Source organism: Pseudomonas sp. zfem004, assembly GCF_032621715.1.
Lineage (GTDB): Bacteria > Pseudomonadota > Gammaproteobacteria > Pseudomonadales > Pseudomonadaceae > Aquipseudomonas > Aquipseudomonas sichuanensis.
In genome coordinates this window covers 1-56349 of record NZ_JAVYJF010000003.1, presented here as the reverse complement: position 1 = coordinate 56349, position 56349 = coordinate 1, and the positions used below count along the sequence as shown (strand labels likewise).

At 63.8% G+C, this 56349-nt stretch carries 53 protein-coding genes and 1 tRNA gene; 19 read left to right on the top strand and 35 right to left on the bottom strand.

The features are described 5' to 3' along the window. Positions 1-22: 22 nt before the first annotated feature. The 9 genes from RTH46_RS03935 to RTH46_RS03895 form a co-directional block, all read right to left on the bottom strand. On the bottom strand, positions 23-415 hold the full coding sequence (locus RTH46_RS03935) for a hypothetical protein (protein ID WP_316905084.1): 393 nt from the start codon (positions 413-415) through the stop codon (positions 23-25). Positions 416-585: 170 nt separating this feature from the next. Beyond that, complete coding sequence (locus tag RTH46_RS03930) at positions 586-828, bottom strand: hypothetical protein (protein WP_316905083.1); 243 nt, start codon at positions 826-828, stop codon at positions 586-588. 104 nt (positions 829-932) lie between these two features. Then, positions 933-1688 carry a hypothetical protein gene (locus tag RTH46_RS03925; RefSeq protein WP_316905082.1) on the bottom strand — a complete coding sequence of 252 codons (756 nt, stop codon included), beginning with the start codon at positions 1686-1688 and terminating at the stop codon, positions 933-935. Beyond that, positions 1681-6519: an RHS repeat-associated core domain-containing protein gene (locus RTH46_RS03920; RefSeq protein WP_316905081.1), complete on the bottom strand. Its 4839-nt coding sequence runs from the start codon at positions 6517-6519 to the stop codon at positions 1681-1683. The genes RTH46_RS03925 and RTH46_RS03920 overlap by 8 nt, the downstream gene beginning before the upstream one ends. Next, positions 6516-7256, bottom strand: coding sequence for a DUF4123 domain-containing protein (locus RTH46_RS03915; protein WP_178125783.1), 741 nt, complete (start codon positions 7254-7256; stop codon positions 6516-6518). The genes RTH46_RS03920 and RTH46_RS03915 overlap by 4 nt, the downstream gene beginning before the upstream one ends. After that, positions 7246-9288 carry a type VI secretion system tip protein TssI/VgrG gene (gene tssI / locus RTH46_RS03910; protein WP_316905080.1) on the bottom strand — a complete coding sequence of 681 codons (2043 nt, stop codon included), beginning with the start codon at positions 9286-9288 and terminating at the stop codon, positions 7246-7248. Before tssI ends, RTH46_RS03915 begins: the two co-directional genes overlap by 11 nt. Positions 9289-9609: 321 nt before the next feature. Then, a complete protein-coding gene (locus tag RTH46_RS03905; protein ID WP_153785863.1) occupies positions 9610-10251 on the bottom strand; it encodes a LysE family translocator in 642 nt (213 codons plus the stop codon). A gap of 79 nt (positions 10252-10330) precedes the next feature. Then, positions 10331-10663, bottom strand: a complete 333-nt coding sequence (locus tag RTH46_RS03900; RefSeq protein WP_316905079.1) for a type II toxin-antitoxin system HicB family antitoxin — start codon at positions 10661-10663, stop codon at positions 10331-10333. Positions 10664-10809: 146 nt separating this feature from the next. After that, a complete protein-coding gene (locus tag RTH46_RS03895; RefSeq protein ID WP_316905078.1) occupies positions 10810-11775 on the bottom strand; it encodes a threonine dehydratase in 966 nt (321 codons plus the stop codon). A gap of 76 nt (positions 11776-11851) precedes the next feature. Between RTH46_RS03895 and RTH46_RS03890 the strand changes: the two genes are divergently transcribed. From RTH46_RS03890 to RTH46_RS03880, 3 genes are all read left to right on the top strand, one after another. Next, positions 11852-13216 carry a PLP-dependent aminotransferase family protein gene (locus RTH46_RS03890; protein WP_316905077.1) on the top strand — a complete coding sequence of 455 codons (1365 nt, stop codon included), beginning with the start codon at positions 11852-11854 and terminating at the stop codon, positions 13214-13216. A gap of 467 nt (positions 13217-13683) precedes the next feature. Then, positions 13684-13932, top strand: a complete 249-nt coding sequence (locus RTH46_RS03885; protein ID WP_316905076.1) for a hypothetical protein — start codon at positions 13684-13686, stop codon at positions 13930-13932. 149 nt (positions 13933-14081) lie between these two features. Further along, positions 14082-14351 carry a DUF3077 domain-containing protein gene (locus tag RTH46_RS03880; RefSeq protein ID WP_153785859.1) on the top strand — a complete coding sequence of 90 codons (270 nt, stop codon included), beginning with the start codon at positions 14082-14084 and terminating at the stop codon, positions 14349-14351. 136 nt (positions 14352-14487) lie between these two features. Here RTH46_RS03880 and RTH46_RS03875 read toward each other — a convergent pair whose 3' ends face one another. After that, positions 14488-14745 (bottom strand): DUF2790 domain-containing protein, encoded by a 258-nt coding sequence (locus tag RTH46_RS03875; RefSeq protein WP_125465102.1) that lies wholly within the window; start codon positions 14743-14745, stop codon positions 14488-14490. A 245-nt stretch (positions 14746-14990) separates the two neighbouring features. Here RTH46_RS03875 and RTH46_RS03870 point away from each other — a divergent pair, with 245 nt between their 5' ends. Next, a complete protein-coding gene (locus RTH46_RS03870) occupies positions 14991-15440 on the top strand; it encodes a GNAT family N-acetyltransferase (protein ID WP_316905075.1) in 450 nt (149 codons plus the stop codon). Here RTH46_RS03870 and def read toward each other — a convergent pair. From def to RTH46_RS03855, 3 genes are all read right to left on the bottom strand, one after another. Continuing rightward, the gene (gene def, locus RTH46_RS03865; protein WP_316905074.1) at positions 15395-15931 is read right to left on the bottom strand and encodes a peptide deformylase; all 537 of its coding nucleotides are present in this window, start codon (positions 15929-15931) and stop codon (positions 15395-15397) included. The two genes, RTH46_RS03870 and def, sit on opposite strands and share 46 nt — an antisense overlap. Then, entirely contained in the window at positions 15928-16887 is a 960-nt protein-coding gene (locus tag RTH46_RS03860) for a YihY/virulence factor BrkB family protein (protein WP_153785857.1), read from the bottom strand. Before RTH46_RS03860 ends, def begins: the two co-directional genes overlap by 4 nt. Positions 16888-17085: 198 nt before the next feature. Further along, positions 17086-17265 (bottom strand): CsbD family protein, encoded by a 180-nt coding sequence (locus RTH46_RS03855; RefSeq protein ID WP_125465105.1) that lies wholly within the window; start codon positions 17263-17265, stop codon positions 17086-17088. A 243-nt stretch (positions 17266-17508) separates the two neighbouring features. Between RTH46_RS03855 and RTH46_RS03850 the strand changes: the two genes are divergently transcribed. Continuing rightward, positions 17509-18981 carry a nitrous oxide reductase family maturation protein NosD gene (locus RTH46_RS03850; protein WP_316905073.1) on the top strand — a complete coding sequence of 491 codons (1473 nt, stop codon included), beginning with the start codon at positions 17509-17511 and terminating at the stop codon, positions 18979-18981. A 94-nt stretch (positions 18982-19075) separates the two neighbouring features. After that, complete coding sequence (locus RTH46_RS03845; RefSeq protein ID WP_110996347.1) at positions 19076-19306, top strand: YheU family protein; 231 nt, start codon at positions 19076-19078, stop codon at positions 19304-19306. Here the strand turns inward: RTH46_RS03845 and csrA are convergent. After that, the gene (csrA, locus tag RTH46_RS03840) at positions 19303-19485 is read right to left on the bottom strand and encodes a carbon storage regulator CsrA (protein WP_153785855.1); all 183 of its coding nucleotides are present in this window, start codon (positions 19483-19485) and stop codon (positions 19303-19305) included. The genes RTH46_RS03845 and csrA overlap by 4 nt on opposite strands. 325 nt (positions 19486-19810) lie before the next feature. After that, a complete protein-coding gene (locus RTH46_RS03835) occupies positions 19811-20626 on the bottom strand; it encodes an SDR family oxidoreductase (protein ID WP_153785854.1) in 816 nt (271 codons plus the stop codon). 229 nt (positions 20627-20855) lie between these two features. Here RTH46_RS03835 and RTH46_RS03830 point away from each other — a divergent pair, with 229 nt between their 5' ends. Further along, positions 20856-21008: a DUF3309 family protein gene (locus RTH46_RS03830; RefSeq protein ID WP_110996334.1), complete on the top strand. Its 153-nt coding sequence runs from the start codon at positions 20856-20858 to the stop codon at positions 21006-21008. 1 nt (position 21009) lies between these two features. On the opposite strand, the gene RTH46_RS03825 is transcribed toward RTH46_RS03830, so the two are convergent. From RTH46_RS03825 to RTH46_RS03800, 6 genes are all read right to left on the bottom strand, one after another. After that, entirely contained in the window at positions 21010-22221 is a 1212-nt protein-coding gene (locus RTH46_RS03825; protein WP_153785853.1) for an EAL domain-containing protein, read from the bottom strand. Between the two features lie 17 nt (positions 22222-22238). Next, positions 22239-25811, bottom strand: a complete 3573-nt coding sequence (locus RTH46_RS03820) for a transporter substrate-binding domain-containing protein (RefSeq protein ID WP_316905072.1) — start codon at positions 25809-25811, stop codon at positions 22239-22241. 40 nt (positions 25812-25851) lie between these two features. Next, positions 25852-26478, bottom strand: a complete 627-nt coding sequence (locus RTH46_RS03815) for a response regulator transcription factor (protein ID WP_110996337.1) — start codon at positions 26476-26478, stop codon at positions 25852-25854. 227 nt (positions 26479-26705) lie between these two features. Beyond that, on the bottom strand, positions 26706-28370 hold the full coding sequence (locus RTH46_RS03810) for a cation acetate symporter (RefSeq protein ID WP_110996338.1): 1665 nt from the start codon (positions 28368-28370) through the stop codon (positions 26706-26708). Beyond that, positions 28367-28678 (bottom strand): DUF485 domain-containing protein, encoded by a 312-nt coding sequence (locus tag RTH46_RS03805; protein ID WP_153785851.1) that lies wholly within the window; start codon positions 28676-28678, stop codon positions 28367-28369. The genes RTH46_RS03810 and RTH46_RS03805 overlap by 4 nt, the downstream gene beginning before the upstream one ends. Positions 28679-28895: 217 nt before the next feature. Then, entirely contained in the window at positions 28896-29756 is an 861-nt protein-coding gene (locus RTH46_RS03800; RefSeq protein ID WP_316905071.1) for a glycine betaine ABC transporter substrate-binding protein, read from the bottom strand. A 299-nt stretch (positions 29757-30055) separates the two neighbouring features. Between RTH46_RS03800 and RTH46_RS03795 the strand changes: the two genes are divergently transcribed. Next, a complete protein-coding gene (locus RTH46_RS03795) occupies positions 30056-31603 on the top strand; it encodes a beta (1-6) glucans synthase (protein ID WP_316905070.1) in 1548 nt (515 codons plus the stop codon). A 169-nt stretch (positions 31604-31772) separates the two neighbouring features. On the opposite strand, the gene moaB is transcribed toward RTH46_RS03795, so the two are convergent. After that, the gene (moaB, locus tag RTH46_RS03790) at positions 31773-32312 is read right to left on the bottom strand and encodes a molybdenum cofactor biosynthesis protein B (RefSeq protein ID WP_110996342.1); all 540 of its coding nucleotides are present in this window, start codon (positions 32310-32312) and stop codon (positions 31773-31775) included. 182 nt (positions 32313-32494) lie between these two features. Between moaB and RTH46_RS03785 the strand changes: the two genes are divergently transcribed. Continuing rightward, on the top strand, positions 32495-33382 hold the full coding sequence (locus RTH46_RS03785; protein ID WP_153785848.1) for a LysR family transcriptional regulator: 888 nt from the start codon (positions 32495-32497) through the stop codon (positions 33380-33382). On the opposite strand, the gene RTH46_RS03780 is transcribed toward RTH46_RS03785, so the two are convergent. After that, positions 33370-34149 (bottom strand): AraC family transcriptional regulator, encoded by a 780-nt coding sequence (locus RTH46_RS03780; RefSeq protein WP_153785847.1) that lies wholly within the window; start codon positions 34147-34149, stop codon positions 33370-33372. The genes RTH46_RS03785 and RTH46_RS03780 overlap by 13 nt on opposite strands. A gap of 331 nt (positions 34150-34480) precedes the next feature. Between RTH46_RS03780 and RTH46_RS03775 the strand changes: the two genes are divergently transcribed. The 5 genes from RTH46_RS03775 to RTH46_RS03755 all read left to right on the top strand — a co-directional run bounded on the left by RTH46_RS03775 (position 34481) and on the right by RTH46_RS03755 (position 41053). After that, the gene (locus tag RTH46_RS03775) at positions 34481-36097 is read left to right on the top strand and encodes an APC family permease (RefSeq protein WP_153785846.1); all 1617 of its coding nucleotides are present in this window, start codon (positions 34481-34483) and stop codon (positions 36095-36097) included. Between the two features lie 114 nt (positions 36098-36211). Further along, on the top strand, positions 36212-37138 hold the full coding sequence (locus tag RTH46_RS03770; RefSeq protein ID WP_316905069.1) for a 4-hydroxyproline epimerase: 927 nt from the start codon (positions 36212-36214) through the stop codon (positions 37136-37138). A 41-nt stretch (positions 37139-37179) separates the two neighbouring features. After that, positions 37180-38127, top strand: coding sequence for a dihydrodipicolinate synthase family protein (locus RTH46_RS03765; protein ID WP_153785844.1), 948 nt, complete (start codon positions 37180-37182; stop codon positions 38125-38127). A 104-nt stretch (positions 38128-38231) separates the two neighbouring features. Beyond that, on the top strand, positions 38232-39809 hold the full coding sequence (locus tag RTH46_RS03760; RefSeq protein WP_316905171.1) for an aldehyde dehydrogenase (NADP(+)): 1578 nt from the start codon (positions 38232-38234) through the stop codon (positions 39807-39809). Between the two features lie 2 nt (positions 39810-39811). Further along, the gene (locus RTH46_RS03755; RefSeq protein WP_316905068.1) at positions 39812-41053 is read left to right on the top strand and encodes an FAD-dependent oxidoreductase; all 1242 of its coding nucleotides are present in this window, start codon (positions 39812-39814) and stop codon (positions 41051-41053) included. Between the two features lie 118 nt (positions 41054-41171). On the opposite strand, the gene xenA is transcribed toward RTH46_RS03755, so the two are convergent. Then, positions 41172-42263, bottom strand: coding sequence for a xenobiotic reductase XenA (gene xenA, locus RTH46_RS03750; RefSeq protein ID WP_316905067.1), 1092 nt, complete (start codon positions 42261-42263; stop codon positions 41172-41174). Positions 42264-42314: 51 nt separating this feature from the next. Between xenA and RTH46_RS03745 the strand changes: the two genes are divergently transcribed. After that, a complete protein-coding gene (locus RTH46_RS03745) occupies positions 42315-42650 on the top strand; it encodes an ArsR/SmtB family transcription factor (protein WP_153785840.1) in 336 nt (111 codons plus the stop codon). A 198-nt stretch (positions 42651-42848) separates the two neighbouring features. Here the strand turns inward: RTH46_RS03745 and mqo are convergent, their stop codons facing one another. The 3 genes from mqo to RTH46_RS03730 all read right to left on the bottom strand — a co-directional run bounded on the left by mqo (position 42849) and on the right by RTH46_RS03730 (position 45670). Further along, positions 42849-44486 carry a malate dehydrogenase (quinone) gene (gene mqo, locus RTH46_RS03740; protein ID WP_125465125.1) on the bottom strand — a complete coding sequence of 546 codons (1638 nt, stop codon included), beginning with the start codon at positions 44484-44486 and terminating at the stop codon, positions 42849-42851. A gap of 249 nt (positions 44487-44735) precedes the next feature. Continuing rightward, the gene (locus RTH46_RS03735) at positions 44736-45269 is read right to left on the bottom strand and encodes a hypothetical protein (protein ID WP_279845578.1); all 534 of its coding nucleotides are present in this window, start codon (positions 45267-45269) and stop codon (positions 44736-44738) included. A gap of 212 nt (positions 45270-45481) precedes the next feature. Next, positions 45482-45670: a YhfL family protein gene (locus RTH46_RS03730; RefSeq protein ID WP_110992320.1), complete on the bottom strand. Its 189-nt coding sequence runs from the start codon at positions 45668-45670 to the stop codon at positions 45482-45484. 401 nt (positions 45671-46071) lie between these two features. On the opposite strand from RTH46_RS03730, the gene RTH46_RS03725 reads away from it, so the two are divergent. Further along, a complete protein-coding gene (locus RTH46_RS03725) occupies positions 46072-46557 on the top strand; it encodes a hypothetical protein (RefSeq protein WP_316905066.1) in 486 nt (161 codons plus the stop codon). A gap of 111 nt (positions 46558-46668) precedes the next feature. Here the strand turns inward: RTH46_RS03725 and RTH46_RS03720 are convergent. The 5 genes from RTH46_RS03720 to dapA all read right to left on the bottom strand — a co-directional run bounded on the left by RTH46_RS03720 (position 46669) and on the right by dapA (position 50369). Next, positions 46669-46758, bottom strand: a tRNA-Ser gene (locus tag RTH46_RS03720). A gap of 91 nt (positions 46759-46849) precedes the next feature. Next, the gene (purC, locus tag RTH46_RS03715) at positions 46850-47560 is read right to left on the bottom strand and encodes a phosphoribosylaminoimidazolesuccinocarboxamide synthase (protein WP_103444794.1); all 711 of its coding nucleotides are present in this window, start codon (positions 47558-47560) and stop codon (positions 46850-46852) included. A gap of 29 nt (positions 47561-47589) precedes the next feature. Further along, on the bottom strand, positions 47590-48348 hold the full coding sequence (locus RTH46_RS03710; RefSeq protein WP_153785838.1) for an MBL fold metallo-hydrolase: 759 nt from the start codon (positions 48346-48348) through the stop codon (positions 47590-47592). Further along, positions 48349-49464, bottom strand: coding sequence for an outer membrane protein assembly factor BamC (gene bamC, locus RTH46_RS03705; protein ID WP_153785837.1), 1116 nt, complete (start codon positions 49462-49464; stop codon positions 48349-48351). 17 nt (positions 49465-49481) lie between these two features. After that, positions 49482-50369: a 4-hydroxy-tetrahydrodipicolinate synthase gene (gene dapA, locus RTH46_RS03700; protein ID WP_153785836.1), complete on the bottom strand. Its 888-nt coding sequence runs from the start codon at positions 50367-50369 to the stop codon at positions 49482-49484. A gap of 260 nt (positions 50370-50629) precedes the next feature. On the opposite strand from dapA, the gene RTH46_RS03695 reads away from it, so the two are divergent. Both RTH46_RS03695 and RTH46_RS03690 read left to right on the top strand, forming a co-directional pair. Beyond that, positions 50630-51190 carry a glycine cleavage system protein R gene (locus tag RTH46_RS03695; RefSeq protein ID WP_110992325.1) on the top strand — a complete coding sequence of 187 codons (561 nt, stop codon included), beginning with the start codon at positions 50630-50632 and terminating at the stop codon, positions 51188-51190. A 10-nt stretch (positions 51191-51200) separates the two neighbouring features. After that, complete coding sequence (locus RTH46_RS03690; protein WP_153785835.1) at positions 51201-51674, top strand: peroxiredoxin; 474 nt, start codon at positions 51201-51203, stop codon at positions 51672-51674. 33 nt (positions 51675-51707) lie between these two features. Here RTH46_RS03690 and RTH46_RS03685 read toward each other — a convergent pair whose 3' ends face one another. Both RTH46_RS03685 and RTH46_RS03680 read right to left on the bottom strand, forming a co-directional pair. Further along, a complete protein-coding gene (locus tag RTH46_RS03685) occupies positions 51708-52778 on the bottom strand; it encodes an AI-2E family transporter (RefSeq protein ID WP_153785834.1) in 1071 nt (356 codons plus the stop codon). Positions 52779-52799: 21 nt separating this feature from the next. Continuing rightward, positions 52800-53039, bottom strand: a complete 240-nt coding sequence (locus RTH46_RS03680; RefSeq protein ID WP_110992328.1) for a sulfurtransferase TusA family protein — start codon at positions 53037-53039, stop codon at positions 52800-52802. Positions 53040-53145: 106 nt separating this feature from the next. Here RTH46_RS03680 and RTH46_RS03675 point away from each other — a divergent pair, with 106 nt between their 5' ends. Continuing rightward, positions 53146-54582 (top strand): M48 family metalloprotease, encoded by a 1437-nt coding sequence (locus RTH46_RS03675; RefSeq protein ID WP_316905065.1) that lies wholly within the window; start codon positions 53146-53148, stop codon positions 54580-54582. A 102-nt stretch (positions 54583-54684) separates the two neighbouring features. On the opposite strand, the gene nadA is transcribed toward RTH46_RS03675, so the two are convergent. Further along, positions 54685-55743 (bottom strand): quinolinate synthase NadA, encoded by a 1059-nt coding sequence (nadA, locus tag RTH46_RS03670; protein WP_125465132.1) that lies wholly within the window; start codon positions 55741-55743, stop codon positions 54685-54687. Positions 55744-56349: the final 606 nt, after the last annotated feature.

Here is a 56349-nt window from a genome sequence, read left to right as displayed (position 1 = left end):
AATAAAAAATCGTGGCACCCCATCACTCTACCCGCGACCAATGCACGCAATCACTATCCCCGAAATAGACCAACACGTGTCTTGTAGCATCAAGTAGCCAAAATCTAAACGCCGTAGTTTCGTTTATCAAAAGCTGTAACCCCTCCTTACCCTCAAACTTCCAGGCATGCCACTTTTCATCCAGCACCAACAAGTACACAAACTCTTCAGGGCGCTTGGATATGCCTCTCCAGAAATTTTCGTCATAATACCTACAAGCCCCCTGCATATAAAACGAATCAAGATTTCCGCAACCACCATAAAAATTCAAATCTAAATAATCTAGCAAGCCTCGCAACTCCACCTCTTCAAACCGCTCAGCCTTAATCGAATTAGCCTTAATCTCTCTTTCAATTTCAATCTTTAAATACTCCACATCACCGCCCCTTCTCAGTGGATATTTTCCCCCTACTCACATGGACTCTCTGCACAAGTATACGACCTCGCACACCACCCACGCGCGCCCGTTTACCGGCGGCGTCTTCATACTGAAAATGATCCCCCTTCATCCAACCTATATCTTTCAAATACTACATTCTTATAACATCACACCTCTATATATTTCGCATCATCACGCATAGAGCAAACAACATACTCCTCCACATACTCAAACGACATACAAAACCCATCAGCATCCAAAAAATCTGGAATGCTGCGCGGGTCGCTATCACACCCTAGAAAGCCCCCCGACATTTCTGCACCAATGCCTTCAAGATTTAACAGCCGCCCAAGCAAAACACCAATAAAACTTTCACACCCCAGCCTTTTACACAAATTTAAATCAAGCATGCAGGCACTCATACTTAGCACACTCAACCCTCCACCGCCTCACGACCTGACAAAAATTGACAACATCTTCAACTAGAACACCAGAGCAAACACCGCACAACCTTCTAAAGCTCATGCCTTACATCATCAAAATTTTCATAGAGCTTCACCAACCTATTACAGGCAGCCATTATCGCTACCCTTTCAGGCCCAACACCTTCAGATCGGACGTTTTTTTCACACCAATCACGGATATAAAAAGCCCCAACAGACATGGAACAAACGACATACTCATCCATATAACCAAATGACATCTCAACCCCTTTGCCACTCAAATGCGCTGGGATATTTTCCGGATCCTCATCACACCCCAGATAAACCCCAGACATACCTACACTTATCCCCTTGAAATTCAAGAGAGACTCAAGCAGATCCTCAATACAACCATTCACACCAAAGCCAGAACAAAGAAAAACACCCAAAAGGCAATCTTTTGGAATTTCATTCTTAACAAGGACCGTCATACCACTGTAAAGCCTCACCAACTTATCACAAGAGTTACTCACCCTCTCCTTTTCCGCGACCACATTAGCACCACACCACTCCTCTATGAATTTAGCACCTTCAACCATAGAGCAAACAACATACCTATCCATATACTCAAACGACATATCAAAACCCTCAATATCCAGATAATCTGGAATACTGAGAGGATCGCTATCACACCCAAGATAGACACCTGCCATCTCCAACCCAACACACTTTAAGTCAAGAAGCCCATCGAGCAAAACACCTATAAAACTCCGACACTCCGAGCTACTCGTCACTTCAAAAACATCCATACAAGCTTTCATCACCCTCTCATCACTAGCGTTAATCATACGAACCCCCTTCGATAGATGGATGAAAGTTAGTGACAACCTTAGTATTCTCATCCATATAAATAGTAAATCTTATTCCGCCATGATAAGCGCTATAGGAACGTTTCCCCTGCTTAACCTTTTCATCATATTTACTCAAAGCCGCTCTGAGACCGCTGAGATACAACCTATCCGTAGGATGCTTAACTTCATCATAAACCGTTTTCGGATTTTGAAATTTCTTTACACCAATCACAGTCCCGTCCCGCTCCAGTAAATCCCGCCCATAAAAAACCTGAGTAATCCCATCCACATCACCTGGAGCTTCCGAAATCATATGCAGCCGCATTTCATCCACCACCCTCATAAATTCACTTCGACTATGCGCCCCTTTAACTCCATGCTTCTGGCTAAAGCCGTCAAACCTCTCCATATGTTGCTTTATCCCCTTGTTAACTGGCATTCCCCGATAGGTGAATACCTCCGGACAACACGCCTCCAACCCCAACGGATCCACCCACCCCGTCGGGTTCACACCATACAAATACCCATTAACCCCACCCGCCAGTCCAATCGGATCCGGCGTCAGGTACCGCCCGGTCTGCGGGTTGTAATAGCGGTGTCGGTTGTAATGCAGCCCGGTTTCTTCATCGTAGTACTGCCCCTGGAACCGCAGGGGGTTGTCGACGTGGTCCACGTCCAGCCGCAGCACGTGGCCGTAGGCGCGGTAGCGCGCCGACCAACGGATGCGGCCGTTGACGGCGGTCAGCTCCTGGGGAGTGCCGAGGTGGTCGAGGTGGTAGTGCAGGGCCTCGACGGAGGTGTCGCCGTCGCGTAGCAGCATCACCATCGGGCGGAAGCTGCCGGGTTCGTACACATAGCTGCGCCAGCGGCCCTGGGAGTGCTCGGCCAGCAGGCGCTCGCCCTGCCAGATGAAGGCGGTCTCGGTGCCGTCGACGTCCTTGGACACGCGCCGGCCGAAGGCATCGTAACGGTAGCGGGCCTGGCGGCCGTCGGGCAGCTGGACGCTGGCCAGGCGGTGCTGGCTGTCGTACTGGTAATGGGTGACCAACTGCTGGCCGTGGCCGCGGCGTTCGCTGGCCTGGTTGCCGAAGCGGTCGTAGCTGTAGTGGCAATCGCCGTGCATCAGCAGGCGGTTGGCCTGCACCTGCACGTCACGGGGGTCGCCGCGCAGGCCGCTCTGGGCCAGGAGGTTGCCGGCGGGGTCATGGACGAAATACTCGGCCAGTTCGCCGCGCACGCTGGTCAAGCGGTCGAGCGGGTCGTAGTGGTAGCTGCGGGTGCCGCGGCGGGTGTCCTCCAAACGCGCCAGGTTACCGCTGTCGTCGTAGTGGTAGCGGCGCATGAACACCGGGCCTTCCTTGCGATCGACACGCTGGCTTACCAGGCGGCCCTGGCCGTCATGCTGGAACTGGCTGAGCAGCTCGCCCTGCTCGCGGGCCAGTTCCTGGCCGAGGCCGTGGCGGTGGGCGGTGAGGCGCTGGCCGTCGAGGTCGATGGTTTGCAGGTGGCCACCGGGCTGGTAGCGGTAGTCGAGGCGGCTGCCATCGGGCAGGCGGCAATGGCTGACCTGGCCCATCACGTCGTAGCCGTAGTGCAGGGTCGCCCAGCCCTGGTGCTCGGTAACCAGGCGGTCGCAGAGGTCGTACTCGTAGGCCAGCGGCCAGTGGCCGTCGTCCACCCGCACCAACCGGCCCAGGGCGTCGTACTGGTGGCTGACCTGCTGACCATCGGGCAGGGTCTTGACCAGTAGCCGGCCTTGCTTGTCGCGGGTGTAGCGGGTCAACCAGGGCTCGCCGTCGTCGCCCAGCTCGGTCTTTTCCAGTAGCTGGCCGTTAAGGTCGTAGTCGTAGCGGATGACGCGCCCGTCGAAACCGGTTTCTTCGGCGAGCAGGCCGTTGGCGTGGTAGGCCAGGCGGTAGCACTCGTCGCGCTCGTTGATGATTTGCGACAGTTGCAGCTGGCCGTTGTCGTAGCGGTAGTGCAGGCAGCTGCCATCGGGGTTGATGCGCCGCGACGGCAGGTGCAGGCCGCCTTCGTACTCGAAGCGGGTCACCCGGCCCAGTTCGTCGCTTTGCGCGGTCACCCGGCCATAGGCGTTGTACTGATAGCGGCGCACACCGCCGCCAGGCAGCGACACTTCGCTCAGGCGCCCGGCCAGGTCCCAGGTGTACTGGGTGGCCGAGGCATTCTCGCGAAGGCGCATCACCAGGCGGCCGAGGGCATCGTAGCGGTAGCGCCGCGAACCGCCGCCGGGCAAGGCTTCGCTGACCAGTTGCCCAGAGGCGTTCCAGCCCAGCTCGTGCAGGCCGCCGTCGGCCTGGCGGATGGCGACCAGGCGGCCCTGTTCGTCATAGCGGTAGCCGGTGACCTGCCCACAGGGGTCGGTCTGGCTGAGCACATCGCCCTGGGCGTTGCGCTGGTACAACCAGCGCGCCTGGCCGCGGCGCACCTCGCACACATGGCCGTCGCGGTAGTGGTAGTGGGTAGCCTCGCCTTCCTCGGGGCGCACCGACAGCAGCTGCCCGGCGTCGTCGTAGCTATAGCGGGTTTCGGCACCCAGCGGGTTGCGCTCGCCGATCAGCCGGCCCTTGGCGTCGTAGGTCTTATGGTGCTCGGCGCCGTCGGCATCTACCTGGCGCACCAGCCGGGCCTTGTCGTCGTGCTGATAGAACTGCTGGCTGCCATCGGCGTTGTGCACCGTCACGCCGCCCTGGCCGTCCCACTGGTAGCGGGCCTCCAGGCCCGGCACGCTGGACCAGTGGCGAACGCAGCGGGCGTGCCGGCCCTCGCCTTCCCACTCCCAGTAGAACGCCGCGCCCCCCGCCAGTTGGCGTTCGAGGATGATATTGGCGGCGTCGTAGCGGTAGCGTTCGCGCTCGTCCAGGCCATTGCCGGCCTCGGTCAATTGCCCGGCGTCGTTGTAGTGGTAGGTGGCCAGGGTCGCGACCCGCACCCAGGGCGCCTGCTCACGCCCCTTGCTGTCGTACATCGACTGCCAGAACTGCTGCTCCACCGTCACCAGGCGGCCTTGCTGGTAGCTCAGCAGCAGGCGGTTGCCGGCGCCGTTGTCGATGTGCTGCAAGCGGCCGCCGTGATCGTACGCCAGGCATACGCGGTTACCGTAGGCGTCGCTCAGGGCCATCAGCCGGCCATCGATGAAGTGCAGGTAGCGCGGGCGGGCGCCGGCCTCGGCGATCACCAGCTCGCCGTCGGTCTGGCCCAGGTAGATGGCCGCGCTGCACAGGCTGTTGCCGATCACCGGGCGCTGGCTGTCCGGCATCGGGAAGTGGGTGCGGCGGTTTTCGTGGTCGCACCACAGCACGCCCTGGCCGTCGGCCTGCAAGCGGTGGCACAGACTGTGGCTCCAGCCGGGGCCCAGGCCGTGGTCGATTTCAGCCGCGCTGGTGCGATACAGGCGCACCCACTCTACCGGCAGCACGCCGAACAGCTCGGCATCCTTGAGGGTGAGCAGCTCCTCGCCGGTGACCATCGACACCGGGCAGCGGTGGGTGGCTGTCTCGTCGGCGCGCTGGGCGGGCTTGTCGCTGGGGGTGCGCGGCTGGCTGGGGGCGTCGGGCAGGTCTTGCTCCTGCTCCACCCGGAGCGTGCTGTGGCGCTTGCCGCGCACCACCGACACGGCGTCGTCCACGGCCAGGTCGAGGCCCTGCGCGGCGCTCTTGATTGCCAGCGGCACCTTGGCCGCGCTGTTGACCTCGACACTGCCGCCGGTCAAGAGCGGCTGGGCGCGTTTGGTGTGGGTCGCCAGGGCATGCTGGCGGCTGAGATCGATCAGCCGTTGCAGGCCGTCCAGCAAGCCGCCGGCCCCCCGGGCGGTATTGCTGGCGTACTTGAGGCCCTTGGCGGTGAGGCGGAACGCCAGCCCCAGGCCGCCGGACAGCACGATCCCCAACAGCACATCCAGCAACAGCCCGGCATTGAGCATGGCGTAAGCCTGGGCCTGCCACTCGGGCGGGCTCAGGGCCAGCCACTGCAGGATCGCGGTGGCGTAGTAGAACATCAGCAGCTCGTCGTCGAGCATCAGAAAGGCGGTGTGCAGCAGGCTGCCGGCCTGGGCCTTGAGCTTGTCGAAGTCAGCCTCGCTGATGAACTGCAACAGCTGGTCGCGCGCGCCGTCGAGGTTGAACAGCAGCTTGACCAGGGCCTTGAGGTCGTCGAACAGGTTCATCAGCACGCTGCCGACACCCTTGGCCATTGCCTTGTGGATATCGTTCACCCGCTGCATCGACCCCACCGGCGGCATGCTGTCCCAATGCGGGGCGATGCGCTCGGCCCACTCGCCGTCCAACCAGCCCTTGAGCTGGTCGAGCAGGCTGTCGTACGAGGCGTACAGGGCCTGGACCTCGGCCGGGCTGACCTTGGGATGGAAGTGCAGACGGTAGCGGCGGTTGGCGTGGCAACCGCTGATGGTTGCCTGGCCGTTGGCATCGAGCACCCCTTCGAAGCGTTGCGGTACCTGGCCCGCAGCCACCTGCTCGACCAGTTGGTAGGGGGTGCCGCCGATGGGCACGAAGGCCAGGCTTTCGAAACGGTGCACGATGTTCAGCACGCCATTGGCCGGGCAGTTCGCGTAGCCGGTGATGCGCCGTTCGCCAAGGCCCTTGGCCTGGCGCATCACCTCGTTGCCGGCACTGTCGGTGAAGCGCAGCTCTTGCTCCAGGTCCAGCGCCCAGCCCAGCAAGAAGCTGTCCTGCAGCGCTTCGAAGGTGGCGAGGCTGTGCTGGCGGAAAGCGGCGATGCGTGCCGGGCCATCGGGCTTGTGGGCATCGAGATTGTCGAGGAGGAACTTGGCGTAGATGATCAGGCTCATGGCGTGATGTCCTTGTTCACGTGCGCCAGCAGCCGTTCCAGGGCTGGCGGGTCGAGCGGAGCACCCAGGGCCAGGCGCGCGACCTTGCAGCGCAGGTTGGCCTCGGGGAGGGCGAAGTAAAGGTCGGCATGGGCCTCGCGCAGCCATTGCATGAGGTTGTCCAGCACCGGGCCGGGGTCGTGCCGGTGCAGGTGCTCGAATAGCGCGGCGCTGGCCTGCCACCAGGGGAAAGGTTCGATGTTCAGGCGCTGTGCCTGGCGCAACGGGCGGGCCTGGCCGTTGCTCCAGACGCGGCTGAACACCGGCAGCAGCGGCGCCTCGCCTGGCGCGTGGTGATCGAGCAGGGCCAGCAACTGATGGCCGTCCCACAGACGCAGGAACACCGCGGTGCCGTCGGGCAGCTTCACCTGGGTCAGGCTGCGCAGGTAGTCGAACACCAGGGTCGGTGGGTGCGAGGACACCGCCAGCCAGCCCCAGTCAAGGCAGCGCTGGTTGCCGCACCAGATGAGGAAGTCCCCTTGCGGCGCGGCCTCCACCAGATAAGGCATGGCCTCCAGCCAGCCGGCATAGGGGGTACCTTTCCACAGCGGCTGGGGCACGTGGGAGCCATCGCGCTGCCGGTAGGCGGCCAGCGTATCGGCCTTTGCAAGGCTGCCGAACACCAGGTAAAGCCGCTCACCATCAGCCAGCGGGCTGGCTGCCAGCCAATCTTGGGGGGCAAGGGTTTCACAGCTCACAGGCACCCTCCTTGCACCGCTCGCATTCCTCGCAGAACGCGGCATTGCGCCGGAAGGTGTCGAGCTGCGCCTGGGTCAGCGGCAGGCCCGCCACCGAGCGTTCGGCCTCGGCCGTGATACCCGGCAGCAGCGGCGCGGCCGGGGTGCCGGCGGCGACCTGGCCACTGGAGTCGACATACAGCGAGCCACCCACGGTTACCCCGCCAGCCGCGATCCGCACGAAACCACCGCCCGCACGCAGCACCACCTCGCTGCCGGCATCCAGCACCAGGCGCTTGCCGGCCGACAGGTGGATTTCCTGCCCGGCCTCCACCAGCAGGGCCTGGCCCAGGGTGATGTGCCGGCTGTTGGCGACGGTCAGGTGGTCGTCGCCGCGCAGCTCGGTCTTGCGGTCGCCGTGCACGGTGCGGTGCTGCTGAGCGTGGTATTCGCTGTGCACGTCGGCCAGCACCGTGTCGTGGCGCTCATGGCCGACATGGCTGCGCTGGTCGTGGCCGATGCGCTGCTCCCAGTCTCGCTGGGCGTGGAAGTAGATCTGCTCCTGGCCGGCGCGGTCCTCGATGCGCAGCTCGTTGTGGCCTTGGGCCGCGGGCGAGCTGTGGGTCTTGAACACGCTGCGGGTCTTGTGGGCGGGCAACTCATAGGGCGGCTGGTGCTCGGCGTGGTACAGGCAGCCGGTGACCAGCGGCCGGTCGGGATTGCCGTCGAGGAAGCTGACCAGCACTTCCATGCCCACCCGCGGGATGACCAGCCCGCCGTACTGGTTACCGGCCCACTGGCTGGCGACGCGCAGCCAGCAGCTGGTCTTTTCATCGAGCCGGCCATCGCGATCCCAGTGGAACTGCACCTTGATCCGGCCAAGGCGGTCGCAGTGGATCTCCTCCCCTTGCGGGCCGGTCACCCGGGCGGTCTGAGCACCGTGCACGCGAGGCCGTGGGCTGGGGGCTGGAGTCCGGTAGGGGGTGCCCCAGGGCAAGGCCTTGAAGGTGTTGCGGTAGCCTTGCCAGGCCTCGCCGGCGGTGCTGGCGGCGGCCTCCTCCAGCACCTGGGGCTGATGGCCCTCGTGGGTCACCTCGGCCAACAGCCAGAGCGCGTTCCAAGCGGCGCGCGGGTGTGCTTCGAGGGTGAAGAAATAACCGCAGCGCAAGGCCGGTTGGTCACTGTTGCCTTCGGCTTGCAGGTAGTCGGCGCGGTGGCCTTCCAGGGCCCGCTGGCTCAGTTGGCGGCCACGCTCGCGGTCGGTGAAATCCCCCGGGTAGCCGTAGTCCTCCAGGTCCGGCTGGGGCACAGGCAGTTCGGGTTGATGCTGGGCTTCGAGCAGCAGCTTGGGCTTGAGCGGGTCATAGTCGCGCCGGCTGACCCGCCCGGTACGCGCCGCCACCCGCGCGCCGAACTGGCTGACCACCGGCTGCTGCGCGACCTGGCCGCTGTCCGGCGCGAAGGGGGTGGGCCGCGCCAGGCGCGGGAAGGCGCTCTGCTCGTCGCCGAACACCAGCAGGTGGGCGTCGGCGCTGTGCTCGAAGTGGTAGTGCAGCCCCTCCTCCTCGCACAGGCGCTGCACGAAGGCGAGGTCGGTCTCGTCGTACTGGGTGCAGTACTCGCGTTTTGGGTATGGGATGGGGCCGAGGCGGAACACGTAGGCGTCGGCGAGGATGCCGTGGGCCTTGAGCACCGTGGCGATGATCTGCGGCACATTTTGCTGCTGGAAGATCCGCAGGTTGCGGCAGTGCACCAGGCTGGCCAGGCGCGGTACCAGCTCCAGGTGATAGTGGGTCAGCCGCCGCCCGCTGTCGGCTTGGGCGACGCTGGCGACCTGGCCGTGGAAGCACTGCTCGTCATTGCCGACCCGCAGCGTGGCCAGTTTGTGCAGCAGGCTTTCGAGGTCGAGCGACGGGTCTTCACTGACCAGTTCGAGGTGGAATGAATAGGGGCAACTCAGTGCCTCTGCCCCTTTGAAGCGCAAAACCTGCAAGTCCGTTTGAACACCATGAACTTGCAAACTGAAAAGGGGTTGATCGCCAGGACCGGACATTCGCATTCCTTATGACAGGTACGTCCAAGGCGCCAAACTTGCATTCCGTGCAAGTAAAGGGTCGCGCCAGAGCGGTAAATAAACACCCGAATCATAAGGCAATGAAAATGCGCAAGCTTCTGCGCACCTGCACACAAACCATTGATTTAAAAGAAGAATTACGAAATTACTTCAAATCGTTACTTATAAAAATAATGCAGGATTTTAACCTCTCTGCATTTATCAATTCAGATGCTTCCTATATGCGAATAGGAAGGATCTGAATAATTAAGAAAACGTTTAAACAAACTTATAAACAGCACCCGGCACAACCAGGCCGTTTCAGACGGGAACAGCCAGAATGAACTCGCGATACCCGGACAAGATCACGTACACCGCGAAGTAGCAGAAGATTGCCGCCGACAGCAGGTACGACCAGGTCAGCAGCCGATCGCCGAGCAAGCGCCCGCCATGGCTGGCGATGCCGCACAGCGACAGGCACCAGAACAACCCGGCAGCGAAGAAGCCGGCGAGGAACATCCCGGCTTCGAACAGGCTGCCGCCCCCCGAGCGGGAGATCAGCACCCCGCCTACGGCGGCGAACCAGAGGATCGCGCTGGGCGAGGACATGGCCAGGAAGATCCCGCGCAGGAACTCGCGCCAGCCCGACTCCACCACCACCTGCCCACGCCCCTCCAGGTGCCCGCCGCGCCAGGCCGCCAACAGCATCTTCACGGCAAACCACACCAACAGTACCGAACCGCCCAGCCACAAAGTCCAGCGAACCGCTTCGAACTGCAGCAGCACGGTCATCCCGGCCAGCGCCGCCAGGGCGTAGATCAGGTCACCAACGCAGGTGCCCAGGCCCAGCCAGAAGCCCTGGAGAAAGCCGCGCTGCATGGCCAGGGTGATCATGGCGATATTGGCCACGCCGATGTCCAGGCACAGGGACAGGCTGAGGAGGAAACCGTTGGAAAAAGGCATGGCGCACTCGGTGCAGTGAGAAAGTTGGCCTATTGAACACTGGCCGGGGCGCGCGGGTATTGGAAAAAATTGCGCCTGCTCAGGCCATCGCCGCCTGCTCGAAGACCTCATCGGCCCATTGGTTGAGGCTCTTGCCGGCAGCATGGGCGGCAATACTGGCGGCCGCATGGACTTCCGGGCGGATGCGCAGCATGACTTTGCCAGAGGCTGGTTTTTCAGGGGTGATGCCCTGCTCGGCGCAATCGGCCAGGTAATCGTCCAGCGCCTCGCGAAACGCTTCATGCAGCTCGGGTACGGAGCTTGCGTGGAAGCTGATGATATCGCGCAGGCCAAGTACACGGCCGACGAAGATATCGTCACGGTCGTCGTAATCGATGCGGGCGGCATAGCCCTTGTAACGCATGCAGCTCATGGTCGGACTCCTGCCCGCAGCAGAAACTCAAGGGCTTCTTCAATCTGATACCGCCTGGCCTCCTTGCCAGGAAGTGGGCGGTGGCATCGCCAGCACTGCTCACAATGCTATCAAATTAAGATAGCACTCCAGCCCAGAGCATTCATTCAGGATTTTTCATCACCCGCCAACACCCGCGCATAGCGCTCACGGTCCACATTCGCCCCGCTCAGCACCACCGCCACCCGCTTGCCGGCCTGGCGCTCGCGCTCCTGCATGAGCGCAGCCAGCGCGGCAGCTCCTGCCCCTTCGGCGGTGTTGTGGGTCGCTTCGTGATACAGGCGCATGGCGCTGGCGATCTCGTCATCGCTCACCCGCACGATGCGTGCTGCATGCTCGCGCACCAGCGCAAAGGCCTCTGGATGGGGGACCCGGCAGGCCATGCCGTCGGCAAAGGTGTTGGCGCTGGCGGTGGTGACGATGCGGCCTTGTTCGAAGCTTTGCGCGTAGGCATCCGCCGCGCTGGAGACCACACCGACGATCTCGGTGCGCAGCCCCAGCAGGTTGCGCGCCTGGATCAGCCCGCAAATGCCCGAGCCCATGCCGATCGGCACATACACGCAATCCAGATCGGCGACCGCCTCGAACAGCTCCAAGGCGTAAGTGGCGACGCCCTTCACCAGCTCCGGATGGAACGACGGCACCATGGCATAACCACGCACTTCGGCCAGGCGGGCCGCCTCTTCACGCGCCACGTCGAAATCGACGCCATGCTCCACCAGTTCGGCGCCGAGGGCGCGCATGGCGGCGTTCTTCTCCCGCGAGTTGCCTTCAGGCACCACGATCACCAGGGGCAGGCCAGCCTGACGTGCCGCCAAGGCCATGCTCTGGCCATGGTTGCCACGGGTGGCGGTGACCAGACCACGCGGCAACACCGCCTGCGCCTGCAGCGAACGCACATAGACCAGCCCGCCGCGCACCTTGAAAGCGCCGGTGGGTGCATGGTTCTCATGCTTGACCCACAACTGGCAGCCAAGCCGCTCCGCCAGCAGCGGCCAGGCGTGCTGCGGGGTCGGCGGAACGTGCTGATGGACGTAAGTGGCCGCTTCACGCAGCGCGGGCAGGTCGAACATGACGATCATCCTTCATCGGTACGAGGTTGAACCGATCCTAAGCGCCGGGCATTGTATGGGTCCAAAGTTATATTGCATGGGTGGCAATATCGTGTGGACTCCAACCCTGGCCGATGACGGCCAGCCGCGTTACCTGGCACTGGTGGCAGCCATTGCCGAGGCCATCGAACGCGGAGAACTCAAGGTGGGTGAGCGCCTGCCGCCCCAGCGCCGGCTGGCCTGGACCCTCGGCCTCAACCCCAGCACCACGCAGCAGGCCTACCGCGAAGCGGCGGCGCGGCACCTGGTGTCCGGCGAGGTGGGGCGTGGCACCTATGTGCTGGCGGGCAGCAAGGAGGCGACGCTGTTCCGTCTCAAGCAGCCGGACCACCAGCAGGCGGTCATCGACCTGTCGACCAACGTGCCGGTAGCCGACCCGCACAACCTGGACCTGCGACACAGCTTGCTGACCCTGCTCGGCCAGGGTGAAACCGCCCTGCTCGAACACTACCTGGGCCCCGAACAACTGCTGCTCGGCCGAGTGCAGGGTGCCCGCTGGCTGGCCAACCGCGGCCTGGCCCTGGCGCCGGATGAACTGCTGCTGTGCGGCGGTGCCCAGCAAGGCCTGACCACGATATTGCAGTCACTGTGCCAGGCCGGTGAACCGGTCATGGTCGAGGCGCTGACCGCCCCGGGCATCAAGGCCGCCTGTCGCCAACTGCGCCTGCCGGTGCACGGTGTAGCGCTGGATGAGCAGGGCCTGTGCCCAGAGCAACTGGACCGGGTTGCCCGCGCCAGCGGTGCGCGTCTGCTGGTGACCACCCCGACCCTGCACAACCCGACCGCTGCCTGCCCGAGCGACGCCAGGCGCCAGGCCTTGGCCGAGGTGGTCAGGCGCCACCAACTGCTGGTGATCGAAGATGACGTGTATGGGGCGCTCTCGGACAACCCACCGCTCTATCCGTTGCTGGAAGGCCGCGGCATCCTGATCAGCAGCCTGTCCAAGACGGTCGCCGCCGGGCTACGCCTGGGCTGGATCGCCGCCCGCCCGGGCTTGCTCGAACAGATCGACCCCCATGCCCAGGCCACCCACTGGCCGGTTTCGCCGCTGAATTTGCACATTGCCTGCCAGTGGATTGCCGACGGCACCGCCACACGTCGACTAGCCTGGCAACGGCAAGAAATCAGCGAGCGCTGGCGCCTGGCGCGGGCGATATTGGGCGATCACCTGGTGGCCGGAGCAGTGCCTTCACCGCATGCCTGGGTCGCCACGCCCGGCGATGCCGAAACGCTGGTGGTGCGCTGCCGCGCGCAGGGCGTCGAGGTGGTCCCGGCGAGTGTGTTCGCGATTGGTACTCAGACGCTGCAGGCGGTGCGGATCAGCCTGTCGGCGGCACTTGGCCGCGCCCAGTTGAAACAGGGGCTGGAGGTGGTTGCCCGGGTGATGGCGGAACAGGGGTAAGAGACGCTGGGTTGAATTGCCTGTACGGGCCTCATCGCCGGCAAGCCGGCTCCCACAGGTATGTGCCATGCCTGAACCTTGCGCCGCCCACTGTGGGAGCTGGCTTGCCAGCGATGCGCCACGACAGTGGCGCCCTCTTCACTGATTCAATCTTGCCCCCAAGTCTTTAAGACTTTCCCCATTCCCTGTAGTCCATTTCCCAAACATACTCCAAACCCCTTTCAAGCCATTGCGGTGGTATGGGTCGGGTTCTAGTCTCGGCCAGTCGTTGCAAATTCAACGACCGGCTTTGACAGGCCGACCGAAGTTACCAACGCATCAATTGGCTTTTATGGCGGTTGTGCGTGGGGCACTTTCGAGTGCGCCGGGTTCCTAGCTTCCTCGGTCTGTCAACCCACGTACCGCCGCCACCCACTTGTTTGACAGCAAATCGTGGTGGCTTCATTTCATGAAGCTGGGAGTTCACCATGTTGAAGATCGTCCCCGATCCACCCCACAACCATCACTCTCTTGAAGACACCCTGATCCAGGCCACGGAGTACGCCCTGTGCGCGCAGGCTGTGGCGCAACAGGCCATTTCGGTCCAGCAGCACAAGTCGCCCGCGTCAATTCTGATCATGGCTTTGATGCATGAGATCGAGGCGCTGCGGGTGCTGCTTGAGTCAGCGTTGATTCAGGTGCAAATACCGCAGATGGAGCGCCGGGCGTTCCACTAGGCCGTAGGTCTTATGTCGCCTGGTCTGGCGCTATCGCGGGGCAAGCCCGCTCCCACGCAGGCATAACGCTGCGGGCTGGAGGGCGTGGGAGCGGGCTTGCCCCGCGATAGGGCCCGCCCAGGCACCGATCATTTCAGGGAGAGTGAGCCATGAACACAGACGACACCACGCCCCGTACCACTGCGGGCAAAACCAAGTTCTACCAAGGCGAAGGCAAGACCGACCCGCTGTTCTGCATCGAGCCCGGCATCCCTTGCCAGCATGCGCGGGACCAGGCTTCGGAGCTGATGGGCTGCGTGCGTGACCTGACCATCGCCGGGATCATGGAGGAAAAGCCGCAACTGCTCTGGGCGTCGTATTACCTGAGCGCGCTGGCCAAGGCGCTGATGGATGATGCCGAATTGGGGATGAAGCACTGAACTTCCACATCTGCCTCAGCTACGACCTCGTGTCGCGAAAGTGCTGCTCTGCGGCCCTTTCGCGGCACAAGGCCGCTCCTAGAGTGGGCGTACAAGTTCAGGGTACAGCGGCCTGTCGGTGATGAAAGGGTCAGACTCAACCCTGCTGACAGCCCTCGCCCATGGCACGATACTGCAGCGTGTGCACCTGCCCTTGATGATCCTCATAGGTCATGGTGGCGGGTACCACTTCACAGACGTTGGGAATGGTCGACAGGTTGATCACGCGCTTGATGTCGAGGTTGGTGGAGTAGTCGTACTGCTCGACCACGGGTTGGCTGGCGGCGGGCTTGGCCTCGTCTGCCAGGGCGAACGAGGACATACCGACCAATGCAAGAATCAGTAGAGCTTTCATGGGCAACGACCTTGATGGCTATCAAGCTGATCGAGTGACTTCTGATGCCGTCAATGGCGCGGAGAAGTTGTCATCGGCGATGCCAATGACACGAAGTACCGATCCCGCTTTGTCGTACTGCTGGGGGGATGGGGAAAATTCTACTCCCCGCCTGGAATAGTTGAACCCCGAAGTAGGACAATCACCCTTGCCGGTTTTGCAACAATCTGCGACAAAGCCAGGCCCTGATTGTTACCCGCCTGATCATGTCCACACTGACCTTCACTCTCCTCCCCCACCTGCAACGCCGCCTGCTGGACCATTTCTACCGCCAGCACGGCTCACGCATGCGCGCCGCCGGCGAGGGCAAGCAGTGGGTGGCGCGCGCGGGCGAGATGATCGCGGGGATGAACCTGATAACCGTGGCGGACGGCCGCTGGCTGACCGGGCTGTTCGTCGTGCCGGACTGGCGTGGCCAGCGGGTGGCAGCACGGCTGATCGAAGCAGGCCTGCAAGGCACTGCTGGCCCGACCTGGCTGTTCTGTGAGCCGCAACTGGCACCCTTCTATGAGCGTCTGGGCTTCAGCGTTACCGAGCAGTTGCCCGAAGCCCTGGCCTCGCGCCTGGCCCGCTACCGGCGCAGCAAGCCGTTGCTGGCGCTGGTGCGCAATCAGTCCTCGGCCACATCAAGCCCGGGGAACAGCACCTCGGTGTAGCCGAACTTGCTGAAATCCTGGATGCGCGATGGGTAGAGCCGGCCGATCAGGTGGTCACATTCATGCTGCACCACCCGGGCATGGAAGCCGTCGGCGAAGCGGTTGATCGGGTTGCCCTGCGGGTCGATGCCCGAATAGCTGATGTGCTTGTAACGTGGCACCACACCCCGCAGGCCCGGCACCGACAGGCAGCCTTCCCAACCGTCCTCGACCTCCGTGGCCATCGGCGTGATCACCGGGTTCAACAGAATGGTCGTGGGCACCGCCTCGGCTTCCGGGTAGCGCTCGCTGCGCTCGAAACCGAAGATCACCAGCTGCAGGTCGATACCGATCTGCGGCGCCGCAAGCCCCACACCGCCAACGTGGCGCATGGTCTCGAACATGTCGTCGATCAACTGTTGCAGCTCGGCTCTGCCGATCATCTGTGCGGGCACGGGCGGGGCGATGCGCAGCAGGCGTTCGTCGCCCATCTTGAGGATGTCACGGATCATCGGGTGTTCGACTCGTGGGGGTGAGGTTCGGGTGTCACCGGGTGCTCATGGCCAAGTACGGTGATGGTTTCCTGCGGATTGTCATGGGCAAAGTCCTTCTCGCCAGGGTTCTTGCCCTCGCTCGACATATGCTCGATCACCGCGTTCATCTCCGCCCCCAGCAGCAGCACGGCGGCAGAAATGTAGAAATACAGCAAGAGCACGATGATCGCACCAATACTGCCGTACATGGCGTTGTAATCGGCGAATGTCTTCACGTAATAGGCAAAGCCCAAAGACGCGATGATCCACACCACCACCGCCAGCACCGAGCCAGGGGTGATGAAGCGAAATTTCTGCTTCACGTCGGGCATCACGAAATAGATCAGCGCCACCGCGACCATCATCAGGATGATGATCGCCGGCCAGCGCAGCACGGTCCAGACGATGACCACCGCCTCCTGCAGGCCCACCTGGGCGGCGATCCACTCCATGACCTGTGGCCCGAGCACCATCAGCGCAGCGGCGGCCAGCAGCATGCCGGCGATGCCGATGGTGTAGATCACCGACAACGGAATCCGCTTCCACAAAGGCCGCCCTTCGGGCACGTCATACGCGGCGTTCATCGCGCTCATCATCAGGCGCACGCCCGCCGACGCGGTCCACAGGGCAATCACGATACCCACCGAGAGCAGGCCACCTTTGGATTGCTGCAACTGGTCGATCACCGGGTTGACCTGCTCCAGCGCCTGCGGTGGCAGCACCAGCTCCGACTGCAGGCGCAGCCAGGAGAAGAAATCCGGCAAATGCAGGAAACCGATCAGGGCGATCAGGAACAGCAGGAAGGGGAACAGCGAGAACAGCATCTGATAGGCCAGCGCGGAGGCATAGGTGGACATCTCGTCGTCAAGGAACTCCTTGACGGTGCGCACCAGCACGCGGTGCAGGGGCAGGCCGCGCAGGTCGGGGAAAATCATAGCGTCTCCTTTCGCCGCTTGATCATCTGAGGGTCTGGTTCACTACAGGGAAAGGCCTGTCAATGCAGACAAGTCTAATAGACCCTGCCGCCGCCGTGGTTGCTCAGTGTGCAGGTTAAGAAAAACGCCTCACCCGCCCCCACGTCGTGGGAGCGGCGGTGCGCCGATGCGACTTGCACCGAGATCAACTCTCCAGTTTCAAGGCTTCTTCAGCGCATCCTTGGCCTTGCCCACCGCCTGCTGCGCCTCGCCCTTGAGCTCCTGGGCCTTGCCTTCGGCGCGCAGCCGATCGTTGTCGGTCACCTTGCCGACGCCTTGCTTGATGTTGCCCACGGCCTCGTTGGCCAGACCTTTGGCTTTGTCTTTGGTGCCACTCATGGGATGTCTCCTTGCGCGAAAGACACGGGAAATCGTGCCGACAGGGGGTCGACCCGCGCACCTTTGCCAGAGTTTCAATCGGTTCGATTGCCGCCAGCTGAACGGCAAACAGCGGGCGAATACCGCACCGATTCACCTGCCACGGCGTCGCGAAGCCGAACGGCTGCCCTAGAATCGCCCCCAGACAGCCCGCCCGTACACGGCGCGGCACATAACAACAAACAGTCAGTGGAACCCCGCACCATGCGCTTGATGCCTGCGCTGGCAGCCCTGCTGCCGCTGCTCCCCTTGCCCGCCCACGCCGTTGCGCCTGCCCAGATGCAGACGCTGACCGTCAACCGCTATGCCGACGACGGCCAGCCCGGCACCCTGCGCTGGGCCATCGAAACCAACAACCTGAACCCCGGTCACTACCGCATCGATATCGCCGCCGTGGGTAAACCGCCCCATGTGATCCGCCCGGCCAGCGCGCTTCCGGAAATCAAGGGGCCGGTCAGCATCACCGGCCTGGCCTGGGCCCGCGACGGCCAGTACATCACTATCGATGGCTCGAGTTACATCAAGGACCAGGGCGTGCGCACCTGCCCCGGCGCCCTGCCCGGCCAGTACGGCACCAACGTGCGCACCACCACCAACCCCGGCCTGGTACTGCGCGATACCCAAGGCGTGCACATCCAGGGCCTGGAAGTGCGCAATTTCTGCATCGGCATCCTGGTCAACCGCGCCAGCCACAACGTCATCGAAGACAACCGGATCGTCGCCAACAAGGGCGGCGCCGGCATCATGCTGACCGGCGACGACGGCGCCGGCAACCCGACCGCCACCACCACGAACAACAACAAGGTCCTGCGCAACCAGCTGATCGACAACGGCGATGGCCTGGAGCTGACCCGTGGCGCGGCGTTCAACCTGGTCGCCGACAATCTGTTCCGCTCCACCCCAGCCAACCCGGAACCTTCCCAGGGCATCGAGATCCTGCTGGGCAACGACAACAGCGTGGTGCGTAACCGCTTCGAAAACTATTCTGACGGCCTGCAGATCAACTGGGGCAAGCGCAACTACCTGGCCGCCAACACCTTCAGCGGCAACTCCATCGGCGTCAGCGTCACCGGCGAGGGCAACGTCCTCGACGGCAATCTGATCCACGGCAACCGTATCGGCGTAGCGTTAAGGCCAGAGCCGGACATCACCGCCACCCGCCTCACCGCCAACCGCATCTGGAGTAACAGCCAGGATATCCGCCGCTGCGAGGCCGGGGGTTCGTGCGTGGCCGACCAGCGCACCGGCGCCATCGTCTTCGGCGTGCCGGCCCAGGCCCACGCGCTGTACGTGGGCTCGCGCGGCATCGGGGCGCAGTTGGCGAAGCAGGACCAGGCAATCATCTGCGACCCCAAGGGCGAACCCAAACCTTGCCAGCCGCTGCCCAACCACAACCAGCAACCGCCGACTCTGATCGCCCTGGAGGGCAATGTGCTGCGCGGCGAGGTGCAGGGGCCGGCATCGAGCCTGCTGCGGGTCGAGCTGTTCGGCAATGCCCAGGCCGAGGCGACCGAGGCCGAGCAGTATCTGGGTGAATTGCTGATCAAAAGCGATGCCAAGGGTCAGGCGCGGTTTGCTCAGGCGCTTGTCCAAAGCGAAGGGCTGCAAAGCTTCACCGCGACCGTCACCACCGCTGATGGCGCAACTTCAGCGTTGAGCAAAGCACTTCGTCGTTGAGGCAACCGGCCTTGTCGCCACCAAGCTGGCGGCAAGGCAGCCACTGCCGATTTCACGTAGCATGGGTACTTTCCCACCACCACTGTCCATCGCCATGCTGATTCCCTACGAGCAACTCGAAGCCGACACCCTCACCCGCCTGATCGAGGACTTCGTCACCCGCGACGGCACCGACAACGGCGACGACACGCCACTGGAAACCCGTGTACTGCGGGTGCGCCAGGCGCTGGCCAGGAAGCAGGCATTCATCCTGTTCGATTTCGAGAGCGAGCAATGCCAGCTGCTGGCCCGGCATGATGTGCCGGCGGAACTGCTGGCGCCCTAGGCCTGCACTTTCGCCTGCTGCTCTTTGATCCGCTTGTACACCTCCACCCGGTGTACATCGACATGGCGCGGTGCGCTGATGCCGAAGCGAACCTGGCCATTCTCGACCGACACCACCTGGATGCTGATGTCGTCCCCGATGAAAATCACCTCACCCACTTCACGCCCGATTACCAACATGCTCCGATCCTCCAGCCATATGGAAAACCGGAGACTGCCTTGATGGCTTTCTCCTACTCAATCGCTCTGGGGTGAAATAGACCTAGCCTACTCGCATAGGTAAAAGGTCCTACAAAAATGCGGCTTAACCATAATGCCAGTCAGTTAAGCCAATTGGGGCCGCTGCGCGACCCTTCGCGGGTAAACCCGCTCCCACAGGATTGCACAAAATCTCTAGCTAACGCTGTAGCTGTGGGAGCGGCGGTTCGCCGCTGCGATTTACCCGCGAAGGGCTGCAAGGCAGCCCCATTGGTGGCGATGAAGCACTAACTGACGGGCATTAGGCTCAACCAGCACTTTTGCCGGCCTTGGCGCGCATCTTGACCGCCATATCGGCCATTTCGTCATACAGCCGCTGGGGCGCCTGGCACTTGAGCTGCCATGCCTGGCGACCGGCTTCGTGGGGCAAGATGAGGAATTCGCCGGCGGCCACCTGTGCATGAATGTACTCGGCAATATCGGCAGCACTGATGGGCGAACCTTCCAGCAACTTGCCCACCTGGGCTTTCATTGCCGGGGTCGGCCCACGGAACGAATCGAGCAGGTTGGTCTGGAAGAACGACGGGCAAACCACGTGCACCGCCACCCCGACCTGGCGCAGCTCCACCAGCAGGCTTTCCGACAGCGCCAGCACCCCGGCCTTGGCCACGTTGTAGTTGCTCATGCCCGGGCCCTGCATCAGCGCGGCCATGGAGGCGATGTTGATGATCCGCCCACGGCTGCGTTCGAGCAGCGGCAGGAACGCCTTGCATCCCTTGACCACGCCCATCAGGTTGACCGCGATCTGCCAGTCCCAGTCTTCCAGCGACAGCTCGCTGAAGAAGCCGCCCGAGGCCACCCCCGCGTTGTTGACGATCACGTCGCAGCCCCCCAGGCGCTGTTCACAGGCCTGGGCCAGGGCGGTGAGCTGGCTGTAGTCGCGCACGTCGCAGCGCTGGACAAAACCGTCGCCACCGACGGCGCGCACCAGCTCCAGTGTCTCGCGCAGGCCCACCTCGTTGACATCGGCCAACGCCAGCTGCCAGCCCTCACGGGCCCAGCGCAGGGCAATCTCACGGCCCAGGCCGGAACCGGCCCCGGTGATCATCATTCGCTTGTGCATGGTCGCTGCCTTGTCCTGAACAGTGGGAATGCCCGGCAGTCTAGCGACAAGCAGGGCTGCGCCGGTGTGGCATCAGGCCGCTGAATGTGAGGGTATCGGGCGACGCCGGGGAACTGGCCGGCGTGTACCGACAGCAGATTGAATCTTTACCGGCGCGCACCGGTCGGAAACTAAGAGCGGCCAGCATTGTTCCGCGGCCCTTGACCCCCAACCACGCAAGGACTCCGCCATGACCACGATCCTCATCATCATCCTGATCCTGCTGCTGATCGGTGGCTTACCAGTCTTCCCCCACTCGCGCAGTTGGGGTTATGGCCCTTCAGGCATCGTCGGCGTGGTGCTGGTGGTGCTGTTGATCCTGGTGTTGCTGGGGCATATCTGACCTAGCCACGCGGCGGCACCAGGCGCAAATCACCGCGCAGGCGCCGCAACAGCGCCTCGCGGTCCAGCGGCAGGGCGAGGTAGTCGCCCTGGGCGCTCTCGCAGCCCATCCCCAGCAAGGCCAGGTGCTGTTCTGCGCTGGAGACCCCGACCACCGTCAGGTGCTGTTCGAGGGCCAGCGCCAGGTTCAGGCAATGCTGCACCACCGCACGGCACCGGGCTTCGTGGGGCAAGCCGCGAATGAAGCGCTCGGCCAGTTTGATCCGGGTGAACGGCAACTGGCACAACAGCTGGCTGCCGGCCTGGTCGCTGCCGAACTCGGCCAGGCTCAGCTCGCAGCCCAGCGCCCGCAGGCGCAGCAAGTTCTCAAGCTCCACCACGGTGATGTGGTAGAGGCTGCGCCCGCTCAGCTCGAAGCACAGGTGACGCATGTCGAAGCGCTGCTGGTGCAGCAAGGTGCGTATGCGCAACACCAGCGAGCGGCCCCGCAACTGCGGCCCCTGCAGGCGCAGGGTGATGCGCAACCGGCGCCCCTCGCCCTGCAGTTCGCTGTGCAGCGCCAGGCCCTGCTCAAGCAGTAGCAACGCCAGTTCATCGAGCAAGCCACAACGCTCCACGACGGGCAGGAAGATCTCCGGTGCCAGCACCCCCATCAGCGGATGGTGCCAGAACGGTATCAGGTCAACGCCAGTGATGCGCCCGTCGCGCAGGTCGAAACTGGGCAGATAGAACGCCGTGAACTGCCCGTCGCGCATGCCGCGGCGCACCCCTTCCTCACCCGGCCAGAGCACCGCCGGGCGGGGTGAGGCGGTATCCGGCGGAAGCGGATTCGGCAGGCACTGGCGCAGCATCTCCACCGACAAGGGCGGATCCATGTCGGCGATGAAACGCATGCCTAGCCGCTCCACCAGTTGCTGTACGCCGCGGCGCATGCTCGGGCTCAGGCTGCTGGTCAACAGCACCGCACCCGCCAACCTGGCCTTGCCCAGCCGATGGAGGAACTCCAGGGTATCCATGCTGCCGTCGCTCCCGCCCGTCAGGGCACACACCGCCAGATCGACCCGTCCGGTCTGCTGCAGACCTAACAGGGCTTCATTGGCATCCTGTGCCTGCAACACCTCGGCACATCCCAGGTAACCAAAGGTCTTCACCGCGATCACCCGCTGGAAGCGGTGCTCTTCGACTACCAGCACCCGCAACCCGTCTACCTCCATGTTCCACCTCTCGCTGCTCAACTCTGACCGACGTGCCTGTCACGTGCGGCGCTGTTCTGTGTGCTGTAGCGCTGCAACACCCGTTCAAGCTCACTCAGCGCCTGGCAAACGGCCTCCAGTTGCCCGGGCGGGAGCGTGCCGCCGGCACAGCTGCGCTCGACCTGCTCGCAGGCCTCGATCACCTTGCGGGCGCGAATGATGCGCGCCCCACCCTTGATCCGGTGAGCCAGCGCAGCCAGTGCCCCCAGATCCTCGTTTTCGCCATGGCCGAGCAGTTGGCCAAGGTCTTTGCGGTTGCTGGCCAGCAGGTCATTGAGCAGCGCGTCCAGCGCCTGCTGGTCGCCCCCGGTCAGACGCTCCAGGCTGCTCAGGTCGAAGCCGTCGCCCACGGCGACGGGCGCATCGTCACTCACCCGCGGCATGCCCATCAGTGCTTGGGCGAGGGCCTTGAGCCCCAACGGCTTGAAATGGCAGGCATCCATGCCAGCACGCTCGCAGCGCAGGCGCTCACCTACCAGCGCATTGGCCGTCAGCCCCAGCACCCGGCAGGCCCGGCGCCCCTGCCGGCGCTCGTGCAGGCGAATGGCCCGGGCCAGGGTGTAGCCATCGAGCACGGGCATGTTGCAGTCGCTGATCACCACATCGAAATCGCCCTGCAACCACGCGCGCAAGCCTTGGGCGCCATCTTCGGCAACGCTGGCGCGATGGCCCAGGTAGCCCAGCTGATTGGCCAGCAGCAGGCGATTGGCCGGATAGTCATCGACCACCAGTACCCGCAAGCTCTCACTCTTTGCCAGCAGGGCGTCGGGCGCCTCCTGCGCCGCCAGCGCTTCGCGGGCCTTGACCCGCTCGAGCCGCAGTGCCAGATCGATCCGCGTGCCCACGCCCAAGGTGCTGCGCAGGTGCATGTGCCCGCCCATCAACTCGCACAAGGTACGGCTGATCGACAGGCCCAGCCCCGCCCCGCGCCGTGCAGACTGGCGGTTGTTGCTGGCCTGCCAGAACAGCCCGCCAAGCCGTGACAGCTCCGCCTCGGGAATGCCGATACCGGTGTCCTCCACGGTCAGCTCGACCGCCATCGCACTTACCTGCACGGCGCTGCGCAGGCTTACCCGGACACTGCCACGGTGGGTGAACTTGATCGCGTTGCTCAGCAGGTTGGCAAGGATCTGCTTGAAGCGCAGCGGGTCGAGCAGTACCTCGGCGTCCGCCGGCCCCTCCAGCTCCAGCAGCAGTTGCAGCCCCTTGCTGCGTGCCTGCTGCTCGAACAGTTGCACCACCTCGGCCACATGCTGTTGCAGACACACCGGCTGCGGCGCCAACTGCAGGTGACCGGTTTCGATGCGGGTAACGTCGAGGATGTCGCCGATCAGCTCGAGCAGGCTGCGCGCCGCGTCCGAGGCGACTTCGATCGACAAGCGGTCGAGCACCCCCTGCTCGGCCTTGCGCAAGGCCAGTTCGAGCATACCCAGCACGGCGTTGAGCGGCGTGCGTATCTCATGGCTCATGGTGGCGAGGAAGTGAGTTTTGGCCTGGTTGGCGCTGTCGGCATCATCCTTGGCCGCCTGCAACTGCACCTGCAGGTGCTGGCGTTCGGTGACATCGATCCAGCCGGCGATCACCCCGGCCTGGCCATCACGCAGACCGCGGTAAGGGAGCATCCAGTGAGACAGGGTCCTTTGCCGACCTTCGCCCAGGCTGACCTGCAGGTCTTCGACATGCACCCGGCCGCTGGCCAGCACCTCGCGCCAGGCGCCCTGCCAAGCCAGTGCCTCACTCTGGCCCAAAGGCTGGCCAATGACCGCCGCCTTGCTGACCTGCAAGGCCTGCAGGTAACTGTTGTTGCAGGTCAGCAGGCAGCCGTGCTGGTCGCAGACGTAGATCGGATGTGGTGTGCCGTCGATCATCACGCGCATGAAAACCAACTGGTCGGCCAGTTCGCGCTCGGCCTGCTCGCGCACCCGCACCAGCCGGCGCAGGTAGCGGACCCAGGCCAGTGCCAGCAACAGCGACAGGGCGACTGCGGCAAAACCTTGCAGTACCTCCTGCCGATAGCGTTGCCAGAAACTGTCGGCAACGATCACCTCGCTGCGCCAACGGCGGGCCAATGCGTCCATTTCCTGGGGAGACAGGCTGAGCAGCGCCTTGTCGAGGATCGCCTGCAGCTCCAGCGCGCCTCGTGGGCTGGCGAAAGCGAAATAGGCCGGCTCCAGGGCGAGGCTGGCACTGATCTTCAGGCGTGTCGGCGCCAGCCGCTCGGTCAACGCCCGTGCACCGATCATGGGCACCAGCGCAGCATCGGCACGGCGGCTGGCCACGCGCCAGACCGCATCCACCGGCCCATCGGACTCGACCAGGTGGATGTCCGGATAGTGCTGGCGCAAATACGCCTTGGGATAGCCGCTGCGGGTCACAGCCAGGCGCTGTCCGGTCAGTTGCTCCAGGGTAGATACCGCGTTGCCGTTGTCCGCAGTGACCAACACCTGCGCCGAACTGGCAAAACTGCGGCTGAACGCCAGGTGCTGCTCACGTTCATTGCTGGGCGTAACACCGGCGATCAGATCGGCCTCGCCCCGGGCGGTACGCTCGATCATGCGCTCCAGGGTACCGCCGGCCACCAGGTCGAAGGTCAGGCCGGTGCGCCGGCCAATGCGCTGCAACACATCCACCGCCAGCCCGCGCAAACGCCCCTCTCCGTCGCGGTAGCTGATGGGTGGGTACTGATCGTTGAGCAGCACCCGCAACGGCCCCTGGCCCTGTACCCAACTCGACTCCTTGTCACTCAGTTGCAGCGAGCCGCGCTCCACCACCCCCTGCCCGCCCCAGCGACGACGGATGCGCGCATGCTCCTGCGGCTCGATGCTGGCCAGCACCGTATCGACCAGGCCGTGCAACGGCGTGTCGTGCGGATGCATGGCGAACCCCAGCGGCTGGTTTTCCAGCCCGGGGCTGTCGAAGGCTTCCAGCGGCCCGACCAGCCCCTTGCGGATCAGGTACTGACTTTCCAGTGCGCCCCCCAGGTAAAGATCGGCCTGGCCAAAGGCCAAGGCACCCAGTGCTGCACGGGTGGAAGGGAATACCTGGACCTTCGCCTGAGGATATCGAGCGAGTACGCTGTCGAGTCTGCGGTAACCTTCGCGCATGGCCACGCGCAAAGGCACATCGGCCGCTGGTTCATCCTCTCGCAGCACCACCACTGGCAGGTCTTGCGCATAGGGTTGCGATAGCCGCAGGCCGGCATCGCTGGCCTGCCGGGCAGTCACACTGGCCAGCAGGTCCACTTCATGCGCCCGCAACGCCTCGATTGCGGCATCGAGCGAAACATACACACGGATTTGCACGGGCAACTGCAGGTGCCCGGCCAGCAGCCCGGCATAGTCGGCGCTGATCCCTTGGTAGTCGCGCCCGGTGCCAAGGATGTCCAGCGGTGGGTTGTCCGGCCTCACCACCGCCAGCCGGAGCTGCTGTCGCTCCCACAGCCAGCGCAACTGCGCTTCGTCCGGAGTCAACCGGGGGCCGGAGAAGGTCGAGCGGCCGTGCAACTGCGGCAGTTGATCGGCGGCCAGAAGCGGTGCGCAACACAACAACACAGCCAGCAGCCCCCTGTGTATCAGCCCCACGGGATGACCACTAGATCAGCAGGTTGCGACGGGCGACGTCGGCCAGTTCGATCACCGAACCGACCCGTAGTTTGTCCAGCAGCCTGGCTTTGTAGGTGCTGATGGTCTTGTTGCTGAGCAGCATGGCTTCGCCGATGGCCTTGTTGCTCAGGCCCCGCGACAGGTGCTGGAGGATGATCACTTCCCGGTCGCTGAGGCCGGAAAGGCGTTGCGCTTCACTGGCGTGGATGTCCTGGCGGTTTACCGAACTCAGCGACACCTCGGGGAAATAGCTGTAGCCCGAGCGCAGGGCCAGCACCGCCTTGCTCAGCTCGCAGAGATCATCGGACTTCGACACGAAGCCGGCAGCCCCGGCCTTCATGCAGCGCAACGAGAAGCACTCGGCCAACTGCGAGGTGAGCACCAGGATCTTCGGCGGCTGTGGCAGCGCCCGCAACCGGGCCATGACCTGCAGCCCATCCAGGCCGGGCATGATGATGTCGAGGATGACCAGATCGGGAGTGTGCTCGCGGGCCAGCTGCACGGCATCGACGCCGTTGTCGGCCTGGCCGATGATGTCCAGGCGCTCCTGACGCAACTGCAGGCACACACTGGCGCGGATAAAAGGGTGATCGTCCACCACGAGGGCTTTTTGCATGGCGTTGTCCTCTTCGTTGAGCGGTTTGCTGGCTCGCAGTACGAGTAGACGCGCGAGGCGGCCATTGCGGGCCTTGGTGGCACATTGTTCACCTTGCCCCTGGCCCCGAATGCACGATGCGTCCTAAATCAAACAAGAAATTTCCTAAGATCGAGTCCACCTTCCCTACTTTTCAGCGCACAAAAAAAACGCCCCGCAAGCGGGGCGCTTTTCATATAAGGGTTGGATCAGTGCGAAACCGCACCGCTGGCCCCAAGGCCGGTCTGCGAGCGGACGAACTGCGGGTAGAACAGCGCGCGTTCGTCTTCGGCAGCCTTGGACTTGTCGGTTACCGAGAAGAACCAGATACCGACAAAGGCGATCAGCATCGAGAACAGCGCCGGGTACTCGTAGGGGTAGATGGCTTTCTCGTGGCCGAGGATCTGTACCCAGATGGTCGGGCCGAGGATCATCAGGCCCACCGCGCTGATCAGCCCCAGCCAGCCGCCGATCATGGCGCCGCGGGTGGTCAGCTTCTTCCAGTACATCGAGAGCAGCAGTACCGGGAAGTTGCAGCTGGCGGCGATGGAGAAGGCCAGGCCGACCATGAAGGCGATGTTCTGCTTCTCGAACAGAATCCCCAGGCCGATCGCCAGTACGCCCAAGGCGATGGTGGTGATCTTCGACACGCGGATCTCGTCCTTGTCGTTGGCCTTGCCCTTGCGCCAGACGCTGGCGTACAGGTCATGGGACACCGCCGAGGCACCGGCCAGGGTCAGGCCGGCAACCACCGCCAGGATGGTGGCGAAGGCCACGGCCGAGATGAAGCCGAGGAAGATGCTGCCACCCACGGCATCGGCCAGGTGCACCGCCGCCATGTTGTTGCCACCCAACAGGGCGCCGGCGGCGTCCTTGAAGTCCGGGTTGGTGCTGACCAGCAGGATCGCGCCGAAGCCGATGATGAAAGTCAGGATGTAGAAGTAGCCGATGAAGCCGGTGGCGTAGAGCACGCTCTTGCGGGCTTCCTTGGCGTCACTGACGGTGAAGAAGCGCATCAGGATGTGCGGCAGGCCGGCGGTACCGAACATCAGCGCCAGGCCCAGGGAGAACGCCGAGATCGGGTCCTTGACCAGGCCGCCCGGACTCATGATCGCCTCGCCCTTGGCGTGCACCTTGATCGCCTCGGAGAACAGGGTGTTGAAGTCGAAGCCCACGTGCTTCATCACCATCAGCGCCATGAAGCTGGCACCGGACAGCAGCAGCACGGCCTTGATGATCTGTACCCAGGTAGTGGCGAGCATGCCGCCGAACAGCACGTACAGGCACATCAGCACGCCGACCAGGATCACCGCAACATGGTAGTCGAGGCCGAACAGCAGCTCGATCAGCTTGCCGGCACCGACCATCTGCGCAATCAGGTAGAACGCCACCACCACCAGCGAACCGGAGGCCGACAGGGTGCGGATTTCCTTCTGCCCGAGGCGGTAGGAGGCAACGTCGGCGAAGGTGTACTTGCCCAGGTTGCGCAGGCGTTCGGCGATCAGGAACAGGATGATCGGCCAGCCGACCAAAAAGCCGATGGAGTAGATCAGGCCGTCGTAGCCCGAGGTGAACACCAGGGCCGAGATACCCAGGAACGAGGCCGCCGACATGTAGTCACCGGCAATCGCCAGACCGTTCTGGAAGCCGGTGATCTTGCCACCGGCGGCATAGTAGTCGGCGGCAGAGTTGTTGCGTTTGGAGGCCCAGTAGGTAATGCCCAGGGTAAAGGCGACGAAGGCCACGAACATGGCGATCGCGGCAACGTTCAGCGGTTGCTTCTGCACCTCGCCGGTCAGGGCATCAGCTGCCCACACGGCGGGTGCGAAAGCGCCGCAGGCCAGGACGGCCAGGGCTTTGGCATGACGGATCATTGCTTGGCCTCCTCGAGGATTGCCTTGTTCAACTCGTCGAATTCGCCGTTGGCGCGGCGCACGTAGATGGCAGTCAGCACGAATGCCGAAACGATCAGGCCGACGCCCAGGGGGATGCCCCAGGTGATCGACGAGCCGGGGCTGAGCTTGGCACCGAGCAGGTGTGGGCCGTAGGCGATGAGGAGGATGAAGGCGCAGTAGAGGCCGAGCATGACTGCCGAGAGAACCCAGGCGAAACGCTCGCGCTTGGTGACCAGTTCCTTGAAGCGCGGACTGTTCTGTATCGATTGGTAAATGCTGTCGTTCATTGTTTTTGTCCTAGCAGCACAGATGTAGGGAGAACCCGACTCCACTTTATGCTGCCGCTGGACGCCAACCAGACGACCTTAGTCTTAGATGCAAGGGTGTTTTACAGATTTCGCAACAACCACAAAAGCATCGCGGGGCAAGCCCTCTCCCACGCCCTACCCCTGGGGGACAGCGTGGGAGCGGGCTTGCCCCGCGATCGGACCTTCCGGCCAGCCGTTACTTACCGGTCCACTCCTTGACCCGCTCCGGATGCTTGGCCACCCAGTCCTTGGCCGCCGCTTCCGGCTTGGCGCCTTCCTGGATCGCCAGCATCACTTCGCCGATCTCATCCTTGGACTGCCACTGGAATTTCTTCAGGAACTCGGCCACTTCCGGGGCCTTGGTGGCCAGTTCCTTGCTGCCGATGCTGTTGACCGTTTCCGCGGCGCCATACACGCCTTTGGGATCTTCAAGGAACTTGAGCTTCCACTTGGCGAACATCCAGTGCGGCACCCAGCCGGTAACGGCGATGGATTGCTGCTTGGCATAGGAACGGCCGAGCTCGGCGGTCATTGCCGCGCCGGAGCTGGCGGTCAGTTTGTAGCCGGTCAGGTCGTAATCCTTGATGGCCTGCTCGGTCTTGAGCATGACCCCGGAGCCTGCGTCGATGCCGACGATCTTCTGTTTGAAGCTCTGGTCGGTCTTGAGGTCGTCGATGCTGTTGGCCTTGACGTATTCGGGGACGATCAGGCCGATCTTGGCGTCCTTGAAGTTGGGGCCGAAGTCGACCACGTTGTCCTTGTTCTTGGCCCAGTACTCGCCATGGGTGACCGGCAGCCAGGCCGACAGCATGGCGTCGAGTTTGCCGGTGGCCACGCCCTGCCACATGATGCCGGTGGCCACGGCCTGCAGTTTCACGTCGTAGCCGAGCTTCTGCCTGATCACTTCGGCGGCCACGTTGGTGGTCGCCACGCTATCGGACCAACCATCCACGTAACCGATGCTGACTTCCTTGGCCATGGCTTGCGCCGTGCTCATGGCCAGTACCAAAGCAGTGCCCACGCCCAGGAAACGTCGCATTCTTGTAAAAGTCGCCATCAAAGCATCCCCTCGTCAGGTCTTGGAGATTGCATCATCAACCTGACACATCAGGCGACCTGCTCTGTCAGCGACCTTTAGCGAACGATCAGCGACAGCACTGTGCCATTAGCGCCAGCAGCCCGCGCCGACCTGCGCGATCCTTGCATGCCAAACGCTTGGCGCCGGGCTACTATCACAGGTTCGCCCGCACCGGGCCCATCGCCGGCAAGCCGGCTCCCACTGGGTCCATGCGATTCCCCGTGGGAGCCGGCTTGCCGGCGATGGACCGCGCAGCGGCCCTGCTCACGAACCCGACGATGGACCGCCCGATGTTGCGCACGACCTACCTGCTCGCCTGCCTGCTCGCCCTCCTCGGCCTGGGCGCCCTATGGTACGGCCTCGGCAAGCCGGTGCACCTGCCAGACGCCGCCAGCCCCAGCCACAAACTGCAGTGCGCCTCCTACACGCCGTTCGACAAGGACCAGTCGCCGTTCGACCAGCCGTTTCGCCTGCGCCCGGCGCGCATGGACGCCGACCTGGCACTGCTGGCCGAGCGTTTCCAGTGCATCCGCACCTACTCGATGACCGGCCTTGAAGCCATCCCGGCGCTGGCTCGCAAGCACGGCCTGAAGGTGATGCTGGGGGCCTGGGTCAACGCCAACCCGGTGGACACCGACAAGGAAGTCGAGCTGCTGATTGCCGCCGCCAACGCCAACCCCGACGTGGTCAGCGCGGTGATCGTCGGCAACGAGGCGCTGCTGCGCAAGGAAGTCACCGGCGAGCGCCTGGCCGGGCTGATCAACCAGGTGAAAAGCCAGGTCAAGGTGCCGGTTACCTACGCCGATGTCTGGGAGTTCTGGCTGCAGCACCCGCAGATAGCGCCTGCGGTGGATTTCCTCACCATCCACCTGCTGCCTTACTGGGAGGATGACCCGCGTGGCATCGATGCGGCCCTGGCGCATGTCGCCGACGTGCGTCAGGTGTTTGGCAACCGCTTTGCGCCCAAGGACATCCTGATCGGCGAAACCGGCTGGCCAAGCGAGGGCCGCCAGCGCGAGACGGCGGTGCCGAGCCGGGTCAACGAGGCGCGTTTCATTCGTGGTTTCGTCGCCCTGGCCGAGGCCAATGGCTGGCACTACAACCTGATCGAAGCCTTCGACCAGCCGTGGAAGCGCGCCAGTGAAGGCGCGGTGGGCGGCTACTGGGGGCTGTACGACGCCGACCGCCAGGACAAGGGCGTGCTCGAAGGGCCGGTGAGCAACCTGGCGCTGTGGCCACAATGGCTGCTGGCCTCGCTGCTGTTGCTGCTGGCGACCCTGGCCCTGGCCGGGCGCCCGGCGAATGCCCGCGCCGCCTTGCTGTTGCCGCTGCTGGCCGCGCTGGGCGCCGGCAGCCTGGGGCTGTGGGGCGAGCTGATGCGCACCAATGCACGATTTGCCGGCGAATGGCTGTGGGCCGTGCTGCTGGCCGGGCTCAACCTGCTGGTGCTGGCCCAGGCGGCCTTGGCCCTGGCCCGCCGCGATGGCTGGCGGCAGCGGTTGTTCGCCTGGCTTGAAGGCCATGCTGGCAAGTGGTTGCTGGCCGCAGGGTTCGCGGCGGCGGTGAGCATGCTGGCGATGGTGTTCGACCCGCGCTATCGCAGCTTCCCCAGCGCGGCGCTGCTGCTGCCGGCGGTGGTCTACCTGCTGCGCCCGGTGCGCGCGCCTCGGGCGGAGGTGGCGTTGCTGGCGTTCATCGTTGGCGCGGGCGTGGCGCCGCAGTTGTACCAGGAGGGGTTGGCAAACCGGCAAGCATGGGCTTGGGCGCTGGTCAGCGTGTTGATGGTCGGGGCGTTGTGGCGCAGTTTGCGTTTGCGCAAGGCCTGAAGATGCCGGTCAGTCAAGCCAACTGGGGTCGCAGCGCGCCCCTTCGCGGGTAAACCCGCTCCCACATGGACCCCGCTCGATTCAGACTTTGCGTGATCCTGTGGGAGCGGGTTTACCCGCGAAGGGGCGCAAAGCGGCCCCAGCAATCTCAAGTGAACAGCATTGCTCATCAACCGCGGCTTTCGCACAACTCGATCGGCTTCAGATGCGCCACAAAATTGCACGGCCGGTGCCGGGCATCCAGTTGCTCGGCCAGGATCCCCTCCCACGCCGTGCGGCACGCCCCGGTCGACCCCGGCAGGCAGCACACCAGGGTGCGGTTGGCCAACCCGGCCAGCGCCCGGCTCTGCACGGTCGAAGTGCCGATATCAAGGATCGACAACGCGCGGAACAACTCGCCAAAACCATCGATGCGCTTGTCCAGCAGGCACTCGACCGCTTCGGGTGTACTGTCGCGGCCGGTAAAGCCGGTGCCGCCGGTGATCAGCACCACCTGGACCTGCTCATCGGCAATCCAGGTGGCGACCTGGGCGCGGATCTTGTACAGGTCGTCCTTGAGCAGCTCACGTGCGATCAGCCGATGGCCGACCTCCACCGCACGGCTGGCCAGCAGCTCGCCGGAGGTGTCGTTGGCATAACTGCGGGTATCGCTGACGGTCAGCACGGCGATGTTCAGTGGTACGAACACCGCGTCCGGTTTGACACTCATTGGGTTCTGCTCCGTGATTGGCCTCGCGGCCACGTTAGAGGCAAGCCTCGGCCTGCGTCCAATCGATACGGCGAACCAACCGATCAAGGGCCTCTATCGACCGGTAACCATTAAAGATTGGCCAGCCCGCGCGGAGTTGGTTAAGGTCGCCGAACCCGCCACCCCGCTCGCCAGGCCGCACCATGGACATCAAGCAGCTCAAGTTCCTCATTGCCCTCGACCAGACCCGCCACTTCGGCCAGGCCGCAGCGCTGTGCCATATCACCCAGCCGACCCTTTCGATGCGCCTGCGCAACCTGGAAGACGAGCTGGACCTGGTGCTGGTCAAGCGTGGCCAGCGCTTCGAGGGTTTCACCGAGGCCGGCGAGCGCATCCTGGCCTGGGCCCGTACCCTGCTGGCCGCCCACGATGGCCTGCAGGCCGAGGCCGCCAGCTGCCGTGGCCAGGTGGTCGGCAGCCTGCGCCTGGGCACCGTGCCGCTGGCCAGCTTCAACCCCATGCAACTGCTGCTGCCGCTGCGCGAAAAATACCCCGAGCTGAGCTTCCAGCTGTCGTCGCTGAGCTCCGAGCAGATCATCGACGGCCTGTCGCGCAACCAGCTGGACTTAGGCATCTGCTACCTCGACCAGGTCAATGCCAGCTTCTTCGAAGTGATCGAGCTGAGCACCACCACCATGGGCCTGCTGCACGACACCCGGCATTTTCAGTTCGACGCCGACACCCTGCGTTGGGACCAACTCGGCGAAATTCCGCTTGGCCTGCTGAGCAAGGGCATGCACTACCGCCAGTCACTGGATCTGAGTTTCCGCAGCCGTGGCCTTGAGCCCAATTCGGTACTGGAAAGCGACTCGACCTTCCAGCTGATCCAGGCCATCAATGCCGGGGTGTGCTGCGCGATCATGCCGCTGGATTGCGGCCTGGAGGAGCTGAGCACGCACCTGCGGATCATCCCGGTGGCCGACGCCAGCATCCACAGTCCGGTGGGCCTGCTGCTACGCCGTAGCGAGCCACGCTCGGCGATTGCCGAGCAGTGCTTCGCCGAGGCCAAGGCACTGTTTCAACCTTCCTGAGCTGTCGCCTGGCGATACTGCCTCGGGGTAAACCCGGTCAGCTGCCGGAACTGGCGGCTGAACGCGCTGTGGTCGGTGTAGCCGCAGCGCAGGGCGACCTCGGTGATCGGCAGGTCCGAATGCAGCAACTGATGGGCGTGTTCCAGGCGGGCTTTGTGGATCATCTGCCGTGGCGTCAGGTGGAACACCCGTTTGCAGTAGCGCTCCAGCTGCGCCACTGAAATCCCGGCAATACGGGTCAGCTCGCCCATGCTGATCGGCTGGTGAAAATGCGCGCGGATATGCGCGTCCACCGCGGCCAGGCGCTGATAGGCGGGGTGGGTGTCGGCGGCGGATTGCAGATCCACGGAAATACCCACCAGGCCGATGATCCTGCCGGCGCGATCATGGAGCGGGCGCTTGTGGGTCAGGCACCAGCCCGGTTCGCGGCTGCCGTACAGGTGCAGCTCCAGCTGGTCCTCCAGCACCAAGCCTTGCTCCAGCACGCGGCGGTCCTGCTCGGTGTAGCCGGGGCCGAGCCGGGCCGGGAAGACTTCGGCGCTGGTCTTGCCCAGCAGGGGTTGCAGTTGCTTGAGGCCGCAGCGCTGTACCAGCGTGCGGTTGGCCAGCACGTAACGGGCCTGCTCGTCCTTGATGAAGATCGCCGCGTTGGCGATGACGTCGAGCATCGGCAGCAGCCAGACCACCCCGGTAAGCAGCGCCTCCAGGGACTCGGGGCGGTGCTGGTCGAGCTGCTGGTAGAGGGTGGCGAGAGGTTGCTGGGGCATCGGTATCTTCGCTCCTGATTGTCGGCCTCTCGCGGGGCAAGCCCGCTCCCACGATGCTCAGTAGGCGTGGGAGCGGGCTTGCCCCGCGATTGCCACGCACAGCCATTACCGCAATGGCCTGCAGCCTATCCAGCAACCTCGCCCTTCACCAGCGCTTTCGCGAACTGTGCCGATTTCGTCATCCCCCTTGCCGAAAACCATCAAGAACCCCCGCCCCGATCGGTCCACTCTATGCCCCACGCAAGCCGCCCATGATCTACAAGAACGCGGCCCGAAAAGCCGCATCGTGACATCAGACCTGCCTATCCAAAACCTACAAAAAGGCGACCCCATGTCAGGCAAATTCAAGAAACAGCTGTCATTGCTGGACCTCACCTTCATCGGCCTCGGCGCCATCTTCGGCTCCGGCTGGCTGTTCGCCGCCAGCCACGTGTCGGCCATCGCCGGCCCGGCCGGGATCCTGTCCTGGTTCCTCGGCGGTTTCGCCGTACTGCTGCTGGGCATCGTCTACTGCGAGCTCGGCGCTGCGCTGCCGCGCGCCGGTGGCGTGGTGCGCTACCCGGTGTATTCCCACGGCCCGCTGCTGGGCTACCTGATGGGCTTCATCACCCTGATCGCCTTCTCCAGCCTGATCGCCATCGAAGTGGTCGCCTCGCGCCAGTACGCCGCGGCCTGGTTCCCCAGCCTGACCAAGGCCGGCTCCAGCGACCCGACCGTGCTCGGCTGGCTGGTGCAGTTCGCCTTGCTCGGGCTGTTCTTCGCGCTCAACTACCGCAGCGTGAAGACCTTCGCCAAGGCCAACAACCTGGTCAGCGTGTTCAAGTTCATCGTGCCGTTGCTGGTGATCGGCGTGCTGTTCACCTTCTTCAAGCCGGAAAACTTCGAGGTGCAGGGCTTTGCCCCGTTCGGCATGTCCGGCGTGGAAATGGCCGTGTCGGCCGGCGGCATCATCTTCGCCTACCTGGGCCTTACCCCGATCATCTCGGTGGCCAGCGAGGTGAAGAACCCGCAGCGCACCATCCCCATTGCGCTGATCCTCTCGGTGCTGCTGTCCACCGCGATCTACGCCCTGCTGCAACTGGCCTTCCTCGGCAGCGTGCCGACCGAAATGCTGGCAAACGGCTGGGCCGGGGTAACCAAGGAACTGGCCCTGCCCTACCGTGACATCGCCCTGGCCCTGGGCGTCGGCTGGCTGGCCTACCTGGTGGTGGCCGATGCGGTGGTCTCGCCCAGCGGCTGCGGCAACATCTACATGAACGCCACCCCGCGGGTGATCTATGGCTGGGCGCAGACCGGCACCTTCTTCAAGTACTTCACCCGCATCGACGAGCAGTCCGGCATTCCGCGCCCGGCACTGTGGCTGACCTTCGCCCTGTCGGTGTTCTGGACCCTGCCGTTCCCGTCCTGGGAAGCGCTGATCAACGTGGTCTCGGCCGCCCTGGTGCTGAGCTACGCGGTGGCACCGGTGACCGTCGCCGCCCTGCGCCGCACGGCCCCGGACATGCCGCGCCCGTTCCGGGTCAAGGGCATGGGGGTGCTCGGCCCACTGTCGTTCATCATCGCCGCGCTGATCGTCTACTGGTCGGGCTGGAACACCGTGTCGTGGCTGCTGGCCCTGCAGATCGTGATGTTCGTGCTGTACCTGCTGTGCCGCCGCTTCGTGCCCACCGAGCACCTTTCCATTGGCCAGCAGGTGCGCTCGTCGGCCTGGCTGATCGGCTTCTACGCCGTGACCATCCTGCTGTCCTGGCTGGGCAGCTTTGGCGGGCTGGGGGTGATCGGGCATCCGTTCGACACGGCGGTCGTGGCTGCTGCGGCGCTGGGTATCTATTACTGGGGCGCCGCCACCGGCGTGCCGACTCACCTGGTACGGCTGGATGGCGACGACGAGAGCGAGGCGGCCGGACAGGTGCGCAGCGGCCATCGGCCTGCGGCACTGGCTTCCTGAAAACCGACAGGAACGCGTGGGAGCGGGCTTGCCCCGCGATTCAAGGCAAGCGGCTTCATCGCGGGGCAAGCCCGCTCCCACGGTGCCACCTTAAATCTGCAACGGATAACGCCCATGAAACAGATCCACGTCATCGACTCCCACACCGGCGGCGAACCGACCCGCCTGGTCATGAAGGGCTTCCCGCCATTGACCGGCCGCAGCATGGCCGAACAGCGCGACGAACTGCGCGAGTTGCACGACCACTGGCGCCGCGCCTGTCTGCTGGAACCACGCGGCAACGATGTGCTGGTGGGGGCGCTGTACCGCCCGCCGGTTTCCAGCGACGCCACCTGCGGGGTGATCTTCTTCAACAACGCCGGCTACCTGAACATGTGCGGCCACGGCACCATCGGCCTGGTCGCCTCCCTGCAGCACCTGGGGCTGATCGAACCGGGGCTGCACAAGATCGACACCCCGGTGGGCCAGGTCAGCGCCACCTTGCATGCGGACGGCGCGGTCACCGTCGGCAATGTGCCGTCCTGGCGCTACCGCCAGCAGGTGGCGGTCGAGGTGCCGGGTTTTGGCCCAGTGCGCGGCGACATCGCCTGGGGCGGCAACTGGTTCTTCCTGGTCAGCGAACATGGCCAGCGCCTCGAACTGGACAACGTCGAGGCCCTGACCGACTACACCTGGAAAATGCTCAAGGCCCTGCAAACCCAGGGCATCACCGGCGAGCACGGCGCGCCGATCGACCATATCGAGCTGTTCGCCGACGACGCCCACGCCGACAGCCGCAACTTCGTGATGTGCCCGGGCAAGGCCTATGACCGCTCGCCCTGCGGCACCGGTACCAGCGCCAAGCTGGCGTGCCTGGCCGCCGACGGCAAGCTCGCCGAGGGCCAGGCCTGGGTGCAGGCGAGCATCACCGGCAGCCAGTTCCAGGGCCGCTTCGAGCGCGAGGGCGAGCGTATCCGCCCGTTCATCACCGGCCGCGCCCACATGACCGCCGACAGCACCCTGCTGATCGACGAACAAGACCCGTTTGCCTGGGGCATCTGATCCCGCTTTCTTCCCGACGAACACTGCAAGGAGTGACAACAATGACCGACAACATCTTCACCGGTTGCATGCCCGCCCTGATGACCCCGTGCACCGCGCAGCGCACCCCCGACTTCGATGCCCTGGTGCGCAAGGGCCGCGAACTGATCGAGGCCGGCATGAGCGCAGTGGTGTACTGCGGCTCGATGGGCGACTGGCCGCTGCTGACCGAGGCCGAGCGCCAGGAAGGCGTGGCGCGCCTGGTGGCCGCCGGCATCCCGACCATCGTCGGCACGGGCGCTGTGAACACCCGTGAGGCGGTAGCCCATGCCGCCCACGCGGCCAAGGTTGGCGCCGCCGGCCTGATGGTCATCCCCCGCGTACTGTCCCGTGGCGCCTCGCTGATTGCCCAGAAGCATCACTTCTCGGCGATCCTCGCAGCCGCGCCCAAGCTGCCGGCGGTGATCTACAACAGCCCCTACTATGGCTTCGCCACCCGCGCCGACCTGTTCTTCGAACTGCGCCGCGAGTACCCCAACCTGATCGGCTTCAAGGAGTTCGGCGGCGCCGCCGACCTGCGCTACGCCGCCGAGCACATCACCTCCCAGGATGACGACGTGACCCTGATGGTCGGCGTCGACACGCAAGTGGTACACGGCTTCGTCAACTGCAACGCCACCGGCGCCATCACCGGCATCGGCAACGCCCTGCCACGCCAGGTGCTGCAACTGGTGAGCCTGAGCAAGCAGGCGGCCAAGGGCGACGCCAAGGCCCGGCGCCTGGCGCGGGAGCTGGAAGCGGCGCTGGCGGTGCTGTCGTCGTTCGATGAAGGCTGCGACCTGGTGCTGTACTACAAGCACCTGATGGTGCTCAACGGCGATACCGAATACAGCCTGCACTTCAACGAGACCGACGCGCTCACCGACGCCCAGCGCCACTATGCCGAGCAGCAGTACAGCCTGTTCCGTGCCTGGTACGCCAACTGGTCGGCCGAGCAGAACGTGGTCTGAAGCCCTGCTCGCCAGCAAGGACGGCTCCTGTGGGAGCCGGCTTGCCGGCGATCACCGGCCTGGCCGGTGCCATCCTCCGAATCCTCCGCCCCAAGGACGCCCCCATGCCCCTCACCGGCAACCTGCTGATCGGCCAGCGCGCCGTAACCGGCACCCAGGCCGCGATCCGCGCCATCGACCCGACCACCGACAAACCGCTCGATCCGCCTTACCCCGGCGCCAGCGCCGAGCACCTAGCCCAAGCCTGCGCCCTGGCCTGGGCGGCGTTCGATGAATACCGTGAAACACCGCTGGAACGCCGCGCCCATTTCCTCGAAACCATCGCCGAGCAAATCGAAGCCCTGGGCGATGAACTGATCCACCGCGCCGTCGCCGAAACCGGCCTGCCCGCGCTCCGTATCCAGGGCGAACGCGGCCGCACCTGCACCCAACTGCGCACCTTCGCCCGGGTAGTGCGTGCCGGCGAATGGCTGGACGTGCGCGTCGACCACGCCCTGCCCACGCGCCAGCCGCTGCCGCGCGCCGACCTGCGCCAGCGCCAGGTGGCCCTGGGCCCGGTGGCGGTGTTCGGTGCCAGCAACTTCCCGCTGGCCTTTTCGGTGGCCGGTGGCGATACCGCGTCGGCGCTGGCAGCGGGCTGCCCGGTGGTGGTCAAGGCCCACGGCGCCCACCCCGGCACCAGCGAGCTGGTCGGCCAGGCCGTGGCCCGGGCGGTGAAGTTGTGCGAACTGCCCGAAGGCGTGTTCTCCCTGCTGTACGGCGCCGGCCGCGACGTCGGCCTGGGCCTGGTCAACGACTCGCGCATCAAGGCGGTCGGTTTCACCGGCTCGCGCAGTGGCGGCGTGGCCCTGTGCCAGGCCGCCCAGGCACGCCCGGAGCCGATTCCGGTGTACGCCGAAATGAGTTCGATCAATCCGGTGTTCCTCTTCGACGCCGCCCTGCAAACCCGCGGCGAAACACTGGCACAAGGTTTCGTCGCCTCGCTGACCCAGGGCGCCGGCCAGTTCTGCACCAACCCCGGGCTGCTGATCGCCCGCCAGGGTCCGGCGCTGCAACGCTTCATCGCCGCCGCCGGCGAACAGCTGCAGCGCACCGCCGCGCAGACCATGCTCACCCCTGGCATCTTCGCGGCCTTCGCCGCCGGCGTCGCCGCGCTGGCCGAAAACCGCAACGCTCAACTGGTCGCCAGCGGCCAGGCGCCGCAGGGGCCGAACCAGTGCCAGGCGCAGTTGTTCATGACCGAGGCTACGGCTTTTTTGAGTGACCCGGCCTTGCAGGCCGAAGTGTTTGGCGCAGCTTCATTGGTGGTGGCCTGTGACAGCGATGCCCAGGTGCGCCAGGTCGCCGAGCATCTGGAAGGGCAATTGACGGCCACCTTGCACCTGGACGACGCCGACCTCGACAGTGCCCGGCAACTGCTGCCGACCCTGGAGCGCAAGGCCGGGCGCATTCTGGTCAACGGCTGGCCGACCGGCGTCGAGGTATGCGATGCGATGGTCCACGGCGGGCCGTTCCCCGCCACTTCCGATACCCGCAGCACCTCGGTGGGGACGGCGGCAATCCTGCGCTTCCTGCGCCCGGTCTGTTACCAGGACCTCCCCGATGCCCTGCTGCCCGCCGAGTTGCAACAGGGTAACCCGCTGCAGTTGCGGCGTCTGGTCGACGGCAAACGGGAAGGCTAGGCATGCTCGAAACCCCTGAAACCGATATCGCCGTGGTCGGCGCCGGCATCGTCGGCGTCGCCTGTGCCCTGCAACTGGCCCGCCAGGGCAAGCGGGTGTTGCTGATCGACCGCCAGGCGCCCGGCCATGGCGCCTCCTGGGGCAATGCCGGGCACCTGGCCACCGAGCAGGTGTTCCCGATCGCCGACCTGTCGATCCTCAAGCGCCTGCCGGCCATGCTGCTCGACCCAATGGGCCCGCTGCGCCTGGACTGGAAGTATCTGCCCAGGGCATTGCCCTGGTTCACCCGGCTGCTGCTCAACCTGCGCCCGGCCCCTTTCCAGCGCAGCGTGGACGGCCTGCGCGCACTCAACGAAGCCAGCCTGGGCGCCTGGCAGCGCCTGCTGGGCTCGATCGGGCGCAGCGATCTGCTGCATGAGGATGGCTCGTTGCTGGTATTCGAACGCGCCGAATCGCGCACGGCACTGCAGGCCTTGCGCGCACGCCTGCAGCAGCAGGCGGTGCCGGTGGACTACTGGTCGGCGCAGACCGTACAGGCCGCTGCGCCACAGTTGAACCCGTCGATTCAGGGCGGCCTGTTCTTCCCGCGTACCGGGCATTTCGTCGACCCGTATCGGGTGGTCGACGCGTTGTTCGATGCCGCCCAGGCCGCCGGTGTGCGGTTCGCCAGGCGGCAGGTAAGCGGTGGCCGGCTGCACGCTGGCGGGGTCACCCTGGGCAGTGACCAGGGCGAGCTGCAGGCCCGTCAGGTGCTGATCGCCTGCGGTGCGCATTCGGCAAAACTGGTGCACAGCTTGACCGGCAAACGCGTGCCGCTGGATACCGAACGCGGCTACCACCTGATGCTGCCCAACGAGCAGCAGCGGCTGCCGTTCGCGGTCACCTCGCTGGAGCGCAAGTTCATCATGACGCCCATGGCCGGTGGCTTGCGCCTGGCCGGTACGGTGGAATTCGCCGGGCTCGATGCAGCACCGAGCATGCAACGGGCGTGGCAGTTGCATCGGTTGAGCAAGGGTTTGTTCCAGCGCGAGCTGGATGCCGAGGGGGCGACGCCGTGGATGGGGTTCAGGCCGTCGTTGCCGGATTCACTGCCGGTGATCGATCGGGTGGCGGACGGCAAGGTGTTGCTGGCGTTCGGGCACCAGCACCTGGGGTTGACCCAGGCGGCGGTAACGGCGCAGTGGGTGGGGCAGTTGATTGACGGTTTGCGGATTACCGAGGCTTACCGGTTGGATCGGTTTTAATAGCTGGGGCCGCTACGCGCCCCTTCGCGGGTAAACCCGCTCCCACAGGATCTGCGCCAACCTGAATCCTGTGGGAGCGGGTTTACCCGCGAAGGGCTGCGCAGCAGCCCCCATTCACTCAGCGATAACGCTCAAGCCAGTGCGCGTAAGGCGCAGGCAGCGTCCACGACGCCTTGTCCACCCCCAGCGCCTTGGCAGCAAAATACGGCCAGTGCGGATCAGCCAGGTGCGCACGCCCCACCGAGACCAGGTCCAGCTGGTTGGCCTGCAGCGCCCCTTCGGCCAGCTCCGGCGTACCGAAGCCCCACGCCGAAGTCACCGGCAGTTTCGCTTCCCGGCGTACACGCTCGGCAATCGGCCCCATGAAGGCCGGGCCCCACGGAATGTTGGTGTCGGGGATGGTGAAGCCGACGCTGACGCTCAGCAGGTCCAGGCCACCGGCCTTGAAACGCCGCGCCAGTTCGATGGACTCCTGCAGGGTCTGCTCGTCACGCCCGTCGTATTCCAGCACACCAAAGCGCGCCGTCAGCGGCAGGTGTTCCGGCCACACTTCACGCACGACCGCCAGGGTTTCCAGGAGGAAGCGGCTGCGGTTATCGAAACTGCCACCGTAGGCGTCGGTGCGCTGGTTGGCATGCTCGGAGAAGAAGCTCTGCCCCAGATAGCCGTGGGCGAAGTGCAGCTCGATCCACTCGAAACCGGCATCACGGGCACGGCGGGCTCCGTCGACGAAGTCCTGCTTGACCCGGGCGATGTCATCCAGAGTCATGGCCTTTGGTACTTTCGGCAGGTGGGCGCCGAAGGCGATGGCCGATGGGGCGATGGTGTCCCAGCCGCGTGCGTCGTCGGCGGCGATATGGTCGTCACCTTCCCACGGGCGGTTGGCGCTGGCCTTGCGCCCGGCGTGGGCGATCTGGATGCCCGGCACCGAACCTGCGGCCTTGATCGCCTGCACCACCGGCACGAAGGCCTGGGCGTGGGCATCGCTCCAGATACCGGCGCAGCCGGGGGTGATACGGCCTTCCGGCGACACGGCCGTGGCTTCGACCACCACCAGGCCGGCACCGCCCCGGGCCAGGCCGGCCAGGTGGACATGGTGCCAGTCGTTGATCATGCCGTCCTCGGCCATGTACTGGCACATCGGCGGGATGGCGATGCGGTTGCGCAGGGTGACGTCCTTGAGGGTATAGGGTTCGAACAGGGCGGACATGTCGTTACTCCGGGGTGAGTTAACTTACGATTGTTCGATCATATTCGAACTATGGCAATTTGTGAAACCCCCGTTATCATGTCGGCCATGCGAACCTATACCCACCCCTCCCCCGACAACCTCAGCCTGGAGCGCCTGCTCTACGCCCTGAGCGACCCTGTGCGCATGGAAATCGTCCGCCACCTGGCCGGTGTGGCCGAGGCCAGCTGCGGCGAACTGGATGGCGGGCGGCCGAAGTCGAGCATGTCCCATCACTTTCGCGTGCTGCGCGAGGCGGGGCTGGTGTTTACCCGCAATGTGGGGACCACGCACATGAATTCGCTGCGCAGTGATGAGCTCGAGGGGCGCTTCCCCGGGCTGCTGGGCAGCATTCTCGGGCAGCGCTGACAGGCGAGCAATCCGTGGGAGCGGGCTTGCCCCGCGATGACACCTCACGCTCGACACGCCAGCCTGAGCTGACAGCATCGCGGGGCAAGCCCSCYCCCACGACCGCGTACAAATCTGCAGGCACAAAAAAACCACGAGGCCGCCTGGGGCGACGCTCGTGGTTGGTGTTGCCGGGTTTCCCCGGCAAGCAGCAGGGCCTTACAGCGCCATGTCGTTGGCAGGCTTGCTCTCGACCGCGGCGGCTGGCGCAACGCTGGTGCCGACGCTCTGGTCGATCACTGGCGGCTTCTCCAGCTGCAGCACTTCGGCGGTGTAGTTCCACTCTTTCTGGGTGGCCGCTGCCGAATCGTTCAGCTTGGTACCGTAGCTCGGGACGATCTCCTTGATCTTGGCCTGCCACTCAGGGGTAGCGACCTTTTCCTTGAACACGGTCTGCAGCACGTTGAGCATGATCGGCGCGGCAGTCGATGCACCCGGGGAGGCGCCCAGCAGGCCGGCGATGGTGCGGTCTTCGGAAGCAACCACTTCGGTGCCCAGCTTCAGCACGCCGCCCTTCTCTTCGTCACGCTTGATGATCTGCACGCGCTGACCGGCCTGCCACAGGCGCCAGTCTTCTTTCTTGGCGTTCGGGAAGTAGGTGCGCAGGGCTTCGAAGCGGTCATCATCCGACAGCATCAGCTGGCCGGCGAGGTACTCGACCAGTGGGTACTGTTCGATACCGACCTTGGTCATCGGCCACACGTTGTGCATCGTGGTGCTGCCCAGCAGGTCCAGGTACGAGCCGTTCTTCAGGAACTTGGTCGAGAAGGTGGCGAATGGCCCGAACAGGATGACGCGCTTGCCGTCCAGCACGCGGGTGTCCAGGTGCGGTACCGACATGGGTGGCGCGCCGGTCGAAGCAATGCCGTAGGCCTTGGCCATGTGCTGCATGGCAACGGTCGGGTTCTCGGTCACCAGGAACGAACCGCCCACCGGGAAGCCTGCGTATTCCTTGGCTTCCGGGATGCCCGACTTCTGCAGCAGCTTCAGCGCGCCGCCACCGGCACCGATGAACAGGAACTTGGCGTCGGTGGCCGATTCGGTACCGTCCTTCAGGTTCTTGTACTCGACGTGCCAGGAGCCGTCCGCATTGCGGGTGATGTCCTGCACTTCGGTGGACAGCTTGAGGTCGAAGTTCTCTTTGGTCTTCAGGTGGCCGACGAACTGGCGGGTGATCTCGCCGAAGTTGACGTCGGTGCCGATTGGCGTCCAGGTCACGGCCAGCTTCTGGTTCGGGTCACGCCCTTCCATCATCAGCGGGACCCACTTGGCGATCTGCGCGTGGTCTTCGGAGTACTGCATCGGGCGGAACAGCGGGCTGGTCTGCAGCGCGTCGTAACGCTTCTTCAGGAACTTGATGTTGTCATCGCCCCAGACGAAGCTCATGTGCGGGGTGGTGTTGATGAACGAGTGCGGGTTCTTCAGTACACCCTGGCGCACCTGCCAGGCCCAGAACTGGCGGGAGATCTGGAACGACTCGTTGATCTCGATGGCCTTGGTGATGTTGACGTTGCCGTCTTTGTCTTCCGGGGTGTAGTTCAGCTCGGCCAGCGCGGAGTGGCCGGTACCGGCGTTGTTCCAGCCGTTGGAGCTTTCTTCGGCGACGCCGTCCAGGCGCTCGACCATTTCCATCGACCAGCTTGGCTCCAGCTCGTTGAGCCAGACGGCCAGGGTGGAGCTCATGATGCCGCCGCCAACCAGCAGCACGTCAACTTTTTTGGTCTCTGCTGCGTGCGCTTGCATGAAGCTCGCTGCAACAGCCAGACCCAGCAAGGTCTTGCCAGCTTTCTTGAACATTGATCGATCCCAGTGTGTAGAACGGAGGGTGGGCCTGTGGCTGGCCCAGGTATTCCATGTTCTTCAGCGCAGGCTTGTTGTGATCATTGTTCAGCAGCCAGAGAGCATTGGACGCGCCAGCCTTTGGTCGGATTGACCGACAGGGCTGAAACGATTTACGGATTGTATATGAATTGCCAGCACAAACAAATTGCGGGGGCCCAGGTCAAGGCGACGCGTTGCCTCACACCTGACGGCCCCCGAGGCAGGTCAGTAATCCTTGAGGGCAATCTGCGTGCCGTCGACTGGGGTCAGCAACCACTCCAAGTTCCCCTGCCCGAAACCAGGCCCGGATGGAACCATGAAGTAGCCGGAAACAGCAAAGAGCCCACCGTGCTCGTCATTGCGGCAAGCAGCAAACTTGTCATTGCCCCAAACGTAGCCATCGTCCTGACTCATTTCTGGCTTTGCGAAATAGTAAGATGTACTGGTGCACATTGAACCGTCTTCGCAATCATCATGACGAACCACGAGCGCATTGGATGTCTGCTCCAAAACGGGCAGATCGCTGCGCTCTCGGGTACGGCATACAGAAACGGTAAGATTCACGATCCTGTTAGTGTTCTGCTCGAGAAACGCGTCAAGCTGGTCAACATCCGCGCGCTCGACAATCTCCACCTCAAACTCGCGCATCTGTTTCTTTTGCAGATTGAGTGCATCCGGGAAAAAAACGGCAATAAAACCAGCCGCGCCAGCCACCAAACCCGCCATAGTACTTACGGCAATCCATACCTTGTTTTTCACACCTGCCACCCTGTTTCACTCCTTGGAAAGTCTCTTGCAACATCAAAATCAACCGGCCCTGGCAACCGTAAAGAACATTTTTAGCATGCTCGCGTGCCAGCTTCCACAGCGTGCTGCCCAGCCGAAGAAGCAAAAACAAAAACCCCCGGCCACATCCATGGCCGGGGGTCTTGGATCAGGTCGCAAACGACCCGATCAGGGTACTACCAAGATTACTGCTGAGGCAGCTTATCGATCGCGCCGCAGCCGCCGATGATCTTGGAGATGGAAACCGATGGGTGGAACAGGTAGTCGTACGAGCAGTTCTTAGGCTGGTTGTAGACTTGGCCGGTGCAGCCGGACAGCAGGGCAACGCCCGAAACGAGAGCAACGGCAACAGTAGCTTTGATCAGCTTTTTCATAAAAAATCCTTTAGTCCATGATCCGCCATCATTCTGATGGCCGCCGGATGATACGGGAAAAGCATCACAAATAGAAGCCGTTAGCCTACTTGCATTAGACAGCGAGTTGACTAGCCAAAAACTTTTTCTTCACCTAATCAAAAATTTAACTAGTGATTATCGGCATCCGCGCAAAAACATTTAGCCCCCCACTATGTTTTTTGCATCACAGCCAGGGCCGAACGAAAGTGAGTTTTCTCTGGGTGGGCCCACTTCCACTCAAAAGGTGACAACACCTCAACCTGCCGGCTAGTTGGCTCCATTCCTGCTTTTCGAGTGTTTCCTCTGAGGCTCCACGGCCGCTGCCCGAACCAAGGAAAAGGATGCATCGAGTTGGAGTGCATAAGGAAATCAAAAGCCCCATGATCTTCACTCCCCTCACTCAGAGAGAAAAACCCATGAAGCGATCGAAGTACCTTCCGCCCTGGTACAAGGCCCCACCCAAGCGGAAAACCTACCTGGGCCTGGTCAGCGCAATGCCTGGCCTGTTCATGGCTGGACTATGGTCTTCGAGCTGCCTGAACCCTGCTACCACGTCAGCGGCGTTCTACTTTTCCACTGCCATCTGTTTCCTCATCCCGATAACGAACTACCCACACGCCAAACGACTGCGTCGCGAATACCTTGGATATAGAAAAGCTATCCTTGCAGACCTCCACGCTCCGAACCTTACCGCGAAGGAAGAGATGCAGCTAAGGGCTTACCTGGCAGAGCTGCAAGCCATTTACCATATCACCCATGATCCCGATTCAACCTATGAAGCGGTAGCGGTCATCGGTACGCACATGTATCGGACCGCAAAGACCATCGGTAGATTGAACCACTTGGTGTACCACGCCCTCACTTGAGGGCCTAGAACCAAACCCAGCCAACAGAAGCGACAATTCTTCTAAACAGTACCAGAAACGACGAAGCCCCCGAAAACTCAACGTTTTCGGGGGCTTCGACTACTTCGCATATGGCGGAGAGATAGGGATTTGAACCCTAGGTACTGTTGCCAGTACAACGGATTTCGAATCCGTCCCGTTCGACCACTCCGGCATCTCTCCAATGGCGCGCATCATACCAGCGATTTTGATTCTGGCAAACCTTTTTTGAAAAAAATTCGCGTGGTATCAGGCGCTTGCGTGAACGAGCCGCTTACAGCGGCACGCCCAGGCGTTTTGCAACTTCTTCGTAGGCCTCGATCACATCACCCAGGCCCTGGCGGAAGCGGTCCTTGTCCATCTTCTTGCGGGTTTCTTTGTCCCACAGGCGGCAGCCGTCCGGGCTGAACTCGTCGCCCAGGACGATCTGGCCGTGGAACACGCCGAACTCCAGCTTGAAGTCGACCAGCAGCAGGCCTGCGTCATCGAACAGCTTGGTCAGCACTTCGTTGACCTTCAACGACAGCTTCTTCATCTCGACCAGCTGCTCGGCGGTGCCCCAGCCGAACGCGACAACGTGGGATTCGTTGATGAAGGGGTCGCCCTTCTCGTCGTTCTTGAGGAACAGTTCGAAGGTGGACGGCTCGAGCTTGATGCCCTCCTCCACGCCCAGGCGCTTGACCAGGCTGCCGGCGGCGTAGTTGCGCACCACGCACTCGACCGGGATCATGTCGAGCTTCTTGACCAGGCACTCGTTGTCACCCAACAGTTTGTCGAACTGAGTCGGCACGCCGGCTTCTTCGAGCTTCTGCATGATGAAGGCGTTGAACTTGTTGTTCACCATGCCTTTACGGTCGAGCTGCTCGATGCGCTTGCCGTCGAACGCCGAAGTGTCGTTACGGAACAGCAGGATCAAGCGATCGGCGTCATCGGTCTTGTAAACCGACTTGGCCTTGCCACGGTAGAGTTCTTCGCGTTTTTCCATGATGGGCTCCGCTTGCTTGAGTAGGTGGGCTAGGCGATCAGGCGCCAGTCGAGCCCATGGTCTTGATTAGCCACCTGGAGCCAGTCCGGGTCGCACCCGAGGGCGTCGACGAAGCACTGGCGGGCCAGCTGTGGCTGGTTGTTCTTGCTGCTGAGGTGGGCCAGCACCAGGTGCTGAAGGTTCTGCCAGCCCAACTCGGCCACCAGGCTTGCGGCCTGGTGGTTGTTCAGATGTCCTTGGCTGCCACCGACCCGTCGTTTGAGGAACTGCGGGTAGTGCCCGCGTGCCAGCAGGTCACGGCAGTGGTTGGCCTCGATCAGCAGGGCGTCGAGGGCCTGGTAACGCTGCAGCAGGTACATGTCGTAACTGCCAAGGTCGGTCAGCATGCCGAAGCGCCGGCGACCATCGCTGATCACGTACTGCAGTGGCTCGTAGGCATCGTGCTCGACCCGTGCGGCGCTGACCTGCAGATCGCCGACCTGCAGTGTATCGCCACAGCTGAGAAACCCCGCTACCTCCACCGGTTTGCGCAGGCCACGCAGAGTGCCCTGGCTCATGTAGACCGGTACATTGTAGCGGCGCGCCAGCAAACCCACCCCATGCACATGGTCGGCATGTTCGTGGGTGACCAGCACCGCGCTCAGTTGCGTGGCCGACACCCCGAGCAGCGCCAGGCGCCGCTCGGTTTCCCGTAGCGAAAAGCCGCAATCGACCAGGATGAGCGTGTCACCACTGGCGATCAGCGTGCCGTTTCCCTGGCTACCGCTTCCAAGAACCGCGAAACGCACTTAGCCCAGACGGTCCTGGATTGCGCTCAGCACGCGGCGGGCCACATCGGCCGGGGCCACGGTATTGATGTTCTTCTCGACGGTGACCTGGACGTTTTCACCGACCTTGCTCAGGCGTACCTGGTAACGCTCGGCGCGGGCCTCGCGCTCTTCCTTGCTCGGTTCGCTGCCGAACAGACGGCTGAGGAAGCCAGGCTCCTTCTGCTTGTCGTCCGGTTTTTCCGACAGGTTGATGTAGTACAGGCCCAGGCTGCGGTTGATGTCCTCGACGCGCCACTCGCCCTGCTCCAGGGCGCGGCCCACGCCGGACCAGGCACGGTCGAGGTCGGAGCCCAGGTACAGCACCGGGTTGCCGCTGCCGTCCTCGCTGAGGCTGACCTGGCTCGGCGCATCGAAATCACGCGCGGCCAGCAGCGACACCGAACCGCCCTTCTCGGCGTTGCGGTTCATGCTGGCGAGCATTTCGTCGACCAGCAGCGCATCGGCGCCGGTATTGCTGGAAGTGGACGGGAACTCGGGCTCGGCGGTGCTGCCGGCCGGGCGCTCGACGCTGACCACATACACTTCCGAAGTGTTGCGCTGCACGCCGGGCTCCATGCGCACCCGCACCCGAACTTCGCTGTCGGGGCTGCTGGAGGCGCTGGCCAGACGCTGGCCAAGCGACGCGGAGAGCTCGTCGAAACGCTGCCAGCTGGTGCTGAATTCACCGGTCTGCGGGCGCTCTTCGGCAATGCGGAAGCCGTTGTCTTCGAAGAACTGGTGGGTCACCGGCCAGACTTCGGCCGGCGAGCGCTGGGCCAGCACCCAGCGGCTGCTGCCACTGCGCTGCAGGCTGAAATCGCTGATGTCGGCGGCAGCCGACAGCGGTTGCGGGCGCGGCACTTCGAACTCGCCGGTGGCGTGATCGTCGGCAACGTTGCGCGGGATCGGCAGCAGCGGATCCATGCGCTTGACGTTGCTGGCGTCCGGCGGCAGCTGCATCGGCGCGGTGGGCTGCGCCTGCAGGTAATCGCTGCCGCGGTCGCGGAAATAGCCATCCTCGCCCCACAGCCAGCCACAACCGCTGGTGCTGGAGATGATCAGGGCAAGGGTGGAAAGACCAGCCAGTCGCTTCATGCGGTGTACTTCCTCGATTAAACCAGTACGCCGGACTGGCGCAAGGCAGTACGGACTTTTTCGTGACAGCTGTCGCTCAGCCAGGTCAGCGGCAGGCGGATACCTTTGTGCATCAGGCCCATTTCAACGAGCGCCCACTTCACCGGGATCGGGTTGGCTTCGCAGAACAGGTCTTTGTGCAGCGGCATGAGTTTTTCGTTGATTGCGCGGGCCTTCTCGGCATTGCCCTCAAGGGCGGCCTCGCACAGGTCGGCCATTTCGCGCGGGGCGACGTTGGCGGTAACCGAGATGTTGCCCTTGCCGCCCATCAGGATCAGCTCGACGGCAGTCGGGTCGTCGCCGGACAGGACGATGAAGTCCTTGCTGACGCCTTCCAGGATCTGCTTGGCACGCACCAGGTCGCCCGTGGCTTCCTTGATACCGATGATGTTCGGCACGCTCGACAGGCGGATCACGGTCTCGGCCTGCATGTCGCAGGAGGTGCGGCCGGGCACGTTGTAGAGGATCTGCGGAATGTCGACGGCTTCGGCGATGTGCTTGAAGTGCTGGTACAGGCCTTCCTGGGTCGGCTTGTTGTAGTACGGGACTACCAGCAGGCAGGCGTCGGCGCCGGCGTTCTTGGCGTTCTGCGTGAGGTGCACGGCTTCGGCAGTGGAGTTGGCACCGGTACCGGCGATGACCGGGATGCGCTTCTTGCTGTGCTTGACGCGCTCGACCACGTGCTTGATGACCAGGATGTGTTCTTCTACATCCAGAGTGGCCGACTCACCGGTGGTGCCGACAGCGACGATCGCGTGGGTGCCATTTTCCAGGTGGAAGTCTACAAGTTTGTCGAGGCTGTCCCAATCAAGACGCCCTTGTGCATCCATGGGTGTGACCAATGCCACCATACTGCCCGCAATCATGTAACTGCTCCTGCCGGAAAAAGAGAGCGGTAATGGTACTGGGGGCATCGGCCTTGCACAAGCGAAGCAGGCGGGCGGAGCATTCCCCTTCGCGCCGCTTTTCGCTACCCTTGATCCTTTGATCGGTACAGCGCGGCCCGCCGGGCCGTCGACAGTGCTCCCGGCCTGTGTTCATCGCCATGAAACCGTGGCCGTGCCCCCACGCAAACAGCAGGCTTGTCCCGTCCTGTACCGACCGCTCATCGCTTTAGGAATGCTGCATGTCCACCCCCACCGTTCGCGAACAATTCCTCGTCATCAGCGCCCTGGGCCCCAACCCGATGGAGCTGGCCAATGTTCTGAGCCGCGCAGCTTTCGAAAACCGCTGCGCGGTCGTCACCTCGCGCCTGAGCCGCCACGGCGAAACCAGCGCCCTGGTATTGCAGGTCGGCGGTAGCTGGGATGCCCTGGCGCGCCTCGAGACCACGCTGCCGGGCCTGGCCAAGAAGCACGGCCTGACCCTGGACGTGGTGCGCAGTGCCGAGCAGGAAGTGCGCCCACAGGCCCTGCCTTATGTGGCCTATGTCAGCGCCGCCTATCGCCCGGACATCATCAACGAGCTGTGCCAGTTCTTCCTCGACCACCGCGTCGAGCTGGACGCGATGACCTGCGACACCTACCTGGCCCCGCAGACCGGCAGCAGCATGCTCAATGCCCAGTTCACCGTGATCCTGCCGGCCGGCACCCAGATCAGCTGGCTGCGCGACCAGTTCCTGGACTTTGCCGACGCCCTCAACCTGGACGCGCTGATCGAACCGTGGCGCCCACAGAACCCTGTCTAAGGAAGCCCTCATGGCCGTAGCACTCGACCAACCCGTTGCCGATTTCCAGGCCCAGGCCACCAGCGGCCAGGCCGTCAGCCTCGCCCAGCTCAAGGGCCAGCAGGTGGTGCTGTACTTCTACCCCAAGGACAGCACCCCGGGCTGCACCACCGAAGGCCAGGGTTTCCGTGACCAGTACGCGGCGTTCCAGGCCGCCAATACCCTGGTGTTCGGCGTATCGCGCGACGGCATCAAGTCGCACGAGAACTTCAAGGCCAAGCAAGCCTTCCCCTTCGAGCTGATCAGCGACAAGGACGAGGCGCTGTGCCAGCTGTTCGACGTGATCAAGCTGAAGAAGCTGTATGGCAAGGAGTATCTGGGCGTAGACCGCAGCACCTTCCTGATCGACAAGGACGGTGTGCTGCGCCAGGAATGGCGTGGGGTGAAGGTGCCGGGGCATGTGGATGCCGTGCTCGCGGCCGCCGAGGCCTTGAACAAGGCTTGAGATCGATGGGGGCTGCTTCACAGCCCCCAGCGTTTAAAGCATCGGCGCGACCGATGCCTCCTGCCGCGGCCACGCATCCAGCACCGCCTTGAACAGCGTCGCCAGCGGGATCGCGAAGAAGATCCCCCAGAAGCCCCACAACCCGCCGAATAGCAGCACGGCGCAGATGATCGCCACCGGGTGCAGGCTCACCGCCTCGGAGAACAGCAGCGGCACCAGCACGTTGCCATCAAGCGCCTGGATGATCGCGTACACCGCCATCAGGTAGATGAACTGATCGCCCCAGCCCCACTGGAACAGCGCGATCAGGGTCACCGGCACGGTCACCACCACCGCCCCCACGTAAGGCACCACCACTGACAGCCCCACCAGCAGCGCCAGCAGTGCGGCGTAGTTGAGCCCCAGACTGATGAAAGCGATATAGGTGGCAACACCGCAGATAAGGATCTCGATGCCCTTGCCGCGGATGTAGTTGGCGATCTGCCGGTTCATCTCGTCGCCCACCCGGTTGAGCAAGGCGCGCTCGCGCGGCAGGTAGCCACTGACCCAGCGGCCGATCAGTTCGCGGTCCTTGAGGAAGAAGAACACCAGGATCGGCACCAGCACCAGGTAGATCATCGCATTGACCAAGAGCGGCAGGCTCGACAACGAGAAGGTCAGCGCCCACTGGCCGAACTTGCCGATTTCACCGCGCACCGACTCGATGGCACGCAGCACCTGCTCGTCCGACACCAGGTGCGGGTAGCGCTCGGGCAGCAGCAGCAACAGCGACTGCCACTTGCCCAGCATGCCGGGCAGTTCATTGAACAGGGTGATCAACTGATGCCAGAGCAACGGCACCAGCACCAGCATGAACGCCGCCAGGGCGCCCATGAACAGCGCGAACACCAGCCACACCGCCAGCCGTGTCGGCACCTTGTAGCGCTCCAGGGCGTTGACCAGCCCCTGCATCAGGAAGGCCAGGACCATGCCCGCCAGCACCGGCGCGAGCATCCCACCCAGCGTCAGCACCACGGTGAAGGCCAGGAACAGCAGGACCGCCAGCACCACTGCCTCCTCATCGGAGAAGTAGCGCTGCATCCAGTCGCGTAGCACTTTGATCATTGCCGATCCTTGAATGAAAACTCAGGCCTTGCGCAGCCAGTACGTGTACACCCCGGCCTCGGCCGTTTCGTGCAGCAGCGTATGACCGGCAAGCCGGGCAAAAGTGCGAAAGTCGCGTTGCGAGCCTGCGTCGGTGGCGATCACCTTGAGCACCGCGCCACTGGCCAGGCGATTGAGCTCCATCTTCGCCTTGAGCAGCGGCAAGGGGCAGTTCAGCCCGCTGGCGTCGAGCTCGGCGTCGCAGGTCAGGGTGTCACTCATCGGGCGCGTCTCCACAGGCAGGGCAAAAAGGGCACTAGGATACCGCCACTGGTCGGCATCGTGCGACCCGGCTACAGTAAGGCTTTTGACCGACGCGAGCTTGTGCATGAATCTACTGCGCCCCACCCTGCTGACGCTGGCCTGCCTGATGGCCCTCCCCGGCCACGCCGACGACCTGCCGTCACTGGGCGATGCCAGTTCCGCGATCGTTTCGCCACAACAGGAGCACCAGCTCGGGCGTGCCTGGCTGAGCCTGCTGCGTGGCAACGTCAACCAGCTGAACGACCCGCAACTCAAGGATTTCGTCGAGACCAGCGTGTACAAGCTGGCCGAGACCAGCCAGGTGCAGGACCGGCGCCTGGAGTTCATCCTCATCGACAGCAAGGAGCTCAACGCCTTCGCCGCCCCCGGTGGCATCGTCGGGGTCAACGGCGGGCTGTTCCTCAATGCCCAGACCGAAGGCGAGTACGCCTCGGTACTGGCCCACGAACTGGCGCACTTGTCGCAGCGCCACTTCGCCCGTGGCGTCGAAGCCCAACAGCGCATGCAACTGCCGATGATGGCGGCGCTGCTGGCAGGCATCGTGCTGGCGGCGGGGGGCGGTGGCGACGCCGGCATCGGCGTGATTGCCGGCACCCAGGCAGCGGCCATCCAGGAACAGCGGCGCTTCTCCCGACAGAACGAGCAGGAGGCCGACCGCATCGGCATCCAGAACCTCGAAAAAGCCGGTTACGATCCGCGCAACATGCCCAACATGTTCGAGCGCCTGGCGCGCCAGTACCGCTACGACGCCAAACCGCCGGAATTCCTCCTGACCCACCCGGTCACCGAATCCCGGGTGGCCGACACCCGCAACCGCGCCGAGCAGGCACCCCAGGGTGGCGTCGAGGACAGCCTGCGCTACCAGTTGATCCGCGCCCGCGTGCAGCTCACCTACGAAGGCACCCCGGGCCTGGCCGCCAAGCGCTTCCGCGCCCAGCTTGACGAGAACCCGCAAATGGATGCCGCGCGCTATGGCCTGGCGCTGGCACAGATCAAGGGTGGCCAACTCAACGAAGCGCGGGAGAGCCTCAAGCCACTGCTGGCCAAGGCGCCCAACGACATCACCTACAACCTGGCGCAGATCGACCTGGACATCACCAACAACCGCCTGGCCGATGCCCAGCAGCGTGCGACACGCCTGCAGGCGCTCTACCCTGGCAACTACCCGTTGAAACAGGTGCGCGCCGACCTGCTGGTCAAGCAGGGCAAGCCGGCCGAAGCGGAGAAAGTGCTGGATGATCTGGTCAAAAGCCGCCCGGACGATCCGGACGTGTGGTACGACGTTGCCGAAGTGCGCGGCCTGTCCGGCAACACCATCGGCCTGCACCGCGCCCGCGCCGAGTACTTCACCCTGGTCGGCGACTTCGACCAGGCGATCCAGCAGTTGGACTACGCCAAGCGCCGTTCGGGCAGCAACTTCCCGCTGGCCTCGCAGATCGACCAACGCCAGCGCGAGATCATGGAGCAGCAGCGCATGGTCAAGGACATGATGGGGCGCTGATTTACAGCCAGAAACCATCGCGGGGCAAGCCCGCTCCCACGTTCATGCGTGGGAGCGGCGGTGCGCCGCTGCGACTTGCCCCGCGATGGTTTCAAGCTTCGGTCAGGCGTTGCCCGACAACTTCAAGCGCGCCGCCTGGGTGAAATCGAGCATGCGGTTGAGCGGCTTGATCGCCTTGGGGATCAGCGCCGGCTCGACGAAGATCTCGTTGCTGCCGGTGCGCAGGCAATCCAGCACACGCTCCAGGGTATTCATGGCCATCCACGGGCAGTGCGCACAGCTGCGGCAGGCCGCGCCGTTGCCGGCGGTGGGGGCTTCGACGAATTCCTTGTCCGGGCACAGCTGCTGCATCTTGTAGAAGATGCCGCGGTCGGTCGCGACAATGAACGTCTTGTTCGGCAGGGTCTGCGCAGCCTTGATCAGCTGGCTGGTGGAACCCACCGCGTCGGCCAGCTCGATCACCGCTTCCGGTGACTCCGGGTGAACCAGGATCGCCGCGTCCGGGTACAGCGCCTTCATGTCGGCCAGTTGGCGCGACTTGAATTCTTCGTGGACGATGCAGGCACCGTCCCACAGCAGCATGTCGGCGCCGGTCTGCTTCTGGATGTAGCGGCCCAGATGCTGGTCCGGGCCCCAGATGATGGTCTCGCCGTTGTCCATCAGGCTTTCGACGATTTCCAGTGCGCAGCTGGAGGTCACGACCCAGTCGGCCCGCGCCTTCACTGCGGCGGAAGTGTTGGCGTACACCACCACGGTGCGCTCGGGGTGCTGGTCGCAGAAGTCCGAGAACTCCTTGACCGGGCAGCCCAGGTCGAGCGAGCAGGTGGCTTCCAGGGTCGGCATCAGCACGCGCTTTTCCGGGGTGAGGATCTTCGCCGTCTCGCCCATGAAGCGCACTCCGGCCACGATCACCGTGTCAGCGGGGTGGTTCTTGCCGAAGCGGGCCATTTCCAGCGAGTCGGACACGCACCCGCCGGTCTCCTCGGCCAGGGCCTGGATCACCGGATCGCAGTAGTAATGGGCGACCAGCACGGCATTCTGCTTCTTCAGCTCGGCGGCGATGGCCGCACGGTATTCGGCCTCCTGCGCGGGCGTCAGCGGGTGGGGCTGCTTGGCGTCGAGGTGGGCCTGTACCAACAGGCGTTCGGAAATCTGGGTCATGATCGCAGGACCTGCAGGGCGCGTACGCGCGTCAATCGAGTGTATCACCCGGCCCTGACAGATCGGCTAGCGGTGCCGGACGGCCAGCTGGGCGGGCCCTCGCGGCCCCTCTGCGGGCGCGGATTATTATCGGACGGCGAAGGCTACAGGCAATCGGAGCGATGCAAAAGGGGTTTTTGCGTGGCGGCTCTGAATGCAATCGCGGGGCAAGCCCGCTCCCACGCTAGAGCGAACGTGGGAGCGGGCTTGCCCCGCGAATTGGGCGTGAAACCTGCGATCAGCCCTGAGGCTGCAGCGCCGCCAGGTGGCCGCTGATCAGCATGGCGAACTCTTCGACGGTCATTTTCTTGCCGTTGAAGTCGAACGTGGGAGCGGGCTTGCCCCGCGAATTGGGCGTGAAACCTGCGATCAGCCCTGAGGCTGCAGCGCCGCCAGGTGGCCGCTGATCAGCATGGCGAACTCTTCGACGGTCATTTTCTTGCCGTTGAAGTCGACCATGCCATCGGCATATCGCGGAGCAAGCCCGCCCCCACGCCAGAGCCAACGTGGGAGCGGGCTTGCCCCGCGAATTGGGCCTGGAACCTGCGATCAGCCCTGGGGCTGCAG

Coding starts and splice junctions, on each gene's coding strand:
- RTH46_RS03930 (WP_316905083.1), bottom strand. CDS start 828: ATGCTTGATTTAAATTTGTGTAAAAGGCTGGGGTGTGAAAGTTTTATT.
- RTH46_RS03925 (WP_316905082.1), bottom strand. CDS start 1,688: ATGATTAACGCTAGTGATGAGAGGGTGATGAAAGCTTGTATGGATGTT.
- RTH46_RS03920 (WP_316905081.1), bottom strand. CDS start 6,519: ATGAGCCTGATCATCTACGCCAAGTTCCTCCTCGACAATCTCGATGCC.
- tssI (WP_316905080.1), bottom strand. CDS start 9,288: ATGTCCGGTCCTGGCGATCAACCCCTTTTCAGTTTGCAAGTTCATGGT.
- RTH46_RS03905 (WP_153785863.1), bottom strand. CDS start 10,251: ATGCCTTTTTCCAACGGTTTCCTCCTCAGCCTGTCCCTGTGCCTGGAC.
- RTH46_RS03900 (WP_316905079.1), bottom strand. CDS start 10,663: ATGAGCTGCATGCGTTACAAGGGCTATGCCGCCCGCATCGATTACGAC.
- RTH46_RS03895 (WP_316905078.1), bottom strand. CDS start 11,775: ATGTTCGACCTGCCCGCGCTGCGTGAAGCGGCCACTTACGTCCATCAG.
- RTH46_RS03890 (WP_316905077.1), top strand. CDS start 11,852: ATGGGTGGCAATATCGTGTGGACTCCAACCCTGGCCGATGACGGCCAG.
- RTH46_RS03885 (WP_316905076.1), top strand. CDS start 13,684: ATGTTGAAGATCGTCCCCGATCCACCCCACAACCATCACTCTCTTGAA.
- RTH46_RS03880 (WP_153785859.1), top strand. CDS start 14,082: ATGAACACAGACGACACCACGCCCCGTACCACTGCGGGCAAAACCAAG.
- RTH46_RS03875 (WP_125465102.1), bottom strand. CDS start 14,745: ATGAAAGCTCTACTGATTCTTGCATTGGTCGGTATGTCCTCGTTCGCC.
- RTH46_RS03870 (WP_316905075.1), top strand. CDS start 14,991: ATGTCCACACTGACCTTCACTCTCCTCCCCCACCTGCAACGCCGCCTG.
- def (WP_316905074.1), bottom strand. CDS start 15,931: ATGATCCGTGACATCCTCAAGATGGGCGACGAACGCCTGCTGCGCATC.
- RTH46_RS03860 (WP_153785857.1), bottom strand. CDS start 16,887: ATGATTTTCCCCGACCTGCGCGGCCTGCCCCTGCACCGCGTGCTGGTG.
- RTH46_RS03855 (WP_125465105.1), bottom strand. CDS start 17,265: ATGAGTGGCACCAAAGACAAAGCCAAAGGTCTGGCCAACGAGGCCGTG.
- RTH46_RS03850 (WP_316905073.1), top strand. CDS start 17,509: ATGCGCTTGATGCCTGCGCTGGCAGCCCTGCTGCCGCTGCTCCCCTTG.
- RTH46_RS03845 (WP_110996347.1), top strand. CDS start 19,076: ATGCTGATTCCCTACGAGCAACTCGAAGCCGACACCCTCACCCGCCTG.
- csrA (WP_153785855.1), bottom strand. CDS start 19,485: ATGTTGGTAATCGGGCGTGAAGTGGGTGAGGTGATTTTCATCGGGGAC.
- RTH46_RS03835 (WP_153785854.1), bottom strand. CDS start 20,626: ATGCACAAGCGAATGATGATCACCGGGGCCGGTTCCGGCCTGGGCCGT.
- RTH46_RS03830 (WP_110996334.1), top strand. CDS start 20,856: ATGACCACGATCCTCATCATCATCCTGATCCTGCTGCTGATCGGTGGC.
- RTH46_RS03825 (WP_153785853.1), bottom strand. CDS start 22,221: ATGGAGGTAGACGGGTTGCGGGTGCTGGTAGTCGAAGAGCACCGCTTC.
- RTH46_RS03815 (WP_110996337.1), bottom strand. CDS start 26,478: ATGCAAAAAGCCCTCGTGGTGGACGATCACCCTTTTATCCGCGCCAGT.
- RTH46_RS03810 (WP_110996338.1), bottom strand. CDS start 28,370: ATGATCCGTCATGCCAAAGCCCTGGCCGTCCTGGCCTGCGGCGCTTTC.
- RTH46_RS03805 (WP_153785851.1), bottom strand. CDS start 28,678: ATGAACGACAGCATTTACCAATCGATACAGAACAGTCCGCGCTTCAAG.
- RTH46_RS03800 (WP_316905071.1), bottom strand. CDS start 29,756: ATGGCGACTTTTACAAGAATGCGACGTTTCCTGGGCGTGGGCACTGCT.
- RTH46_RS03795 (WP_316905070.1), top strand. CDS start 30,056: ATGGACCGCCCGATGTTGCGCACGACCTACCTGCTCGCCTGCCTGCTC.
- moaB (WP_110996342.1), bottom strand. CDS start 32,312: ATGAGTGTCAAACCGGACGCGGTGTTCGTACCACTGAACATCGCCGTG.
- RTH46_RS03785 (WP_153785848.1), top strand. CDS start 32,495: ATGGACATCAAGCAGCTCAAGTTCCTCATTGCCCTCGACCAGACCCGC.
- RTH46_RS03780 (WP_153785847.1), bottom strand. CDS start 34,149: ATGCCCCAGCAACCTCTCGCCACCCTCTACCAGCAGCTCGACCAGCAC.
- RTH46_RS03775 (WP_153785846.1), top strand. CDS start 34,481: ATGTCAGGCAAATTCAAGAAACAGCTGTCATTGCTGGACCTCACCTTC.
- RTH46_RS03770 (WP_316905069.1), top strand. CDS start 36,212: ATGAAACAGATCCACGTCATCGACTCCCACACCGGCGGCGAACCGACC.
- RTH46_RS03765 (WP_153785844.1), top strand. CDS start 37,180: ATGACCGACAACATCTTCACCGGTTGCATGCCCGCCCTGATGACCCCG.
- RTH46_RS03760 (WP_316905171.1), top strand. CDS start 38,232: ATGCCCCTCACCGGCAACCTGCTGATCGGCCAGCGCGCCGTAACCGGC.
- RTH46_RS03755 (WP_316905068.1), top strand. CDS start 39,812: ATGCTCGAAACCCCTGAAACCGATATCGCCGTGGTCGGCGCCGGCATC.
- xenA (WP_316905067.1), bottom strand. CDS start 42,263: ATGTCCGCCCTGTTCGAACCCTATACCCTCAAGGACGTCACCCTGCGC.
- RTH46_RS03745 (WP_153785840.1), top strand. CDS start 42,315: ATGGCAATTTGTGAAACCCCCGTTATCATGTCGGCCATGCGAACCTAT.
- mqo (WP_125465125.1), bottom strand. CDS start 44,486: ATGTTCAAGAAAGCTGGCAAGACCTTGCTGGGTCTGGCTGTTGCAGCG.
- RTH46_RS03730 (WP_110992320.1), bottom strand. CDS start 45,670: ATGAAAAAGCTGATCAAAGCTACTGTTGCCGTTGCTCTCGTTTCGGGC.
- RTH46_RS03725 (WP_316905066.1), top strand. CDS start 46,072: ATGATCTTCACTCCCCTCACTCAGAGAGAAAAACCCATGAAGCGATCG.
- purC (WP_103444794.1), bottom strand. CDS start 47,560: ATGGAAAAACGCGAAGAACTCTACCGTGGCAAGGCCAAGTCGGTTTAC.
- bamC (WP_153785837.1), bottom strand. CDS start 49,464: ATGAAGCGACTGGCTGGTCTTTCCACCCTTGCCCTGATCATCTCCAGC.
- dapA (WP_153785836.1), bottom strand. CDS start 50,369: ATGATTGCGGGCAGTATGGTGGCATTGGTCACACCCATGGATGCACAA.
- RTH46_RS03695 (WP_110992325.1), top strand. CDS start 50,630: ATGTCCACCCCCACCGTTCGCGAACAATTCCTCGTCATCAGCGCCCTG.
- RTH46_RS03690 (WP_153785835.1), top strand. CDS start 51,201: ATGGCCGTAGCACTCGACCAACCCGTTGCCGATTTCCAGGCCCAGGCC.
- RTH46_RS03685 (WP_153785834.1), bottom strand. CDS start 52,778: ATGATCAAAGTGCTACGCGACTGGATGCAGCGCTACTTCTCCGATGAG.
- RTH46_RS03680 (WP_110992328.1), bottom strand. CDS start 53,039: ATGAGTGACACCCTGACCTGCGACGCCGAGCTCGACGCCAGCGGGCTG.
- RTH46_RS03675 (WP_316905065.1), top strand. CDS start 53,146: ATGAATCTACTGCGCCCCACCCTGCTGACGCTGGCCTGCCTGATGGCC.
- nadA (WP_125465132.1), bottom strand. CDS start 55,743: ATGACCCAGATTTCCGAACGCCTGTTGGTACAGGCCCACCTCGACGCC.